The sequence below is a fragment of the Microbacterium sp. ZW T5_45 genome, assembly GCF_044987415.1.
Lineage (GTDB): Bacteria > Actinomycetota > Actinomycetes > Actinomycetales > Microbacteriaceae > Microbacterium.
Map to the genome: position 1 here is coordinate 1 of NZ_JBJDRJ010000024.1, position 55,842 is coordinate 55,842.

Annotated in this window: 53 protein-coding genes and 2 rRNA genes (1 of these 55 only partly in view); 23 read left to right on the forward strand and 32 right to left on the reverse strand. The window is 68.8% G+C overall.

Going from position 1 to position 55,842, the window contains the following annotated elements; all coding sequences use genetic code 11:
- The 4 genes from ACI3KS_RS12640 to ACI3KS_RS12655 all read left to right on the forward strand — a co-directional run.
- Positions 1 to 129: ribosomal RNA gene (locus ACI3KS_RS12640) — 23S ribosomal RNA — on the forward strand; the annotation flags it as partial.
- Between the two features lie 107 nt (positions 130 to 236).
- Positions 237 to 353, forward strand: a 5S ribosomal RNA gene (gene rrf, locus ACI3KS_RS12645).
- Between the two features lie 190 nt (positions 354 to 543).
- Positions 544 to 3,468 carry a glycosyl hydrolase gene (locus ACI3KS_RS12650; RefSeq protein ID WP_404918812.1) on the forward strand — a complete coding sequence of 975 codons (2,925 nt, stop codon included), beginning with the start codon at positions 544 to 546 and terminating at the stop codon, positions 3,466 to 3,468.
- A gap of 71 nt (positions 3,469 to 3,539) precedes the next feature.
- On the forward strand, positions 3,540 to 4,052 hold the full coding sequence (locus tag ACI3KS_RS12655; protein WP_404918814.1) for a MarR family winged helix-turn-helix transcriptional regulator: 513 nt from the start codon (positions 3,540 to 3,542) through the stop codon (positions 4,050 to 4,052).
- A gap of 74 nt (positions 4,053 to 4,126) precedes the next feature.
- Here ACI3KS_RS12655 and ACI3KS_RS12660 read toward each other — a convergent pair whose 3' ends face one another.
- The 4 genes from ACI3KS_RS12660 to ACI3KS_RS12675 are packed head-to-tail and all read right to left on the reverse strand — an operon-like array spanning position 4,127 to position 8,461.
- Positions 4,127 to 5,107 (reverse strand): D-ribose ABC transporter substrate-binding protein, encoded by a 981-nt coding sequence (locus ACI3KS_RS12660; protein ID WP_404918816.1) that lies wholly within the window; start codon positions 5,105 to 5,107, stop codon positions 4,127 to 4,129.
- 47 nt (positions 5,108 to 5,154) lie between these two features.
- A complete protein-coding gene (locus tag ACI3KS_RS12665) occupies positions 5,155 to 6,258 on the reverse strand; it encodes an ABC transporter permease (RefSeq protein WP_404918818.1) in 1,104 nt (367 codons plus the stop codon).
- The gene (locus tag ACI3KS_RS12670; protein WP_404918820.1) at positions 6,255 to 7,820 is read right to left on the reverse strand and encodes a sugar ABC transporter ATP-binding protein; all 1,566 of its coding nucleotides are present in this window, start codon (positions 7,818 to 7,820) and stop codon (positions 6,255 to 6,257) included. Before ACI3KS_RS12670 ends, ACI3KS_RS12665 begins: the two co-directional genes overlap by 4 nt.
- Positions 7,820 to 8,461 (reverse strand): DUF2291 family protein, encoded by a 642-nt coding sequence (locus tag ACI3KS_RS12675; protein ID WP_404918822.1) that lies wholly within the window; start codon positions 8,459 to 8,461, stop codon positions 7,820 to 7,822. Before ACI3KS_RS12675 ends, ACI3KS_RS12670 begins: the two co-directional genes overlap by 1 nt.
- Before the next feature lie 637 nt (positions 8,462 to 9,098).
- Here ACI3KS_RS12675 and ACI3KS_RS12680 point away from each other — a divergent pair.
- Genes ACI3KS_RS12680 through ACI3KS_RS12690 form a run of 3 tightly spaced genes read left to right on the forward strand, consistent with a single transcriptional unit; the run spans position 9,099 to position 14,991 of the window.
- On the forward strand, positions 9,099 to 9,644 hold the full coding sequence (locus tag ACI3KS_RS12680; protein ID WP_404918824.1) for a hypothetical protein: 546 nt from the start codon (positions 9,099 to 9,101) through the stop codon (positions 9,642 to 9,644).
- A gap of 53 nt (positions 9,645 to 9,697) precedes the next feature.
- The gene (locus ACI3KS_RS12685; protein ID WP_404918826.1) at positions 9,698 to 13,618 is read left to right on the forward strand and encodes a Pls/PosA family non-ribosomal peptide synthetase; all 3,921 of its coding nucleotides are present in this window, start codon (positions 9,698 to 9,700) and stop codon (positions 13,616 to 13,618) included.
- Positions 13,615 to 14,991 carry a M1 family metallopeptidase gene (locus ACI3KS_RS12690; protein WP_404918828.1) on the forward strand — a complete coding sequence of 459 codons (1,377 nt, stop codon included), beginning with the start codon at positions 13,615 to 13,617 and terminating at the stop codon, positions 14,989 to 14,991. The genes ACI3KS_RS12685 and ACI3KS_RS12690 overlap by 4 nt, the downstream gene beginning before the upstream one ends.
- Here ACI3KS_RS12690 and ACI3KS_RS12695 read toward each other — a convergent pair.
- Positions 14,933 to 15,502: a hypothetical protein gene (locus tag ACI3KS_RS12695; protein WP_404918830.1), complete on the reverse strand. Its 570-nt coding sequence runs from the start codon at positions 15,500 to 15,502 to the stop codon at positions 14,933 to 14,935. The genes ACI3KS_RS12690 and ACI3KS_RS12695 overlap by 59 nt on opposite strands.
- 54 nt (positions 15,503 to 15,556) lie before the next feature.
- Here ACI3KS_RS12695 and ACI3KS_RS12700 point away from each other — a divergent pair, with 54 nt between their 5' ends.
- Positions 15,557 to 16,822, forward strand: coding sequence for a hypothetical protein (locus tag ACI3KS_RS12700; RefSeq protein WP_404918832.1), 1,266 nt, complete (start codon positions 15,557 to 15,559; stop codon positions 16,820 to 16,822).
- On the opposite strand, the gene ACI3KS_RS12705 is transcribed toward ACI3KS_RS12700, so the two are convergent.
- From ACI3KS_RS12705 to ACI3KS_RS12715, 3 genes are read right to left on the reverse strand one after another with little or no spacing between them, the layout of a single operon-like run.
- Complete coding sequence (locus ACI3KS_RS12705) at positions 16,706 to 17,197, reverse strand: hypothetical protein (protein WP_404918834.1); 492 nt, start codon at positions 17,195 to 17,197, stop codon at positions 16,706 to 16,708. The genes ACI3KS_RS12700 and ACI3KS_RS12705 overlap by 117 nt on opposite strands.
- Entirely contained in the window at positions 17,194 to 17,754 is a 561-nt protein-coding gene (locus tag ACI3KS_RS12710) for a hypothetical protein (RefSeq protein ID WP_404918836.1), read from the reverse strand. The genes ACI3KS_RS12705 and ACI3KS_RS12710 overlap by 4 nt, the downstream gene beginning before the upstream one ends.
- Positions 17,751 to 18,413: a hypothetical protein gene (locus ACI3KS_RS12715; protein WP_404918838.1), complete on the reverse strand. Its 663-nt coding sequence runs from the start codon at positions 18,411 to 18,413 to the stop codon at positions 17,751 to 17,753. Before ACI3KS_RS12715 ends, ACI3KS_RS12710 begins: the two co-directional genes overlap by 4 nt.
- 56 nt (positions 18,414 to 18,469) lie before the next feature.
- Here ACI3KS_RS12715 and ACI3KS_RS12720 point away from each other — a divergent pair, with 56 nt between their 5' ends.
- The 3 genes from ACI3KS_RS12720 (at position 18,470) to ACI3KS_RS12730 (ending at position 21,651) form a co-directional block, all read left to right on the forward strand.
- Entirely contained in the window at positions 18,470 to 19,372 is a 903-nt protein-coding gene (locus ACI3KS_RS12720) for a hypothetical protein (RefSeq protein WP_404918840.1), read from the forward strand.
- A 158-nt stretch (positions 19,373 to 19,530) separates the two neighbouring features.
- A complete protein-coding gene (locus tag ACI3KS_RS12725; RefSeq protein ID WP_404918842.1) occupies positions 19,531 to 20,547 on the forward strand; it encodes a pyridoxal-phosphate dependent enzyme in 1,017 nt (338 codons plus the stop codon).
- 336 nt (positions 20,548 to 20,883) lie between these two features.
- Positions 20,884 to 21,651 (forward strand): hypothetical protein, encoded by a 768-nt coding sequence (locus ACI3KS_RS12730; RefSeq protein ID WP_404918844.1) that lies wholly within the window; start codon positions 20,884 to 20,886, stop codon positions 21,649 to 21,651.
- Positions 21,652 to 21,893: 242 nt separating this feature from the next.
- On the opposite strand, the gene ACI3KS_RS12735 is transcribed toward ACI3KS_RS12730, so the two are convergent.
- Genes ACI3KS_RS12735 through ACI3KS_RS12755 form a run of 5 tightly spaced genes read right to left on the reverse strand, consistent with a single transcriptional unit; the run spans position 21,894 to position 25,789 of the window.
- A complete protein-coding gene (locus ACI3KS_RS12735; RefSeq protein ID WP_404918846.1) occupies positions 21,894 to 22,706 on the reverse strand; it encodes an endo alpha-1,4 polygalactosaminidase in 813 nt (270 codons plus the stop codon).
- Entirely contained in the window at positions 22,703 to 24,127 is a 1,425-nt protein-coding gene (locus ACI3KS_RS12740; RefSeq protein ID WP_404918848.1) for an MFS transporter, read from the reverse strand. Before ACI3KS_RS12740 ends, ACI3KS_RS12735 begins: the two co-directional genes overlap by 4 nt.
- Before the next feature lie 58 nt (positions 24,128 to 24,185).
- The gene (locus ACI3KS_RS12745) at positions 24,186 to 25,271 is read right to left on the reverse strand and encodes a YbdK family carboxylate-amine ligase (protein WP_404918850.1); all 1,086 of its coding nucleotides are present in this window, start codon (positions 25,269 to 25,271) and stop codon (positions 24,186 to 24,188) included.
- Entirely contained in the window at positions 25,268 to 25,534 is a 267-nt protein-coding gene (locus ACI3KS_RS12750; protein ID WP_404918852.1) for a Rho termination factor N-terminal domain-containing protein, read from the reverse strand. Before ACI3KS_RS12750 ends, ACI3KS_RS12745 begins: the two co-directional genes overlap by 4 nt.
- Before the next feature lie 60 nt (positions 25,535 to 25,594).
- Positions 25,595 to 25,789, reverse strand: coding sequence for a CsbD family protein (locus ACI3KS_RS12755; RefSeq protein WP_404918854.1), 195 nt, complete (start codon positions 25,787 to 25,789; stop codon positions 25,595 to 25,597).
- Positions 25,790 to 25,981: 192 nt separating this feature from the next.
- Here ACI3KS_RS12755 and ACI3KS_RS12760 point away from each other — a divergent pair, with 192 nt between their 5' ends.
- Positions 25,982 to 26,383 (forward strand): hypothetical protein, encoded by a 402-nt coding sequence (locus ACI3KS_RS12760; RefSeq protein WP_404918856.1) that lies wholly within the window; start codon positions 25,982 to 25,984, stop codon positions 26,381 to 26,383.
- Between the two features lie 28 nt (positions 26,384 to 26,411).
- Here ACI3KS_RS12760 and ACI3KS_RS12765 read toward each other — a convergent pair whose 3' ends face one another.
- Positions 26,412 to 26,759 (reverse strand): hypothetical protein, encoded by a 348-nt coding sequence (locus ACI3KS_RS12765; protein ID WP_404918858.1) that lies wholly within the window; start codon positions 26,757 to 26,759, stop codon positions 26,412 to 26,414.
- 271 nt (positions 26,760 to 27,030) lie between these two features.
- Here ACI3KS_RS12765 and ACI3KS_RS12770 point away from each other — a divergent pair, with 271 nt between their 5' ends.
- Positions 27,031 to 27,516 (forward strand): FBP domain-containing protein, encoded by a 486-nt coding sequence (locus ACI3KS_RS12770; protein WP_404918860.1) that lies wholly within the window; start codon positions 27,031 to 27,033, stop codon positions 27,514 to 27,516.
- Here ACI3KS_RS12770 and ACI3KS_RS12775 read toward each other — a convergent pair.
- The 7 genes from ACI3KS_RS12775 to ACI3KS_RS12805 form a co-directional block, all read right to left on the reverse strand.
- Complete coding sequence (locus tag ACI3KS_RS12775; RefSeq protein ID WP_404918862.1) at positions 27,506 to 28,315, reverse strand: PaaX family transcriptional regulator C-terminal domain-containing protein; 810 nt, start codon at positions 28,313 to 28,315, stop codon at positions 27,506 to 27,508. The two genes, ACI3KS_RS12770 and ACI3KS_RS12775, sit on opposite strands and share 11 nt — an antisense overlap.
- Positions 28,312 to 29,550 carry a kynureninase gene (locus ACI3KS_RS12780; protein WP_404918864.1) on the reverse strand — a complete coding sequence of 413 codons (1,239 nt, stop codon included), beginning with the start codon at positions 29,548 to 29,550 and terminating at the stop codon, positions 28,312 to 28,314. Before ACI3KS_RS12780 ends, ACI3KS_RS12775 begins: the two co-directional genes overlap by 4 nt.
- A 1-nt stretch (position 29,551) precedes the next feature.
- Positions 29,552 to 30,610: a hypothetical protein gene (locus ACI3KS_RS12785; protein ID WP_404918866.1), complete on the reverse strand. Its 1,059-nt coding sequence runs from the start codon at positions 30,608 to 30,610 to the stop codon at positions 29,552 to 29,554.
- Positions 30,610 to 31,461, reverse strand: a complete 852-nt coding sequence (locus ACI3KS_RS12790; RefSeq protein WP_404918868.1) for a tryptophan 2,3-dioxygenase — start codon at positions 31,459 to 31,461, stop codon at positions 30,610 to 30,612. Before ACI3KS_RS12790 ends, ACI3KS_RS12785 begins: the two co-directional genes overlap by 1 nt.
- Before the next feature lie 77 nt (positions 31,462 to 31,538).
- Positions 31,539 to 31,772 (reverse strand): hypothetical protein, encoded by a 234-nt coding sequence (locus ACI3KS_RS12795; RefSeq protein ID WP_404918870.1) that lies wholly within the window; start codon positions 31,770 to 31,772, stop codon positions 31,539 to 31,541.
- Between the two features lie 108 nt (positions 31,773 to 31,880).
- Positions 31,881 to 33,596: an amidase gene (locus ACI3KS_RS12800; protein ID WP_404918872.1), complete on the reverse strand. Its 1,716-nt coding sequence runs from the start codon at positions 33,594 to 33,596 to the stop codon at positions 31,881 to 31,883.
- 198 nt (positions 33,597 to 33,794) lie between these two features.
- On the reverse strand, positions 33,795 to 34,823 hold the full coding sequence (locus ACI3KS_RS12805) for an agmatine/peptidylarginine deiminase (protein ID WP_404918874.1): 1,029 nt from the start codon (positions 34,821 to 34,823) through the stop codon (positions 33,795 to 33,797).
- A 66-nt stretch (positions 34,824 to 34,889) separates the two neighbouring features.
- On the opposite strand from ACI3KS_RS12805, the gene ACI3KS_RS12810 reads away from it, so the two are divergent.
- On the forward strand, positions 34,890 to 35,468 hold the full coding sequence (locus ACI3KS_RS12810; protein ID WP_404918876.1) for a TetR/AcrR family transcriptional regulator: 579 nt from the start codon (positions 34,890 to 34,892) through the stop codon (positions 35,466 to 35,468).
- Positions 35,469 to 35,534: 66 nt separating this feature from the next.
- Entirely contained in the window at positions 35,535 to 36,911 is a 1,377-nt protein-coding gene (locus ACI3KS_RS12815; RefSeq protein WP_404918878.1) for a pyridoxal phosphate-dependent decarboxylase family protein, read from the forward strand.
- A 258-nt stretch (positions 36,912 to 37,169) separates the two neighbouring features.
- On the opposite strand, the gene ACI3KS_RS12820 is transcribed toward ACI3KS_RS12815, so the two are convergent.
- Positions 37,170 to 38,225, reverse strand: a complete 1,056-nt coding sequence (locus tag ACI3KS_RS12820; protein WP_404918880.1) for an alpha/beta hydrolase — start codon at positions 38,223 to 38,225, stop codon at positions 37,170 to 37,172.
- Positions 38,226 to 38,497: 272 nt separating this feature from the next.
- Between ACI3KS_RS12820 and ACI3KS_RS12825 the strand changes: the two genes are divergently transcribed.
- Together ACI3KS_RS12825 and ACI3KS_RS12830 are read left to right on the forward strand one after the other, a co-directional pair.
- Complete coding sequence (locus ACI3KS_RS12825) at positions 38,498 to 40,270, forward strand: ABC transporter transmembrane domain-containing protein (protein WP_404918882.1); 1,773 nt, start codon at positions 38,498 to 38,500, stop codon at positions 40,268 to 40,270.
- Positions 40,267 to 42,015 (forward strand): ABC transporter ATP-binding protein, encoded by a 1,749-nt coding sequence (locus ACI3KS_RS12830; protein WP_404918884.1) that lies wholly within the window; start codon positions 40,267 to 40,269, stop codon positions 42,013 to 42,015. The genes ACI3KS_RS12825 and ACI3KS_RS12830 overlap by 4 nt, the downstream gene beginning before the upstream one ends.
- Positions 42,016 to 42,139: 124 nt before the next feature.
- Here ACI3KS_RS12830 and ACI3KS_RS12835 read toward each other — a convergent pair whose 3' ends face one another.
- From ACI3KS_RS12835 to ACI3KS_RS12850, 4 genes are all read right to left on the reverse strand, one after another.
- On the reverse strand, positions 42,140 to 42,694 hold the full coding sequence (locus ACI3KS_RS12835) for a cysteine hydrolase family protein (RefSeq protein ID WP_404918886.1): 555 nt from the start codon (positions 42,692 to 42,694) through the stop codon (positions 42,140 to 42,142).
- A complete protein-coding gene (locus ACI3KS_RS12840; RefSeq protein ID WP_404918888.1) occupies positions 42,691 to 44,136 on the reverse strand; it encodes a purine-cytosine permease family protein in 1,446 nt (481 codons plus the stop codon). The genes ACI3KS_RS12835 and ACI3KS_RS12840 overlap by 4 nt, the downstream gene beginning before the upstream one ends.
- A gap of 93 nt (positions 44,137 to 44,229) precedes the next feature.
- Positions 44,230 to 45,510, reverse strand: a complete 1,281-nt coding sequence (locus ACI3KS_RS12845) for a M18 family aminopeptidase (protein WP_404918890.1) — start codon at positions 45,508 to 45,510, stop codon at positions 44,230 to 44,232.
- Between the two features lie 68 nt (positions 45,511 to 45,578).
- Positions 45,579 to 46,406 carry a MerR family DNA-binding transcriptional regulator gene (locus ACI3KS_RS12850; protein ID WP_404918892.1) on the reverse strand — a complete coding sequence of 276 codons (828 nt, stop codon included), beginning with the start codon at positions 46,404 to 46,406 and terminating at the stop codon, positions 45,579 to 45,581.
- Between the two features lie 181 nt (positions 46,407 to 46,587).
- Here ACI3KS_RS12850 and ACI3KS_RS12855 point away from each other — a divergent pair, with 181 nt between their 5' ends.
- Positions 46,588 to 48,195, forward strand: a complete 1,608-nt coding sequence (locus tag ACI3KS_RS12855; RefSeq protein WP_404918894.1) for a DUF222 domain-containing protein — start codon at positions 46,588 to 46,590, stop codon at positions 48,193 to 48,195.
- 81 nt (positions 48,196 to 48,276) lie between these two features.
- On the opposite strand, the gene ACI3KS_RS12860 is transcribed toward ACI3KS_RS12855, so the two are convergent.
- Complete coding sequence (locus ACI3KS_RS12860) at positions 48,277 to 48,762, reverse strand: DUF1877 family protein (RefSeq protein WP_404918896.1); 486 nt, start codon at positions 48,760 to 48,762, stop codon at positions 48,277 to 48,279.
- An 11-nt stretch (positions 48,763 to 48,773) separates the two neighbouring features.
- The gene (locus ACI3KS_RS12865) at positions 48,774 to 49,430 is read right to left on the reverse strand and encodes a response regulator (RefSeq protein WP_404918898.1); all 657 of its coding nucleotides are present in this window, start codon (positions 49,428 to 49,430) and stop codon (positions 48,774 to 48,776) included.
- 382 nt (positions 49,431 to 49,812) lie between these two features.
- On the opposite strand from ACI3KS_RS12865, the gene ACI3KS_RS12870 reads away from it, so the two are divergent.
- The 3 genes from ACI3KS_RS12870 to ACI3KS_RS12880 all read left to right on the forward strand — a co-directional run bounded on the left by ACI3KS_RS12870 (position 49,813) and on the right by ACI3KS_RS12880 (position 52,485).
- A complete protein-coding gene (locus tag ACI3KS_RS12870) occupies positions 49,813 to 50,817 on the forward strand; it encodes a sensor histidine kinase (protein ID WP_404918900.1) in 1,005 nt (334 codons plus the stop codon).
- 282 nt (positions 50,818 to 51,099) lie between these two features.
- Entirely contained in the window at positions 51,100 to 51,246 is a 147-nt protein-coding gene (locus ACI3KS_RS12875) for a hypothetical protein (protein WP_404918902.1), read from the forward strand.
- A gap of 162 nt (positions 51,247 to 51,408) precedes the next feature.
- The gene (locus tag ACI3KS_RS12880) at positions 51,409 to 52,485 is read left to right on the forward strand and encodes an alcohol dehydrogenase catalytic domain-containing protein (protein ID WP_404918904.1); all 1,077 of its coding nucleotides are present in this window, start codon (positions 51,409 to 51,411) and stop codon (positions 52,483 to 52,485) included.
- Between the two features lie 116 nt (positions 52,486 to 52,601).
- On the opposite strand, the gene ACI3KS_RS12885 is transcribed toward ACI3KS_RS12880, so the two are convergent.
- The 4 genes from ACI3KS_RS12885 to ACI3KS_RS12900 all read right to left on the reverse strand — a co-directional run bounded on the left by ACI3KS_RS12885 (position 52,602) and on the right by ACI3KS_RS12900 (position 54,713).
- Positions 52,602 to 53,066 (reverse strand): CinA family protein, encoded by a 465-nt coding sequence (locus tag ACI3KS_RS12885; protein ID WP_404918906.1) that lies wholly within the window; start codon positions 53,064 to 53,066, stop codon positions 52,602 to 52,604.
- A gap of 25 nt (positions 53,067 to 53,091) precedes the next feature.
- Positions 53,092 to 53,505: a CBS domain-containing protein gene (locus ACI3KS_RS12890; protein ID WP_404918908.1), complete on the reverse strand. Its 414-nt coding sequence runs from the start codon at positions 53,503 to 53,505 to the stop codon at positions 53,092 to 53,094.
- A gap of 154 nt (positions 53,506 to 53,659) precedes the next feature.
- Entirely contained in the window at positions 53,660 to 54,289 is a 630-nt protein-coding gene (locus ACI3KS_RS12895; protein WP_404918910.1) for a hypothetical protein, read from the reverse strand.
- Between the two features lie 70 nt (positions 54,290 to 54,359).
- Entirely contained in the window at positions 54,360 to 54,713 is a 354-nt protein-coding gene (locus ACI3KS_RS12900) for a hypothetical protein (RefSeq protein WP_404918912.1), read from the reverse strand.
- An 85-nt stretch (positions 54,714 to 54,798) separates the two neighbouring features.
- On the opposite strand from ACI3KS_RS12900, the gene ACI3KS_RS12905 reads away from it, so the two are divergent.
- Complete coding sequence (locus ACI3KS_RS12905; protein WP_404918914.1) at positions 54,799 to 55,146, forward strand: ATP-dependent DNA ligase; 348 nt, start codon at positions 54,799 to 54,801, stop codon at positions 55,144 to 55,146.
- Between the two features lie 111 nt (positions 55,147 to 55,257).
- On the forward strand, positions 55,258 to 55,842 hold the 5' portion of the coding sequence (locus ACI3KS_RS12910; protein WP_404918916.1) for an SDR family oxidoreductase. Its footprint extends 297 nt past the window's final position; 585 of the gene's 882 nt are visible here — the first part of the coding sequence; the start codon lies at positions 55,258 to 55,260; its stop codon lies beyond the right edge, outside the window.

Sequence of the window (55,842 nt, forward strand, 5' to 3'; positions counted from 1 at the left end):
GCCTCAAGATGAGACTTCCATACCTTCGGGTGAGAGGCTCCCAGCCAGACTACTGGGTTGATAGGCCAGATGTGGAAGCACGGTAACGTGTGCAGCTGACTGGTACTAATAAGCCGATGACTTGATAACATCACGTTTTGTTGATGCTTGCGTCCACTGAGTGGTTCTCGATGTACGGTCGAGAACCGCATAACTCCATAGATTTTGTTATGCACGATCTGAAACATCAATAGTGTTTCGGCGGCCATAGCGTGAGGGAAACGCCCGGTTACATTCCGAACCCGGAAGCTAAGCCTCACAGCGCCGATGGTACTGCAGGGGGGACCCTGTGGGAGAGTAGGACACCGCCGGACTCCTTTTAATCAAAATGGCCACCCATCGATGGGTGGCCATTTTGCATTTACGCGCCACGAGGCGCGGACCTCAGCCCCCGGATCTCATGATCCGGGGACTTTCGTGTATCCAGGCACCCTGATACCGTGTCGTCAGGAAACCAAGCACTGTCGCTGGGATCCCATCCGCGAACCGTTCAAGGGAGAACCCATGTCGCATCTCGACGATCACCGTGCTGCTCTGCAGCATCCGCCCATCGAGTTCCGCCCGGAACTGCGGTGGTGGCTCGCCGAGGGCCTCCACACGGACGAGACGCTGCGGGCCGAGATCGACGCCGCCCACAGGCTCGGTTTCGGAGGCATGGAGTTCCTCGCGATGGACGAGCAGGCGATCGACCACTCACGGTACGGCTGGGGTGCTGAGGAATGGGTGCACGACTCGCAGATCGTCGTCGAGGAGACCACCGCTCGAGGCATGTCTGTGAGCTTCACCTCGGGAACGAACTGGTCGAATGCCAACCTCCCGACCATCGACCCTGATCATTCCGCCGCAGCCCAGGAGCTCGACTACGTCGTCGTGGAGGCCAGCCGCAGCCGGCCGCTCGCCGGCGCCCTGCCTCGTATCGACCTCGAGGCGGAGCGCGACACCGGGATGCTGCCCGGACATCACATCGCGCCGAAGACGCAGCGTCTCGAGGCGGTGATCGCCGCGGTTCTCCTACGTGACGGGGTGCTGGACGCGGCATCCGTCGTCGATCTCTCCGACCTCGTGCAGGACGAGGCGCTCGACTGGGCACCCGGCGATGACCGTGACTGGAGCGTCTTCGTCTTCTGGGTGCACGGCACCGGTCAGACCGCGGCGCCCTCGACGAGTGTGAACTACACGGTCAACTACCTCGATCGGGCGGGCGTCGACGCTGTCATCGACTACTGGTCGTCCACGGTGCTCACGCCCGAGCTTCGGGCGCAGATCTCGAAGAACCCGCGGACTCAGATGTACATGGACTCGCTCGAACTGACGGTGTGGGGTGCCGGCGGCATGTTCTGGGGCCATACCGTGCGGGAGGAGTTCCGTCGCCGGCGTGGATACGACATCGCGCTGTGGCTGCCGTTCCTCACGCGCAGCATCCGGATGATGGCGGCGGCTACGACGTACCACTTCGATGCAGAAGGTGAGGCTCGGAAGAGTGTCGAGAAGGTGCGGCACGATTATGCGGCCACGCTCACCGACCTGTACATCGAGAACATGTTGGAGCCGTTCGCCGCATTTCTGCACGAGAACGGCATCACACTGCGTTCGGAGATCAGCTACGGGCTTCCGTTCGAACTGAGCCGGCCGGGACCTGCGGTCGACGGCATCGAGACCGAGTCCTTGGAGTTCGCCGCGCAGATCGATGCGTATCGGCTGCTCTCCGGCGTCGCCCATCTCTTCGGCAAGCAGTACTCCTCGGAGACAGGAGCGACCACGCGCAACCACATGCTCGATCACCGTTTCTACGATCAGATCATCCGTACACAGCTCGCTGCCGGTATCACCAAGACGGTGCTCCACGGCTGGGCGAGCGTGGCCGGTGCCGAAGGAGTCACCCACTGGCCGGGACACGAGGGCATGTGGTCGATGTTCTCCGAGCGGTTCGACCTGCGGCAGCCGGCATCCGAGTTCTACCCGCTCTGGAACGACGCGATCGGCCGCTACCAGTACGCGCTGCGGCAGGGACGGCCGCGCATCGACGTCGGCATCCTGCGCACCGACCACTTCGTCGACAACATGTCCGGTCTGGCGTTCATCGATGAGAACGGCGAGCGGGTCGCCGACGAGGACGCCTACGGGCGCTGGTGGATGCGGAATCGTGAGAACCACTGGTGGCAGGACCTCGGCATGCAGGATGCCGGCTGGTCGTACGAGTTCTTCGACGCCGCGCTGCTGCGGCACGAGGATGTCTCGTTCGATGGCCGCGAGGTGCAGCCCGACGGGCCCGGCTATCAGGCGCTCATCGTCTATCAGTCGACGCTCGATCCGGATGCCGCCGCGACGCTGCTGGAATGGGCGCGCCGCGGGCTGCGGGTGCTCATCGTCAACGGTGCCCGCGAACTGAAGCTGCTGCTCGACCGGGAGTACGTCACTCACACCGCGGCTGCCTCGCGCACGCCGGGTCTCGACCGTCGTGACGACGAACTCGCCGCCACGCTCGCCGAACTGCGTGCGCTGCCCACGGTGCGCGAGATCGCCGACCCGGCAGCGACGGTCACCGCGTTGCGCGAACTGGGAGTGGTGGGTCGCGCGGAGTTCCTCGGCGACAACAGGCATGTGCTCACCTACCTGCGCGAGGACGGCGATCTGCTCCACCTGTACGCGTACCACTTCCTCTATGAGACGGGCGCGGCGACCACGGTGGATATCGCGCTGCCGGGTATCGGCGCCGTGCACCGGGTGGATCCGGACGCCGGCGGCCTCGCGCCGCACGCGGGTGTGCGCGTCGACGGCGGGCGCACGATCGTGACCGTCGGGCTCGGGCCCGGGGAGTCCGCGCTTCTGCTCATCGACCGCGCATCAGCGCCGGTCGAGTCCGCGCCGTCGAACGCGACCACGATCGCCGAGCTCGACCGGTGGGCGATCGCTGTGGAGAGCTGGGATGCCGGTCCCGATGAGCTGATCGTGGAGGATCGTGGCCTCGGTTATGAGACGCGCGAAGTGAAGCCGACGACCGCGATCACCCGGATCGAGAGCAGCGCGACCGCGCTCGCTCCGTGGAAAGACCTCGCTGACGTCGGGCCTGAGGTCTCGGGTGTCGGAGAGTACCGCTCGTCGTTCGACCTCGAGCGGCTCGACGGGCGCATCCTGCTCGACCTCGGATCGACCGCCGGCGGCCTGGGCTCGGTGAGCGTCAACGGTGCCGCGCCGGTCGGCTTCGACACCTCGCGGCCGGTGGTCGACATCACCTCGGCCGTGCGCGAAGGCGTCAACGAGGTCGTGGTGCGCGTGGCGAGTTCGCTCAACAACCGGCTCATCGCTCGCGGGTACTACGAGACCTTCCCCGACATCGCGCTGCAGTTCGTGGGGCGCGAAGGCCCGCACGTCACGCGCGTCCGCGACCACGGCCTGCTCGGGCCGGTCACCGTGCGCCGGGTGGGATGAACTGCGGATGCCGGCGGTGGGCGGCCGTCGGCATCCGCCACCTGGGATAGTGGCAGGAGGAGGAGAGACCCATGACCCAGAGCTCGCCCGACATCTCACCCGTGTTCGATCAGGACCCGCTCGACCTTCGGTTGACGGTCGCGTCGATCATCCACTGGGCCGACAGCCGTGAGGTGCGCGAGCAGACCATGGCGAAGGTCGGCTTCCCCTTCGACGACATCCCCATGTTCCTCGTCGTCAATCAGCTCTGCTATCGCGGAGCCCTGCGACCCACGGACCTCGCATCCACACTGGGCACGGGCAAGGCGAACATGAGCAAGATCGTCCGTCGTCTCGAGGATGCCGGGCTGGTCGCGCGCGTGGCGTCCCAGATCGACGAGCGCAGCATCCTCGTCGCCCTCACGGCCGATGGCCGCGCGATCGGCGAGCGGATCGTCCAGGCATCGGATGAGCACTACCGCTCGGTCACCGACGGGTGGTCGGACGAGGATGTCGACACGCTGCGCCGGCTGCTCGGGCGGTTCGCTCGGCACGCCGTGGTGGAGCTCGCGCACCGGTCGCCGGCGCTCATGCCGCCGCGGTGACCTCTCAGTGCCGGTGACACGACGAGGTGGGGCCGCCCGCGAACGGACGGCCCCACCATCGTGTGCAGCGCAGATCACTCGATCGCGAACAGTGTGTAGCTGTCGGCGTTCTCGGCGTTGATCACGACGCAGTCGATCGACTGCTTCTCGTCGGCGCCGGTCTCGCCGGTGCGGATGAAGCTGTCGGCCTGCTGCACGGCGAGCTGCGAGATGAGCACGGCAGGCTGCAGGCCGGTCGCGAGGAGCTTGCCCTCCTTGATCGCCTCGACCGCGTCGGGACTGCCGTCGAAGCCCGCGATGACCACCTTGCCGGTCAGCCCCGCAGCCTCGACAGCGGCGACAGCGCCGAGGGCCATGGTGTCGTTCCCGGCGATGATGCCCTGGATGTCCGGGTCACGCTGCAGCAGCGTCTCGATCTTCGTGAACGCCTCGTCCTGGCTCCAGTTCGCCGTCTCCTGCGCGACCTGCACGAGGTTCGGATACTGCGAGATCACGCTCGCGAACGCCTCGGAGCGCACACCGGCGTTCGTATCGGACTCCTTGCCCGTCAGCTCGATGTACTTGCCGCCGTCGGGGAGCGCCGCGACCCAGTCCTCGGCCACAGCGGCCGCGCCCTGGGCGTTGTTCGCGACGATCTGCGCGGCGGCGACACCGGTCTCGTTGATCTCGCGATCGATGAGGAAGACGGGGATGCCGGCATCCTTCGCCTTCTGGATCGGGCCGATCGACGCGTCGGCACCGGCGTTGTCGAGAATGATCGCCTTGGCGCCCTTGCTGATCGCGGCGTCGATGAGCTCGCTCTGCTTGTTCGGATCGTCGTCGTGCGACGAGGACGTCGTCTCGTAGCCGAGCTTCTCGGCCTCGGCCGCTGCGGCATCCGCCTCGGCCTTGAAGAACGGGTTGTCGTGCGAGGGCGTGATGATGGCGATGGTGCCACCTGCTTCACCCGATCCCGAACCGGAATCGCTCCCCGAGGAGTCTCCGCCGGAACTGCAGGCGGTGAGGCCGAAGGCCAGGGTCAGTGCCGCGGCTGCGGCGAGGATGATGCGTCGCATGATTCTCCTTTGATCGTGCTATGGATGCTGCGGGGCGTGCAGCGGGATCACGCCGAGGTCGGCGCTGTCTGTGGGGGAGTGGATTGCTTGTTGGCTGCAGCGAGCGCGGCGTTCTTCGACCTGGTGATGCGCTGCTGCGCCTGATCGAGCATGACCGCGAGGATGATCACCGCGCCCTTGATCGCGATCTGCCAGAACGTCGAGACTCCCACCAGCACCAGTCCGTCGCTGAGGAAGCCGATCACGAATGCTCCGATGAGCACACCGCGCACGTTGCCCCGGCCTCCGGTGAGAGCGGCACCGCCGATCACCACCGCGGCGATCGCATTCAGCTCGAAGGTCTCCCCGAGTTGAGGTGCTGCGCTGGTGAGTTCGGACGAGATGATGAGACCGGTCGTCGCCGCGCACAGGCCGCTGATGACGTACACCCACATCTTGACCTTGCGCACCGGCACACCAGAGAGCTCAGCCGCACGCTCATTGCCGCCGGTCGCGTACACCCAGCGGCCGAACGGGGTCTTCCGCAGCGCGAACGAGGCGATCACCGCGAACACCGCCATGATCCAGATCGCCGTCGGGATGCCGAGGATGCGGCCGCTGCCGATGAGGAGGAAACCCTGGTTCCCGAGCTCCTCGGTGCCCCCGAGTTTGGGGTAGGTCGTGCCGTTCGAGATGAGCATGGCTGCGCCGCGAGCGACGTACAGCATCCCGAGGGTGGCGATGAAGGGCGCGACGTTGAACTTCGTCACCAGGATGCCGTTGATGAACCCGACCAGGGTTCCGACGGCGAGCGCGATCACCACCACGAACCACACCTGCGGGTACACGACGATATCGAAAAGGGTCAGCTGCCAGCCCTGCAGCATCGTGCCGGCCACGACGCCTGCGAGGCCGACCGTCGAACCGACCGACAGGTCGATGCCGCCCTTGAGGATAACGAACAGCATGCCGAGCGCGAGGATCGCGTTGTAGGCGACGTGCTTCGTCATCGTCACGAGGTTGCCGAGACTGAGGAACGAGTCCGACAGGAGCGCGAAGATGATGATGAGGACGATCAGTGCGATGAACGCTCTGCCTTCCAGCAGCACCGAACCGATGTCGATGTTCTGCAGACGGCCGCGCCGGGCGCCGTTGTTCTGGGTGATGGTCATTGCGCGCCTCCTGCGGGCTCGTCTGTGTGTGCTTCTCCCGAAGCGACCATGAGGTCCTCCCGGCTTGTCGTACGAGGGTCGAACTCGCCGACGACGTGTCCCTTGGACATGACGACGACACGATTCGAGACGCCGAGTGCCTCGCTCACCTCGCTGGTGGCGAAGAGCACGGCGAGTCCGCGCCGCGCCTCCCTCGCCATGAGCGCGAAGATCTCTGCCTTGGCGCCGACGTCGATGCCGCGAGAAGGCTCGTCGAGAAGGATCACCCGCGGCGCTGTCATCAGCGCCTTGCCGATCACGACCTTCTGCTGGTTGCCCCCGGACAGCGACGTGATGGATGCCGCCGGTCCTGCCGCCTTGACCCGCACATCCTTCATGCTGGCTGCAACGGCATCCCGCTCCGCCCGGCGTCCGATCCACCCGAACCGGGTGAAAGCGAGAAGGTTCGCGAGTGCTGTGTTCTCACCCACCGACATGGTCTGTACGAGCCCATCACGTTGGCGGTCCTCCGGCACGAGGGCGAGACCCGAGGCGATACGCTCTCGCACACTCTGCTGGGCGATCTCCTCGCCGTGCACGAGCACCGTGCCGCGCTGGATCGGCGATCGGCCGGCGAGCGCCTCGAGCAACTCGGTGCGCCCCGCGCCCATCAGTCCGTAGAGGCAGACGATCTCGCCCTCACGGACGTCGAGATCGAGGCTGTCGACCGCGAGTCTGCTCTGGTTCGACGGATCCGCGATCGTCACGCCGCGCAGCGACAGCGCCACCTCGCCGAACTCGTCGAGCAGATCCGGGGCGAGGTCGTCGGCGGCACGTCCGACCATGTTCGCGATGACCCAGTTGAGGTCGATGCTCCCCCGATCGCCCGTGGCCACCAGTGCCCCGTCACGGAACACGACAGCATGGTCGGCGATCTCGAGCGCCTCCTCGAGATGGTGCGAGATGTAGACGATCGCGACGCCCTCGGCGGTCAGTTCGCGGATCAGGGTGAACAGCACCTCGACCTCGCTGCCGCTGAGCGCAGAGGTCGGCTCGTCCATGATCAGTACCCGGGCGTCACCGGCGAGGGCACGGGCGATCTCGACGATCTGCTGCTGGCCGAGTCGGAGGTCGCCCACGATGGTGCGCGGGTCGAGATCCTCGGCGAGACGTTGCATCAGCTCGCGCGTCTTGGCGGCCTCGGCCCTGTCGTCGACGAGCACGCCCGCGCGGGTGTACTCCCGCCCCATGAAGATGTTGTCCTTGATGCTGAGATTCGGTGCCAGGCTCAGCTCCTGGTGGATGATCGCGATGCCGCGGCGCGACGCGTCGACCGTGTCTGCGAGCACGATCTCCTCGCCGTTCAGGGTGAGAACACCCGCGGTCGGCGTCTCGACTCCGGACAGGATCTTCATGAGGGTGGACTTGCCGGCACCGTTCTCACCGAACAGCACGGTGACCGCGCCTGCCCGGATGTCGAAGTCGACGCCCTTGAGCGCATGGGTCGCGCCGTACACCTTCGCGATGCCGCGAGCGGTCATCACGACCCCGCCGGGAGCCGCGGTCTCGGTGAGGGGCGACATCAGCCGACCTCGAGAGCGATCGGGACCACCGAGACGAGTGCGGGGTTCACGCGGGTGAACGCGCCCGTGACCGTGACGGTCTGTCCCTCGGTGGGCACGGTCGTCTCGGCGAGCACTCCGTCGCGGACCCGTTCGTTGAAGACCGTCGCGACGTTCTGGAACTCGAGCTGGTTGGTGAAGTCGTTGAACGACACGGTTCCCGTCACGTCGCGCAAAGCCGTGCCGTTGATCGCGGGCCCCACCTGCAATTGGATCGTCACATCGGCGGGTGTGCCGTCGACGGTGATCGGAAGGATCGAACCCTGCTGCGCGCCGGCTACTCCCGTGAACGTGACGGGGAAGCTGTAGGAGCTGCCGGTTCCTGGCGCATGTCCGAACTCCGCCTCGTCAGCGCCTCCGGCGAGGTCGTCGAGCAGCGTGGTGAGGTCGATCGCGTCCGCTTCGATCTGCGGGACGATATCGCTCTCGAAGTGCTCGTCCGCATAAGCCTCGGGGTCGAAAGCGCCACTCGCCGCCGCCGCCGTCGCATCCTCGATGGAGACGTACTTCGTCGTGGCGAGTCCGATGCCGACGATGGCGAGCAGGATCACCGTGGCAGGAATCCAGGCAGGGACTCGAGGTCGACGCGCCGTCGCGTTCATGTGCTGCTCCTTCGCAGTTCCACCGGTTCGGAGGACCGAACCATCAACCGGTTGACCAAAAAGTAGCAGGAGAGCGCGAGGGAGAAAAGGTTTTTTCGTCTCGTTATCGAAATGTGGTCCGGAATATGGGGAGCGGTTCCACGCTCCCCAGCGAGGTGGCGGGTCGGGCCGGCGCGATGGGCGGAGTGCGATGGGAAGGGTGTGCAACACGCCGACGCCTCCGGGCCCATCCGTGCGCTGCGCTTGCGCGTGAAAAGTCGCCAGCCGTAACTTTTAGTCGTCTTGAGTCTCCTGTACCCACTGAAAGGTAGGAGAATTTCCCCAAATAGTTCGAATTTCGAAGGAGAAGTCTTTTCACGCGCGTGGCGAGTGTGTATCGTCATGCAGAACACCTGCTGGTCAGGTCAGATGGATCTTCGGCACCGGAGAGGCATCGATCGCATGGGGCGGACACAAAGGGGACTCTCCACGTGGGGACGTGAGAGGGGCGAGAGCGGGGCGATGGTTTCTGGGGAGGAGCACTCGCCCCGCTTCTGCGTGTCGGGAGTGCAGTTCTCCATCCGTTAACCGCGTCTGAGTACCATGTGTCGCACTGCGGCCGGGTCTCTGTGCGCCGCCGGAACGGATGAGGGTGCTCATGGCCAAGAAGACTCCTGCACAGAAGGCGGCCGAAGCCGCGATCAACGCCGCCGCTGCGGCGGCGAAGGACGCCAAGAAGCTCAGCAAATCGGTCTCCAAGAAGGACGGCCGCAGGCTGCGCGAACTCGCCGGTGACGCCAAGGATGCGGCGCAGCCCTCGAAGAAGAAGCTCGTGAACAAGCCCCGCAAGGTCGAGAAGGCCGCGAGCGAGGCGACGGCCCGCGTCGAGAAGGCGACGGCCAAGATCGCCAAGAAGGCCGCGGAGAAGAAGGCCGCTGAGAAGAAGGCTGCGGAGAAGAAGGCTGCGCAGAAGAAGGCCGCGGTCAAGAACCCGGCCGAGAAGAAAGCACCGAATGAGAAGGCGGCCGACCCGAACCCTGCCGCGCCGAACCGTTCCGCGCTCGCCACAGCACCCGCGCCCGCAGGATCCGCTGATCTCTCCGCTCTCACCGTGGCGGCGCTGCGTGACCGCGCCCGCAGCGAGGGACGCACCGGCTACTCCCGCCTGACCAAGGCACAGCTCGTCGCCCTGCTCTCTGCCTGAGCAGACCCGACACCGCACCAGCGCAAGACGACGAGAACGGCGACGCACCGACAGTGGCAGACGTGCAGCAGGGCTACGACCGCACCGCTCAGGCTCCGGATCCCCGGACGCTCATCGACATCCTCCGCGAGACCGCCGTGCAGCATCCCGACGCCTCGGCGATCGAGGACGCGGCTGGAGCGATCAGCTACTCCGAGCTCATCGCCCGGATCAACGTGACGGCCGCGCGTCTGCAGGAGCACGGCGTCCGGCGAGGTGACCGGGTCGGCGTGCGCATGCCCTCGGGCGAGCGGGCGTTGTACATCTCGATCCTGTCGATCCTCGCGGCGGGCGCCGCGTACGTGCCGGTCGACGCCGACGACCCGCAGGAGCGCGCCGACCTCGTCTTCGGTGAGGCGAAGGTGCGAGGGACGATCGGCGCCGGTGGAGTCTTCACACCGGCAGACGGTGCGGCGGGAGAGCTCTTCCACGGCGAGGACCCGCATCCCGGCACCTCGGCGCTGCCGATCGTCGCACCGCCGACCCCCGAGGACGACGCGTGGATCATCTTCACGTCAGGGTCGACGGGCACGCCGAAGGGCGTCGCGGTGTCGCACCGTTCGGCCGCCGCGTTCGTCGATGCCGAGGCGCGGATGTTCCTGCAGGACGCACCGCTCGGTCCCGGCGATCGGGTGCTCGCCGGTCTGTCCGTCGCCTTCGACGCCTCGTGCGAGGAGATGTGGCTCTCCTGGCGCCACGGCGCCTGCCTCGTGCCCGCGCCGAGAGCCCTGGTGCGCTCGGGCGAGGACCTCGGCCCTTGGCTCGTGGGGCACGGCATCACCGTCGTCTCGACCGTGCCGACGCTCGCCGCGCTGTGGCCGCAGGACACCGTCGAGAACGTGCGCCTGCTGATCTTCGGCGGCGAGGCCTGCCCGCCCGAACTCGTCGCACGGCTCGTCGGCGAGGGCCGTGAGTTGTGGAACACCTACGGCCCCACCGAGGCCACCGTCGTCGCGTGCGCGACCGTCATGGACGGCGAGGGGCCGGTGCGCATCGGCCTGCCGCTCGATGGCTGGGCGCTCGCCGTGGTCGACGCGGAGGGGCGGCTCGTCGCCGACGGCGAGGCCGGAGAGCTCATCATCGGGGGCGTGGGCCTCGCCCGCTACCTCGACCCCGCGAAGGACGCCGAGAAGTACGCCCCGATGCCCACGCTCGGCTGGGAGCGCGCCTACCGCTCCGGAGACATGGTGCGCGCCGACCCGGAGGGTCTGATCTTCCAGGGCCGGGTCGACGATCAGGTCAAGATCGGAGGCCGCCGCATCGAGCTCGGCGAGGTCGAGGCCGCACTGCAGGCGGTCGATGACGTGACCGCGGCGGCCGTCGCCGTGCGCAGGACGGATGCCGGTATCGCCCTGCTCGTCGGTTATGTCGTGCCCGCTGAGGGATTCGATCGTCAGCGCGCCCGCGCGCAGCTGGCCGAAGCCCTGCCCGCGCCGCTCATCCCGCTGCTCGCGGTCGTCGACGACCTGCCGATCCGCACCTCGGGCAAGGTCGACAAGGCCGCGCTCCCGTGGCCGCTCACCGACCCCGACGCAGCCGACTCCACGCTCTCGGGAACTCCGGCGTGGCTCGCCGAGCAGTGGTTCTCGGTGCTCGGCACCCGCCCGACCGACGGCACGGCCGATTTCTTCCAGCTGGGCGGCGGTTCGCTCGCCGCCGCCCAGCTCGTCTCGCGCATCCGCTCGAGGGCTCCCGAGTTCACGATGGCCGACGTCTACGATCTGCCCAAGCTGGCGCAGATGGCCGAGGCGATCGACGAGGTGGAGATCGACGACGAGGAGCACGCCTTCACGGCCGCGACCCCGACGCCACGGCGCATGCAGTGGGTGCAGACGCTGCTCGGCATCCCGTTGTTCATCCTCTCGGGAGCACGCTGGATCACGTGGCTGCTCACGGCGAGCTGGCTGCTGCAGCGGGTTCCCGGTTTCGAGTTCCTTCCCGACGCTCCCGGGTGGGCGATCATCGCCGGGCTCCTCGTCTTCGCGACCCCGTTCGGGCGCATGGCGCTCTCCGCCCTCGTCGCGCGGGTGCTGCTCGCAGGCATCCGCGGGGGCGACTATCCGCGTGGCGGTGGCGTGCATCTGCGGCTCTGGCTCGCAGAGCAGGTCTCGCACCAGGTCGACGCGGTCGGGCTCGCCGGTGCACCCTGGGTGATCTTCTACGCGCGAGCGCTCGGCGCCCGCATCGGCAGAGGCGTCGACCTGCACTCGCTGCCGCCGGTCACCGGCATGCTGCACATCGGGGACGGGGCAGCGGTGGAGCCCGAGGTCGACCTCGCCGGCTACTGGATCGACGGCGACACCGTGCGCATCGGCGAGATCCGCATCGGTGCCGACGCGACGATCGGTGCCCGCAGCACCCTCGCGCCCGGCACGAAGATCGGTCGCGGCGCCGAGATCGCACCCGGGTCGGCGGTGTTCGGTCGCGTTCGGGCCCGCCAACGCTGGGCAGGGTCCCCTGCGGTGCGTGTGGGCGGCAAGAGCACGCCCTTCGCGGCCGAAGCCCCGCCGAAGCGTCGCCGTTGGCTGTGGGCGTACGGGGCATCCTCCGCGCTGCTCGGTCTGCTGCCCTTCGCGGCCTTCGCGGTCGGCGGGCTCGTTCTGGCCTCCGGGATCCGCGGCGCCGGCTCGCTGACCGCCGCGCTCGGCGGCTTCGCGCTCTGGCTGATCCCCGCGGTGCTCGTCACCGGCCTGGTGTTCGCGGCGGCGGTCGTGCTGTTCGTGCGCCTGCTGTCGATCGGACTCACCGAGGGGGTGCACCCGGTACGCGGACGCGTCGCCTGGCAGGCGTGGACCACCGAACGTCTGCTGGACTCCGCCCGCACGCTGCTGTTCCCCCTCTACTCGAGCCTGTTCACTCCCGTCTGGTTGCGGATGCTGGGTGCCACGGTGGGGCGCGATGTCGAGGCCTCGACCGTGCTGCTGATCCCGAGGATGACCGTCATCGACGACGGCGCGTTCCTCGCCGACGACACCATGGTGGGCACGTACGAGCTCAACGGCGGCTGGATGCGCATCGGCACGGCGCGCATCGGCAAGCGCGCGTTCCTCGGCAACTCCGGGCTCGCCGCGGCGGGCCATCGCGTTCCGAAGGACGGCCTGATCGCCGTGCTCTCGGTCGCCCCGGAGAAGGCGAAGCCCGGCTCGTCGTGGCTGGGATCGCCCGCGGTGCGGCTGCGCCGCATCGTGAACGACTCCGACCTCGAGCGCACGTACCGTCCCCGCACCTCGCTGCGCTATGCCCGCGCGTTCTGGGAACTCGGGCGCATCATCCCGGTGTTCGTGACCTGCGGTCTCGGCCTCGCGGTCCTGCTCGTGCTCGCAGCGATCGCCGAGGCCTGGGGTCTCCCCGCCGCGATCGTACTGTCGGGCGCGGTGCTGCTCGTGGCCGGCGCGGTCGCTGCGGCGATCACCACCGCGGCCAAGTGGCTCTTCGTCGGCCCGATCCGCGCGGGAGAGCATCCGCTCTGGTCGAGCTTCGTGTGGCGTACCGAGGTCGCCGACACGTTCACCGAGATGCTCGCCGCCCCCTGGTTCGCGAATGCGGCCGCGGGCACTCCTGCTCTCGTCGTCTGGCTGCGCAGCCTCGGCGCGAAGATCGGCCACGGCGTCTGGACCGACAGCTACTGGCTGCCGGAGCCCGATCTCGTGCACCTCGGCGACGGGGCGACGGTGAACCGCGGTTGTGTGGTTCAGACCCATCTGTTCCATGATCGTGTGATGAGCATCGACACCGTCACCCTCGGATCGGGCGCCACGCTCGGCCCGCACTCCGTCGTGCTGCCGGCGGCGACCATCGCCGCCGACGCCACCGTGGGCCCGGCATCCCTCGTCATGCGCGGCGAGACCGTGCCCACCGGAAGCCGATGGAGCGGCAACCCGATCGGCCCGTGGCGGGCCGTGAAGGTGCGCGCCTACCAGGCCGACGGCGTATGAACGTCGATCCGTATACGCCGCACTCGGGCGACGCCCGGATCCGCGTCGAGCACTACGACCTCGATCTCGACTACAAGCTCTCCACGAACCGGCTCACCGCGACGGCCGTGCTCGACGTACGGATCGAGCAGGAGACCTCGGCCTTCTCGCTCGACCTGGTGGGGTTGCGGGCGAAGAAGGTCCGCATCGAGGGGCGGACGCGCACGAACTTCAGCCAGACCGACCGCAAGGTGAAGATCGCGCTGGGCTCGCCGATGCCGGCGGGGGACGTCATCCGGGTGGCGATCGACTACGCCGGGGCGCCGCAGCCGCGACGGACCCGCTGGGGATCGCTGGGTTGGGAGGAGCTCGAGGACGGCCTGCTGATCGCCTCGCAGCCGACGGGGGCCGCGACCTGGTTCCCGTGCAACGACGTGCCGTTCGACAAGGCGACCTACACCATGACGGTGACCACCGACCCCGACTACACGGTGGTCGGCTCGGTGCCGCCGGTACGGTCGGTGGTCAAGGGCAGGGGGGTGTGGACGTTCGACATCCCGGTGCCGACCGCCACGTATCTGATGACCCTGCAGATCGGTCGGTACACGGAGGAGCGGATGCCACTCGGAGAGGTCGCCGGGCGGCTGTTCTACCCGCGCGCCCTGGCCGCCCGAGTGCACGCCGACTTCGACGGCCTCGCCCGCATGATGACCGTCTTCGAAGAGGCGTTCGGGGCGTACCCGTTCGGCGAGTACACGGTGGTGATCACGCCCGACGAGCTGGAGATCCCGCTCGAGGCGCAGGCCATGGCGATCTTCGGTGCCAACCACATCGACGGGGAGCACGGACTCGAGCGGCTCGTCGCCCACGAACTCGCACACCAGTGGTTCGGCAACAGCGTCGGGCTGCGACGATGGCAGGACATCTGGCTCAACGAGGGCTTCGCCTGCTACGCCGAGTGGATCTGGTCGGAGGCCTCCGGCGGTGCGTCGGCGCACGCCACGGCGCTCGCCCATCACGAGAGGATCGCCGGGCTCGAGCAGTCGCTCGTGATCGCGGATCCCGGGGCCGAGACGATGTTCGACGATCGCGTCTACACGCGGGGAGCGCTCGCGCTGCACGCGTTGCGGCTGACCATCGGCGACGCGAGGTTCTTCGAGCTGCTGCGGACATGGACGTCGGCGCGCGCCTATGCGTCGGCGACGACCGCCGACTTCGTCTCGCTCGCGTCGTCGGTCGGGGGAGTCGCCCTCGACGCGCTGTTCGGCTCCTGGCTGTACGACCTGGCGCTGCCGCCGCTGCCCGTGGGTCCCGAGGGGGAGGTCGCGGCCGTGCTCACCGGTCCGATCCTCGGGCTGGGCGGGACGAGTGGCTGGGATCGATCGCGACGCTGATCAGGTAGCCCGCCGGAGCGTCGACCGATGCGACATCGATCGGTGGACGACCGGGGATGTGTGCTCTCGCGCCGTCGATGACGACGTCGCTCGGGGCGATCCGCAGGCCGCGGCCATCGGCCTTGACCGCGGCTTCGATGATGGTCCATTCGCGGAGCGTCGGGGGAGCCGCCGGGGCGAAGAGCGCCGTGAGGTCCTGGAGCGGGGTGCCGGGCGTTCGGCCGGCATCGAGCGCTTCGACGTCGATGCCGACGGATGCCGCAGCCTCCGCTCGTGCGATCACCCCGGCAGTGAGATCGCCCGCGTGGCCGAGGCTCAGCACGACCGTGCCGGACGAGGCCTGCAGCGGTCCGTGCTCGGAGGACCCGCACGTCGGGCACTCGTGCGTCACGGCATCCGTCGGGGCTCCCGCGTGCTCCAGCAGACCTTGCAGCACGGCGGCGCGCGCCTCCGCGCCGTGCGCCCACGCGATCACGAGCGGGCCGTGTCGGAGCGCGGTCACGGCGAGCATGCCGTCAGCCTATGCCGGGCGGTGGGCCCGCGCGCCACCCGATAGCGTGAGGGCATGCAGCAGGCACTCCGCACGTTCGGTCGCGTTCTGGCGACCCATTGGCCTGCCCTGATGGCGTGGTACCTCGCCGGCGAGGCCGCGCATCGCCTCCTGGTCCAGCTCGCCGGCACCGTGGGCGGTCTGACGACGCTCGGCGGCCTGCTGATCCTGCCGCTCGCGGTCACCGCGCGCCTGGTCTCGTACGTCGCGATGTACCTGACGGTTCGTCGCACGCTCCGGCACGCCGCCGGAACGGATCCCATCGACCGGCGCGACTTCGCGCACGCCGTGCTCGTCGCCATCCTGCCGTTCTTCGCGTTCTACGAGGCCTGGGGCATGCTCGATGCGGATCGCGATGCGTTCTTCGTGATCGCCAGTGAGATCGCCTTCGCTGACTCGGGCTACGGCAGCGAGGCGCTCGGCGATCGCGGCGGCATGATCGGTGTCGGCGTGCTGCCCGTGAGCGTCCTGGTCGTGGCACTCGCCGTGCGCATCGTGCTGGCCCGGTTCGAGTCGCGACTGACAACGGGTCTTCGTGCGCTCGCGGTCTACGCAGAGGTGCTCTGGACCTTCATGCTCTTCACCCTCGTCGGGCAGTGGTGGGCGAGCGTGCGCGAATGGTGGTCCGAGCGGTCGGGGGCCGAGTGGCTGCGCGACGTCGGCGATGGGGTCGCGGCGAATCTGCCACCGGTGGCGGGGATCTGGGAGGGCGCGTCAGGGGTCATCGGCGTCATCATCGCCGTTCTCATCGTTCCCGCGGCCTGGCTCACCATCGTCGGGGTGATCTATGGCACCACCTTCGAGGTCGACACCCGACTCGGGCGCTGGAGCGCGACGGCGCTGCGAGGTCCCGCACGCACGCTCGCACGCACGCTCGTGGTGCGGTTGGAGAGCCTGTGGGCGGCCGCCGCGGTGATCTGGCGGGGTGGGCCCGCGCTGTTCGGTTCGGCAGCACTCGTGTATGCGCTGTGGATGCTCCTCGACCGCGCGGGCACCCGCGGGGTGCTGCAGCTCATCGGCGGACACGAGAGCGCCTTCTGGGAGGCGTATCTGCCCGTGATCCTCGTGGCGATCGCCGCTGTGGTCGAACCGCTCAGGGTTGCCCTGTTCGCGACCGCCTACGACGCCGTGATCGTACGACCGTCGGCCGGTCTCGACGCGGGGTCAGAGTTCGACATCGAACCGCACGACGACGTTCTCCTCTCCGGCGACCTCGAGATGGAACGGACCGACGGCGTCCTCGGGAACCAGGAACACGGAGATGATGTCGTAGGGCGCTGACTCCTCGAGACATGACGATTCGCCCTCGTCGTAAGGGACGTCGAGGACGTCGTCGGCGTCGAGCCACGTCCGGCCGCTGGTCGCCTCCGTGAGCATGAACGGTCCGCAGCTCTCCGCATCCGCTCCGCCGGAGGCATGCAGGCGGATGCTGACGCTCCGGGTGCCCGGCAGTGAGTCGAACTCGTCCCAGCGGGCGCTCTCGACGGTGAGCTCCTGTCCGGCGATCTCGGCCGAGCCGTCGGACGCCGCAACGACCGTCAGACGGTGCCGTTCGGTGACCGGGGACACCTCGAGCCACAGATACACGCCGGCCACGGCGATCGCACTGAACATCAGCGCGGTCAGGGCGGCGCGCTGGGCGCGAAGCCATCTCACGATGATTCGCCGATCGTCGGTTCGAGGATGTCGATCGTGCGCTCTCGCGCTGCGCTCTCGAGGTCGAGGTGCACCACGATCACGTCATCAAGGCGTGGTGTGCTGTGGGGGCCGGCGAGTCGGAGCTCGGCGTCGGAGGGCTCCAGGTCCGTGGGCAGCTGGAAGGCCAGCATCCCGTGGGTGTCGATGCCCACCCGCAGCTCGGTGCCGATGAGTGACGTCGACGGTCGCTCGCTCGCGATGAACTCGCGACCGTCGACGACGAGCGTCGCCAGGCGCATGGATGCCTCGACCTCGGTCTGCCTGGCGGCGGCCGACAACTCCACCACGAGCCAGTTGCCCTCCGCCTGCCAGTCGTCGTCGGACACGGTGACCCGATCGGCGAACGAGGCGCTGTCGACGGTCACGACGAGCTCCCGGGACGCGACCGTGTCGGACACCGTGCCGTGGACGAGGAACGGGCCGTTCCGGGTGTCGGTACTCGGTGTGACGGCGACGACGCCTCCTGCGGCCGCGACGAGCGCGGCGCCCGCCAGCCACGAGACCCACCTGTTCATCGTCGGGCCTCCAGATCGACGCGGGCGATCAGGGCACCCTGTGTCCAGGAGACGACGTCCGAGGCGACGATGATCCGTCCTGCCCGTTCGATCGCCTCGTGGATCTCGATCGAAGCCTCGCCGTCTTCGAGCTCGTCCGTCGACACCCGCCAGGCAGCGGTGATCTCTGCCGGGACGCCGGGCTGGAGGAGCGGGTACCGAGGGGAATCGATGTCGCTCCACACCAGGGCGGTGCCGGGGTCGCCGACTCCCGTGAGGTCGAGCAGCGGTGCCGTGGCGTTGATCAGGCGAGAGGAGACCCGGTCGGCGCTGCCGACGACGCTGACGGTGGCATCGGTGAGGTTCTCGAGTCGCAGGGTCACGAGAAGCAGGCTCTCGCCGGGGTCGGCCTCGAGGTACTGCTCTTCGACGGCATCCGTCACCTCGACGTCGAGCACGGTGACGGCATAGGTCGACAGGCGCACCTCGTCGCCGATGGCGACGGCATCCGGCTCGTGGTGTGCGGAATCGAAGGCGCCGATCGCGATGAGTGCGCCGACGCCGACGGCGAGCGCGGCCATGGAGATCCAGGCGGGCGCGGCCCGACGGGAGAGCGCAGAGCGGATGCTGCGAACGGGAGTGCCGCCCGCGCGCTCACCTTCACTCGGAGCCTCGGTCACGGGCCCAGCCTACGGGGGCAGATGGCGGCGCCGTCACTGCGCCGTAGGATCGAACCGTGACTGATCCGACGCCGCCGCTCGGCCTCCTCCTCGACGTCGACGGCCCCATCGCCAGCCCCGTGACCCGCTCGATCGCGATCCCCGAGATCGCCGCCGACCTTGCGGAACTCGCGAATCGCGGCATCCCGATCGCATTCAACACCGGTCGCTCCGACGCGTTCCTGCGCGAGCAGGTGATCCCGCCGCTGCTGGCCGCAGGTCTCGACGACGGCGTGCAGGTGTGGGGCATCTGCGAGAAGGGCGCGGTGTGGATGCGCATCACCGCGGCGGGTGCGCACGACGTCACCGTCGATGAGGGCCTGCAGGTGCCGCCCGCGGTGGACGCCGAGATCCGGCGCCTGGTCGAAGAGGACTTCTCCGACCTCGTCTTCTACGACGAGACCAAGCGCGCCATGACCTCGGTCGAGCAGCGCACCGAGCTCGACAGCACCGAGTTCCTCGCCCGACAGCCGGAGCTGAACGAGGCGATCGCTGGGGTGCTGCGGGCACACGATCTCGGCTACGAGTGGGAGTCCGCGCGCGTGCCCGACTCGGCCGGTGCCATCGACTACCGGATCGACCCGACCATCATCTCGACCGACGTCGAGTCGAACCGCGTCGGCAAAGACCTGGGGGCGAGCCTCATGCTCCGCTTCCTCGCCGAGGAGGGCGTGCCGCTGCCGCGGAGCTGGCGCACCATGGGCGACTCCCGCACGGACTACGCCATGGCCGACTGGCTGCAGGAGAACGGCCACGACGTCGCGCACGTCGATGTCCGACCCGCAGACGGGGTGCCGTCGACGCCGTATCCGGTGCGGCACCACCCATCGCTCATCCACGACGACGCGGGCGCGCTGTACCTGCGCCGCTGGGTCGAGATCGCCCGAGGCGACGCAGACGACGACGCCGATCTCGCCTGAGCGCGGCCTTCAGGTTGCCGTGCACGCCGCGGGCGGGTTACAGTTCCGGTGTGTCCCTGACGTGTCGTTGTTGTCGCTGAGCGCTCTCCGCTCGCCCTCACCGACCCCGAAGACCTCGCGCGCCAGCGATGCGCGCCCCTGACCGTCAGGAACACTCCGTGCGCTACGCCCAGCACATCGCCGAACTCGTCGGCCACACGCCCCTCGTCCGTCTGAACTCCGTCGCTGCCGGCATCCGCCCGACCGTGCTGGCCAAGGTCGAGTACTTCAACCCCGGCGGATCCGCGAAGGACCGTATCGCTTCGTCGATCATCGATGCCGCCGAACGCGAGGGCCGCCTCAAGCCAGGCGGCACCATCGTCGAGGCGACGAGCGGCAACACGGGAACCGGTCTCGCGTTGGTCGCTCTGCAGCGCGGATACCGGATGGTCTTCGTCGTGCCGGACAAGTTCGCGGGGGCCAAGGTCGCGACCCTGCGCGGCTATGGAGCCGAGGTCGTCATCACCCCGACGAGCGTCGAGCCGAGCGATCCGCGGTCGTACTACAGCGTCGCCGCGCGCCTGGCCGCCGAGATCCCCGGAGCGTTCAACCCCAACCAGTTCGCGAACCAGAACGGCCCGCGCGGCCACTTCACGACCACAGGGCCGGAGATCTGGGATGACACCGAGGGGCGCGTCACGCACTTCGTCGCGGGTATCGGTACCGGCGGCACGATCAGCGGCACGGGCCGTTATCTCAAGCAGGCGAGCGACGGTCAGGTGCGCGTGATCGGTGCGGATCCCCAGGGGTCGATCTACTCCGGCGGCCCGATCCACGGCTATCACGTCGAGGGCGTCGGCGAAGACTTCATGCCCGACACCTTCGACGCCTCGGTGGTCGACGCCTACGAGATGGTGACGGATGCCGAGTCGTTCGCGATGACCCGGCGCCTGGCGGCCGAAGAGGGGCTGTTCGTCGGCGGATCGAGCGGTATGGCGGTCGTCGCGGCCCTGCGCGTCGCGGAGCCGTTGAGCGAGGACGACGTCGTCGTCGTGCTGCTGCCGGACCACGGCCGCGGATACCTCGACAAGCTGTACGACGACGAGTGGATGATCGAGCGCGGCTTCGCGGTGCCCGAGCGCTCGCCGCATCCGGTCGTCGCCGAAGTGCAGGAGTTCCTCGACAGCGCCGAGTAGGACCCCGGCTCTCCGAGGCTGCGGGGGCGATGGCGGGTGCCGGGGGGCCGGCGGGCTTCGGCGGCTGGGGTGCTCGGTTGCGAATACCGGTTGCGGGGTCGCGTGGGGTCGGCATCCGTCGCCTGCGTGTGCGAAACGTTGGAGGTTCGCGGCGACACGCCGGTTCCGGATGCCGCAGCGCGGCGTGTCGGGACGATTCTCCGACTTCTCGCACGGCGACGGTCCCGCTCTCTCGCACGGCGGTGCGCGGGGTTGGAGTGCGAGGCCGACGCGCGGGCTGGAACGGCCGGGGCAGCACGGGGAGCCCGGGCGGCTGGCGACGTGGGATCATCTCTCATGCCCGAGAACCTTCCCGCAGCCCCGGATCGCGCGCCGGACATCGACGACTGCTTCGACGGACTCGATCCCGAGGTGTGGGTCGCGAGCTATCTGCCGCACTGGACGACTCCGGATCGTGCCGCCGCGCGGTTCGATCTCGGTCCGGCCGGACTGCGGCTTCGCATCGACGCCGACCAGCTCGACTGGCGACCCGAGGATGCTCCGCTTCGCGTCTCGAACCTGCAGACCGGCACGCATTCGGGGCCGCTGGGGTCGACGTCGGGCACGCATCGGCATCGGAACGACGGACTCGAGGTGCGCACGGAGACACCGACCCGCCTGCTCTTCGCGCCGAGTCGCGGTCGCATCGAGATCACGGTGTCGGCGAGCGTCGACCCCGGATGCATGCTCGCCGCGTGGCTGGTCGGAACGGAGCATCACTCGCCGGCGGATTCGGGCGAGATCTGCATCTTCGAGATCGATGCGGATGCCGTCGGCCCCGAGAGCCGCGCACGCAGCGGGGTCAAGGCGCATCACGACCCGCGGATCATGACGGACATGGCCGAGGTGTCGATCCCCGTGGACGCAGCGGAACTCCACACCTGGACGGTCGTCTGGGGCGACGGTGAGACGATCATCGCGTGTGAGGGCCGGGTGGTGCGCCGAGTCCCGCAGGCGCCGGACTACCCGCTCTTCCTTCTGATCGACCTGTTCGAGATCGGTGCGCCGTCGGGCAGCTACCCCAAAAGCGCAACGGTCCACCGGGTGCGCGCCTGGAGCGGGTGACCGCACGCAAGACGGGTGTCGGGTCGGCGTCCCGACACCCGGCCGGCGTTCGGTCCTGAGTGCGCAGCATCCGTGGGAGTGCGACCGGTGCGCAGCATCCGCCGGCGTGTGAAAAGTCGGAGCTCCGCGGCGACGCGCCGGGTCCGGATGCCGCAGCACGGCGTGTCGTGACGAAACTCCGACTTTTCGCACCGGACATGCGAGTGTGAGTGCCCGTGCCGTGCCCGCCGTGCCCGCGCGACTCAGCAGGTCTCGAACACGTACGCGTCGTCGTCGGGCACGACGAGATCGCGGTCACGCAGCACCATCGACGAGGGAGAACTCCCGTCAGCGCACATCTCCGCGAAAGAGCGCGGAAGCTCGTCGGAGTATTCGATGTCGATCACGTGGTCGCCGTAGACGTCCGTGTAGGCGCCGCACTCCTCGTACGCGGCGCATTCCTCGGTCACCGCGAAGTCGAAGCCCGCGTCCTCGTGCAACCGCGCGGCGTCTTCGGCGGCGTTCTTCTGCCCGGCAGCGAGGCCGTTCTCGTGCGCGACCCCGACCAGCAGGGCGGCGAGGTCGAGATTGTCGTCGAGCGACAGTGACCCATCGGACCGCGAGTACGAGTCGAGGTTGTCGAACTCGACCGCGTCGAAACCGGCATCCGCGCAGCCGACGATCCACGGCTCGATCCTCGCCGCGATGCGCTCGCGCCGACCGGCCGTCGATGTGTCGAGCAGCGCCTCGTCCGGCCAGTCGGGATCGAAGACCGTGCCGTCATCACCCTGCAGCAGCAGGTCGGTGTCCCAGAGACCGAGCTCCCCCGGCTGCGTCTGGAATCCGTTGATGTAGCAGACCGAGTACACGCCCTCGGCCGGTTCCGCCGAACGATCACGCCCGACGATGCTCACACCTGCGGCCGGCGGATATGCTCCGCCGAGCTGATAGTCCGGCTGCGCTCCGGCCGGAGGCAGTACGACACCGTCGGGCGTCGCGTCGGGTGAGGCGGCGGAGCATCCCGTGGTCAGCATGACGAGCGCCAGCCCGAGAGTCACGGCGCGCCGTGAGGTCACGCGAGCGAGCCGTCGTTCCGGGGCGTCGGAGCCGGTCCGTCAGGCTGGGCGTCGAGCGGGCCCGGCGCCTCGGCGGGATTGCGTCGGATGCCGATCCATGACACGACCCCTCCCACGACGAACAGCCCGGCGGTGACGATCGCCGCGCTGTGGAAGCCGCCGAGGTCGAGGCTGCCACCGACGATCGTCGACAGCATGGCGACCACCAGGAGTCCTGCGACGCGCGACACGGCGTTGTTCACCGCCGAGGCGATGCCGGATCGCGACTCATCGATCGCGCCGAGGATCGCGGCGGTGAGCGGCGCGACGGTGAGCGAGAGTCCGAGCCCCATCACGATCATGGCGGGCAGCACCTGCCACCAGTAGTCGAACCGCTCGGCCACCGCGAGCAGCATGACCGCCCCGATCGCCATCACGAGCGGCCCGACGGTCATGAACAGGCGTGGGCCCCAGCGTCCCGCCCACGCCCCGGCGCGCGAGCTCACGAGGATCATCAGGATCGTCATCGGCAGACTCGCGAGTCCCGCGGCCGTGGCGGTGAGCCCTGCACCCTGCTGCAGATACACACCCACGACGAAGCCGTTCAGCGACAGTGCTGCATAGACGAACAGCGTCGCGAGGTTGCCCCACGCGAAGTCGCGCACACCGAACAGCGACAGCGGCAGCAGAGGAGCGGGCGAATGCTGCTGACGCCACACGAAGACCGCGAAGAGAGCGACCCCGATGAGTCCCGGCGCCCAGATCATCGGCGAGGCCCATCCACGCAGCGGCTGCTCGATCAGCGCGAACACGACAGCGCCGAGGCCGAGCGCGCACAGGGCTCCGCTCCACCAGTCGACGCGCACGCCGCTCGGGTGCTCGGGCAGCCGCAGTCGCGAGAGCAGCACCAGCGTGACGGCGATCGGGATGACGTTGATGAGGAACACGAAGCGCCACGAGAGATAGTCGACGAAGAGGCCGCCGAGCAGGGGGCCGACCAGCTGCGCGGCGGTCGTGAACGCCGTCCAGACACCGATCGCGCGCGACTGCGCGTCGGCGCGCATGGTGGCGGTGATCAGGGCCAGCGAACTCGGCACGAGCAGGGCGCCGGCCGCGCCCTGGCCGGCGCGCGCGATGATCAGCACCAGTGGGTCGGGCGCGGCGGCGACCGCGACGGATGTCACACCGAAGGCGATGAGTCCGATGCGCATCACGAGCACCCGCCCGTAGGCGTCGGACACCGAACCCGCGAGCAGGATCAGCGCGCTGAGGGTGATGAGGTACGCATCGACCACCCACTGCTGCGTCGTGATGCCGCCGCCGAGCTCGCGGCTGATCGCGGGCAGGGCGACGTTCACGACGGTGCCGTCGAGGAATGTCACGAACGATGCCAGGACCGCGATCGCGATCACGAGACGCTGCAGGGGTGCGAACTTGGCCACGTTCCGACAGTACTGCGGGCGGCGGGCATCCGGGCGGGCGCGGAGGAAGTCCTGCGCGTCAGACGTCGACGCCGCGGAGATACAGCTCTCGCAACGCCGTCACGCCCCCGGATTCATAGGCGCGGAGCTGTCTGCGCGCTCCCGTGCCGTCCACGCGGATGCGCTCGAGGTGCGACACGACGAACTCCTCGTCGTCGTGTGCCGCGAGCGCCGGCCGCACATGGTCGATCAATGTCCGAGCGACGTCCCAGAGAGCGGACGCCTCGCCTGTCGACGGGTCGATGACCGTGGCGTCGACGCCGCGTCTCGCGGCGACCCAGAGCGCGTCGTCGATGACGTCGGCGGCCAGAGGCGGGCTGATCCAGGTCGGGGGAGTACGGATCAGCGCCCGGCACAGCACCGCTGCGAACAGCGAGTCCTCGACTGCGAGCTGCGCATCGAACACCCTCGTCTCGACCGTCGGGTAGCGCTCCGAGATACGGATGGCCCACGCGATCGATGCGGTGTCGCGGATCGCGCCCAGCGACAGCATCTGCTGCACCCGCGCGTGATATTCGCTGAGATCGTGGAAATGCGGGGGTGCCCACGACGACGGCAGGCGCCGGATCAGGATGCTGCGCCAGCTCTCGAACCCCGACGGCCGACCGTGGGCGAAGGGTCCGTTCGTCGTGAGGCCGAGCAGTACGGGCATCCAGGGGCGTACACGGTTGAGAGCCCGCACTCGGGCTTCGCCGTCGTCGACCTCGACGTGGACATGCAACCCGTTGACCTCGTGCTCGCGAGTGATCTCGGCCAGGTGCGCCGAGACCTCGTCGTAGTGCGGTGAGGGCGAGACGACGAAACCGCCGGTCGACACGAACGGTGTGGCGGTCGGGGCGGCGACCGCTCCGTGCTCGCGAGCACGAGCGCTCACCTGCTGTCGCATGAGCCGAAGCTGTTGTGCAGCCTCCTCGCGCGTGAAAGCGGGCTCGGTGACGCACTCCACCTGACACGTCAGGTATTCGGGGGTCACCGAGCCCTTCGCGCGCTCTCCCCTGACGGACACTCCCGTGCCCAGCCCCACACTGATCGGCACGAGTGTCGCGTCATCGAGGAGGACGAACTCCTCCTCGATCCCGAACCGGGCCGGCGCGCGGCCCTTCAATGGTTTCGCAATGCGGAGATGAGCTCGGCCTTGCGTTTGCCGCTGTAGCCGTTCAGACCGAGTTCCTTCGCGCGCTTCTTCAACTGTTCGACGGTCCAGTCGTCGTAGTCTCCGTGCTCTCCGCCGCGGCGACCAACGGCGCTTCGGCCGTCTCTCGCCGCCGCGTTCGAGATGCGTGCGGCCTTCTCTTTCGAGGCACCGTCCTCGCGGAGCTCTTCGTACAGCTCCGGGTCCTTCAGTGAGCTGTTGCGGCGTCCGGGCATGTCATCCTCCTCTGTGCGAACGGAATCGAACGCGTGGACGAGTGTGCTCGTCCGGTGGCGTCAGCGCTCGAACGCGTCGCGGGCGTTGCGGCCGGCGTCCTTGACGTTCTCGACAGCCTCCTTGGCGTCGGCCTTCGTCTGGTCGGCACGGCCCTCGGTCTCGAGCTCCTCGTTGTCGGTCGCCTTTCCGACGCCCTCCTTGATCTTGCCGCCGAGCTTCTCCGCGCCGTTCTTGATGTCGTCTCCGATTCCCATGTCCGTCTCCTGTCGTGGATGTGCGATGGAGAGGCCACCGTCTCAGCCTGCGGCGGATCGCACTACGGGATTGACATCCGGGCGCTCTCAGGGTTAGTGGCGAGAATTCATGACCGCTCCGACGAGGACTCGGACTACTCTGGCCACACGCGGGCGAACCCGCCCGTGACCCCTCGAAGGAAGCGGTGCGAGATGGACTCGATGATGATGGGCGCGATGTCGCAGAAGATGATGTCGATGCCCGACATGGCGAAGATGGACATGTCGGTCATGCAGGCGTGCATGGACGCGTGTTCGGCCTGCGAACAGGCCTGCACGGTGTGCTCGACCCAGATGATGGACTGTTCGCCGGCGTGCATGAACTGCGCCGACATGTGCCACACCATGATGCGCTCGATGATGCGCATGGAGGGCATGACCCCGGCCGTGATGATGGCCATGCTCGACGCCTGCATCGCGATGTGCCAGATGTGCATGGACGAGTGCATGCAGCACGCCGACCACAGCGACGTCTGCCGGATGTGCGCTCAGGCGTGCAAGGACTGCATGGACGCGTGCATGGCGATGAAGGACATGATGATGGCGGCCGCCTGAGGCCACCTGCTACGGAGAACGCCCGCCCTCAGAGCGCGGCGACGTTGAACCGCGTTCGGCCCACGGCCAGCACGCCGTAGCGCGTGTGCACAGCCACCGGCGCGCCCACCGGAGCCTCGAGGGCGGCACCAGAAGCGCTCCACAGCGCATGCTCGGTGCCGTCGAGCGTGACGACCACGAGGCGGCCGGCGACGGCATCCGCCTGGGAGACGATCGCGTCGACCCACTCCGACGGCGTCGCCGACGCCATCCGCGCCTGGATCAGGTGCAGGGCGTGGCCGGGAGCATATGAGGAGCAGACGTCGCCGTGGTCGCACATGCACGCCGAGCGCTCGCTCACCTCGAGGGGTGTAAGGCGGTTCAGCGGCGTGGACACGGCGGTCTCCTGTCTGTCGGATGCGTTCCCGACAGCGTAGGTCGCGTTCGGGCGGGACGGAATCCGCGCCGACACGCGACGACACAAAGGCGACACGATCAGGTGTACACTCGCCGGGTGCTGTCATCGATGAGCGCCTTCGGGGCGCGGAACGGAGCCGCAGGCGCATTCAGCGCCGCGGGCAGAGGCTGACCCACAGCCGGAGGCGGAACCCCCGTCGCCGGCGATGCGTCGTACCCACCTCCACCGTTCTCACGAAAGCAGCTCTGCCATGCGTCCCCTCGACGAGCGCGCCATCCGCGCATCCTTTCTCAACGCCTCCCGCAAGGAGGTCTCCGATCTGAACCTGCCCGCCGGTTTCTCCGACCTCGATTTCGAGAAGCTCGACTACCTCGGCTGGACCGATCCCAAGCAGCCCCGCCGCGCCTATGTGATCGCGTGGCGCGACGACGAGCCGGTCGGTGTGATCCTGCAGCGTGCCGAGCAGAGGCTCTCCGCCCGCGCCCAGTGCTCGTGGTGCGAGGACGTGACGCTGCGCAACGACGTGCAGCTGTTCGTCGCGCGCAAAGCCGGGGCCGCCGGGCGCAAGGGCGACACGGTCGGCACGCTGATCTGCGCGGAGTTCGGATGCTCGCGGAACGTCCGCATCCTGCCGCCGCTCGCGTATCAGGGATACGACCGCGAGCTCGCGCGCGATCTGCGGATGCTGAAACTGCAGGAGCACGTCACCGCGTTCCTCGGGGCGGTCAGCGAGTAGCCGCCTCCGCGTGCTGCCAGGCGGGCGCGGCCAGCGTGCTCTGCAGTCGCGCGAACTCCGCGAAACTGCGAGACCCTGGCCAGTCCGCAGGCAGCATCGACGGCGGCAACCCGGGGTCGACGTAGGGCAGCACCCGCCATGCGTCGATGAGGCGCACGTAGGCGGCGAACGGCTCGGTGGGCAGTGAAGACACTGAGGTCTGGAACGCCTCGTGCTCGGCGCGCAGCGCGTCGAGATCCCACCAGCGCGCGGCGGCCTCGGCCGGAGTGGCGTCGGTGATCGGCGAGCCTGCGGGGAACAGCGTCGCGCCTCGGCGCACATCCAGGTCGTCGAGGATCGCCTCGACCTCGCCCTGCAGATGCCCCGGGCAGATCCACAGTGCCGGTGAGACGTTGCCCGCTCCGATCCACTGCAGACGGCGCCGCAGCTGGTGGCGCACGTTGCGCGCGCTCTCGGGGACCGAGAACGACACGAGGCACCAGCCGTCGGCATCCGTCATCTGTCGCATCTCGAAGATGCGGCGATCTCCGGTCTCGAGCATCCGCACGGCGGCCGGGTTAAGCGCGTAGCCCGCTGTGTCGCGGCGTTCGGAGAGGAGTAGCGCCTTCTGCTTCAGCCGGGTGATCGCGGTGCGCGCCTGCGGCTGCGCGATACCGAGATCGCCGGCCAGCGACACGAGAGCGGACGCCGGGATCCAGCCGCCGAGCCGGCGCAGGTACAGCCCGATGAGGGTGCGCAGCAGCGATGCCGTGCTGCCAGGGCGTGCATCGATGTCGTCGAGCACCGCATCCGTGCTCATGCGGCGGTGAGGGCGTCGCGCACCGCGAGCACGCCGACGAGGGTCTCCTCGTGGGAGGTGCTGAGCGGCGAGAGTCCCAGGCGGATGCCGTCGGGGAAGCGGAAGTCGGGGATCACGCCGTCGGCCCACAGCCGCTGCGTCACCGTACGGAATTCGGGGTGGCCGATCGTGATGTGCCCGCCGCGGCGGGCGGCGTCGCGCGGGCTCAGCAGGCGGACGTCGAGCGGTGCGAGCACCTCGTCGTAAGCCGCCACGGCGAAGTCGGTGAGCGAGACGGACTTCGCGCGCACCGCGTCGAGGGAGGCCTGCTCGATGAGGTCGAGCATGCCCTGCATCGCGATCATCGACGTCACCGGAGGGGTTCCGCTGAGCAGCTGCCGGATATCGGAGGCAGGCACGTACTCGCGTCCCATCGCGAAGATGTCGGCCGCGCTCCACCAGCCCTGGATCGGCTGGAGCAGGACGCCCTGGAGATCGCGCCGCAGATAGGCGAAGGCAGGGGAGCCGGGGCCGCCGTTCAGGTACTTGTACGTGCAGCCGACCGCCATGTCGACACCCCACTGGTCGAGCTGCATCGGGATCACGCCCGCCGAGTGGCAGAGGTCCCACATCATCAGGGCGCCTGCGGCGTGCACGGCATCCGTGATCGCGGGCATGTCGGCCAGCGCGCCGGAGCGGTAGTCGACGTGGCTGAGTGCGACGAGTGCGGTGCGGTCGGACAGCACGGCGTCGACGTCGGAGAGGGTCACGCCGTCGACCGGGTCGGGCTCGAGCCAGACGACGGTCATCCCGGTCTCGGCGGCGACGCCCTCGGCGAGGAAGCGGTCGGTGGGGAAGTTCCCCGCCTCGATCACGATCTCGGTGCGGGGAGTGCCTCCCTCGCTGGGGCTTTGAGCCTGTCGAAGGGCCGCGCGCATGAGTTTGTAGATCAGCACGCTCGTCGAATCCGCCACCACGGTCTGTCCCGGCGCGGCGCCCAGCGCAAGGGTACCGATCCGGTCGCCGAGGACCATCGGCAGGTCCATCCACTGCTCATCCCACGAGCGGATCAGTCGGGTACCCCAATCCTCGCGCACGAAGGCGGCGAGCTTCTCGGGGATGTCGCGCAGTGGGCGACCGAGCGAGTTGCCGTCGAGATACGCGGTGACGCCCGGCGCGGGAGCGAAGGCGTCGATGTGCGCGTGCAGCGGGTCGGCGGCATCGAGGGCGCGGGCGGTGGCGAGCAGATCGGTCATGTCACACCTTCAGGTCGTCGGCGGTGAGGAGTCGGGCGAACAGGGGATCGGCGGTGTCGGGGGTGGTGCCGGGGAAGAACAGCAGCGCGCTGGCAGGGTCGTGCGGGTCGGTGGGGATGAGCGAGCGCAGCAGGTCGGCGCCGTCGATGCCCGCCTCGCGGAGAGCGGCGATCTCGCGCGGATTCAGGTCGACCGGGGTGTCGCCGTTGCCCATGTCTGTGCCGTACAGAATGGTTCCCCCGAGGGCGTGGAACCGGCGGACGTTGTCGACGGCGATCCGGTACGCCTCGCCCTCGTGGATCGAGAGAGTCGAGATCCACGCGACACTGCCATGCATCCGAGACAGATCGTCGTCGCTGAGCACCTCGCTGAAGGGGGCGTGGGCCAGCTGGCGCGCGCGGAGCCGTGTCACGCGTAACGCCTCTCCCGGGCCTTCGGCATGCGCGATCACCGCCATGTCGTGCGCCGAGGCGAGTTCGACGATCGCCGTGAACATCTCGTCGGTGAAGACGGGGCCGGCGGACGCGTTGCTCGCGACCTTGATGCAGGTGGCACCGGCGGCCTTCATCTCGAGGATCGCCGCTTCTGCGGCATCCGCATCCGCGATCTCGCGGACGGAGCCCGCCGGCGCCCAGGAACGGTCGGAGGGATAGCCGCCGGGCGGGGTGAGGAAGGCGCCGGCGAAGGCGACGCGCACCGGGTGCCGCACGCTGCGCCGCCAGAACTCCGGAGATGCGCGGCCCGCTGTGCTCTGGGGCGTCGAATCGGCCCTGGTCTCCGTCGAATCTCCGGAGTTCTGACGGGCGAGCCGCGCGACCACATCCGGATTCCCGCCGAGGTCGCACACCTGGCCGAGCCTCGACGTCGCGAGCTGGGCGTGGTCCACGAGCTGCAGGTGCACGTGGGCGTCGGTGAACGCCCCGGTGACCACGCCGTCGAGGCGAGGGAGTCCTGTCGCGTCGGCATCCGGCACGAGTCGACCCCGGTCGCCCACGACCTCGAACACCTCGTCGCGCCAGACCCGTGCTCTGCGGTCGAGGCAGGCCGCGACCGCACGCATCAGGCGCCGATCTCGCTGCGCACGGTGTACAGCTCGGGGAAGAACGTGAGGTCGAGGGCGCGCTGCAGGAATCCGACGCCGCTGGATCCGCCGGTGCCGACCTTCATGCCGATCGTGCGCGACACGGTCTTCAGATGCCGGAAGCGCCAGAACTGGAAGTTGTCCTCGAGGTCGACGAGATCTTCGCAGGCCTCGTAGAGGTCGAAGTGGGTGCCCGGGTCCTGGTAGATCTCGCGGATCGCCGGGACGAGCGCCGGGGTCTCCTTGTAGGGAAGGCGCACATCGCGCTCGAGGATCTCGGTCGGGATCGGCAGTCCGCGGCGTGAGGCGTAGCGCAGGAACTCGTCGTAGAGCGTGGGCTTCTCCCACTCGGCGGTCAGCAGCGCGAGATTCGCCGGGTGGTCGGCGAAGACCGACAGCATCTTCTCGTTCTTGTTGCCGAGCGCGAACTCGACCGCCCGATACTGCACGGACTGGAAGCCGGAGGAGCTGCCGAGCGCGCCGCGGAACTGCGCGTACTCGGTGGGGGTGAGGGTCGCGAGCACCGACCACTGCTGGGTCATCACGTCCTGGATCTTCTTGACGCGCGCGATGCGCTTGAGGGCGTCGCGCAGATCGTCGCTCGCGAGTAGCTCGCGGGCCGAGGAGAGTTCGTGCAGCACCTGCTTGAGCCAGAGCTCTGTCGTCTGGTGCTGGATGATGAACAGCATCTCGTCGTGATGCTCGGGCGAACTGACCGGATGCTGCGCGCTGAGCAGCTGATCGAGTCCCAGATACGAGCCGTAGGTCATGCGGCCGGACAGGTCGGTGACGATGCCGGCCTCGAGGGCGCGCTCGTTCTCAGTACTCATGCGCCGAATGTAACACTTTCGTGCCGAGCGTCACAATGGTGAAATTCTCGGAGTCGAGCGTCGACGCCGAGACCGCGTCAGTCGAAGACGGAGAGGGGATCTTCGGGCGCCGGCGGATCTTCTTCGTTCTGCTTTGCGCTACGCGATTCGATGACGCCGAGGGTGACCGCGACTCCCAACCAGACGAGGACGGTCACGGCGACCAATGCGGCGACGACCGCGAGGGTCCAGGACAGCACCGAGGCGAAGAGCGGATAGAACGGGTTCACGACCGACTCGACGGTGCGGACCACGTTCGACCAGGTAGGCATGCGGTCAGCGTAGCCCTGCGCGCTCTTCAGCGGCTCGGGGCGTCCTTCCTGAACCGACCTGTCGGGGAGCCCTTCGTCTCGTCGCTGCGCTTCTCGCTCAGGGACCGGTCAGGACCAGAGCCTCGGGGTGCGAGGCGGAGGAGTGCGGCGCTCGCCGGGTGCTCCGCACGCCTCGAAGGCGGCGGCGAGAGCGAGCAGCCGGGAATCGTCGTGGGCGCGCCCGGCGAAGGTCAGCCCGACCGGCATCCCGATGTCGGCCATGAGCCCCATCGGCACGGTCACGGTCGGGATGCCGAGGTGGCGGATCGCGACGTTGCCGTTCGCGATCCAGGTGCCGTTGCGCCAGCCCAGGTCGGCCGAGGCCGGATTCACGTCCATGTCCGCGGGGCCGACGTCGGCGACGGCGGGGAACACCACGGCGTCGAGGGCGAGCGCGTCCATCCACTCCTCGAGGTCCACGCGTCGGGTCTGCTCGAGGCCGCGCAGACCCTCCGGCAGTTCGGGCATGTCGCGGAAGTCCGCGTCCGGATGCTCGCGCACCCAGCCCGGATATTCGGCGATGTCGTCGTCGAAGCCCGTGTAGCGATCGGGCAGCGCGCCCTCCGGATGCGGGAAGATCGCCGCCCCGTCGACCACCGCCAGCGTCGACAACGCAGGGTCGCCGTTCGCCTGAAGGAAGTCCTCCCACGCCCAGGCCGACAGATCGACGATCTCGCGCCGCAGGTACTCGGGACTCACCAGGCCGCGAGTGGCGATCGTCGGCGCGCCCGGTCGGTCACCCTCGTAGTTCGACACGACGGGGAAGTCGACGTCGACGACGGTCGCTCCCGCGGCCTCGAGGTCGCGACGGGCCGCCTGCCAGCGATCGAGCACCGAAGGGCGAGTGTCGATGCGCTGCCCGGTGGGTCCGCCGATTCCGGGAGCGGCCGCAGTTCCGGCATCCGGATCCGCATCGATGTACATGCGGGGGATGCCGATGCGAACGCCCGCCAGTGATGCGGATGCTGCGAGCCGAGGGTACGACGTCGGGCGCACCTCGGACGCCGTGGGCAGCGAGATCCACGGCTGCGACCGCCAGAAGTCGCCGCGCGTCTCGGCATCATCGGCGACGATCACGTCGAGCACCTCGAGGAGATCTGCCATCGTGCGGGCATGCGGTACGACCACGTCCATCGTGGGGACGAGCGGCCAGTTGCCGCGCGTCGAGATCACGCCGCGAGAGGGGGTGTAGGCGCAGAGCGCGTTGTTCGTGGCGGGGCCCCTCCCGCTCGACCAGGTCTCCTCGCCGAGCCCGAAAGCGGCGAAACTCGCGGCTGTCGCGGTGCCCGACCCGTTCGACGAGCCCGAGGCGAAAGGGGCGGTGAGGAATGCGGCGTTGTAGGGGCTCTCGGCGCGGCCGTAGACGCCGCGCTGCATGCCGCCGTTCGCCATCGGCGGCATGTTCGTCAGACCCAGACAGATCGCTCCGCCCGCGCGCAGCCGCTCGATCGTGAAGGCGTCGCGCTGCGCGATGAGATCGGCGAACGCGGGACTTCCCGATGCCGCGGTCAGCCCTCGGACCAGGTAGCTGTCCTTCGCCGTGTACGGGATGCCGTCGAGCGGGCCGAGTGTGTCGCCCGCGGTGCGGCGGGCATCGGAGGCCGCGGCCTCTGCTCGCGCCTCGGGGTTGCGCACCACGACCGCGTTCAGGGTGGTCGCGGTTCCCGGTGCGTCGTAGGCGTCGATGCGCGCGAGGTACGCATCGACCAGCTCGACCGCGGTGGTCGCGCCGGACCCGAGCGCGGCGCGCAGGTCGGAGATGGTGGCCTCGACGACGTCGATCATGGGTGTGTCTCCTCGGTGGACGCTTCGTCTCGTCGCTGCGCTCCTCGCTCAGCGACCGGTTGTGGGGTGCTGCGCGCTGTGCGCCGCGACCGGTTCTGGGGTGCTGCGCGCTGTGCGCCGCGACCGGTTCTGGGGTGCTGCGCGCTGTGCGCCGCGACGGTTGGGGGCGCTGCGCTCCTCGCGCAGCGACCGTTCGGGTCAGGCGGGCAGGCTCGGCTGCTGCTGGGTGATGCAGTGGATGCCGCCGCCGCGGTCGAAGAGCGGGCGGGCGTCGACCGTCACGACCCGGCGGCCGGGATAGGCCATCGCCAGGACCTCACGGGCTTCAGCATCCGCCTGGTCGTCGCCGAAACCGCACGCCACCACTCCGCCGTTGGTGACGAGGTGGTTCACATAGCTCCAGTCGACGAAGCCCTCGTGGTCGCGCAGCGTCGAGGGCGCGGGCAGGTCGATGATCTCGAAACGGCGGCCGGCGGCATCCGTCTGCTCGGCGAGATGCGTGCGGAGCTCGCGGGTGACCTCGTGGTCGGGGTGAGCGGGGTCGCGCTGCTCGTGCAGCAGCATCCGTCCGGGGGAGGGGAGCGTCGCGACGATGTCGACGTGGCCGTTCGTGCCGAAGTCGTCGTAGTCGCGCGTGAGCCCGCGGGGCAGCCAGATCGCCGTGGTCGCGCCGAGCGTACGAGCCATCTCGGCCTCGACCTGCGCCCGGTCGGCGTAGGGGTTGCGCCGCGGATCGAGCTGCACGGTCTCGGTGAGCAGCACGGTGCCCTCTCCGTCGACGTGGATGCCGCCGCCCTCGTTCACGAGGGTCGAGCTCACGAGCTCGGCGCCGACCGCGCCGGCGATGATCCGTGCGTGCTCGGCGGCCTTGCGCCACTCGGCCCAGGTCGGAGCGCCCCATCCGTTGAAGATCCAATCGACGGCTCCGAGCCGACCGTCCTCGGACACGACGAACGTCGGACCGGAGTCGCGCATCCAGAACTCGTCGACGGGCGCCTCGACGATGTCGATCGAGCTGCTCAGCATCCGCCTCGCCCGCGTGATCTCGGAGGGATCGACGAGGATCGAGACCGGTTCGAACTCGGCGACGGCATGAGCGACGGCCGTCCACGTCTCGTACCCCTCTTCGCGCTCGACGGCGCTCTCGCCGAGGGTCTGCCCCTCGACGGGGAACGCCATCCAGGTGCGGTCGTGGGGTGCGGTCTCCGCCGGCATGAGCCAGGTCATCGAATCTCCTCCGTGCACGGCATCCGCTATTGAACGCCTGACCAATGAGTGCTACCGTAACCCTCGATGAACACGACGTCAAGAGCTCGTCGCCTGTCACCCGCAGAGCGCGAGCGCACGATCCTCACCGGAGCGCGGAAGCTCGTCTACGAGAGCGGCCTCGAGGCGATGACCGTGCGTGCGATCGCCGCGGAGGTGGGGGTCACGCCCGCGCTGATCGCCCACTACCGCCCCGTCATGGACGACTTCGTCGCCGAGGTCTTCCGCGATGTCGTCTCCGCCGAGCGGGTCGAGGTGCTCGGCACCGTCGACGTCTCGCTCGGACTGCGGCCCACGCTGCAGGGGATCATCGAGACGCTGCTCGATCCGGCGCGCGACGATGTGGCCATGGTGTGGGTGCAGTCGTGGGCCCTCGGCGCGCGCAACCCGGTGCTCGCCGAGCGCGTGCGCATCGAGATGGACCTCTGGCAGAGCGGACTCGAAGACGTCATCCGTCGCGCGGGAGCGGGCATCGACGACCCACGCGGCGCGGCCTGGATGCTGCTGGCGATGGTCGACGGCATGAGCGCGCACGCGCTCGTGAAATGGGCGCCCCACGATCGCGCCGAGATCGCCAGGCGCACACTGGCCGCCGTCCTGGCCTGACGGTCGAGAACGACACCCGACAACGACGCCTGAGAACGACGCCCGAACACGAGAAGGACAACCGACATGGTCGCTGACCGCATGCACGCCGCATCGCCCGAATCGACGGCGATCGTCGACGCCGTGCTCGACTACTCGCGACGACGGATGCTGGCCGCCGACGTCCCCCTCGACAAGCCGCAGACCCCGGTCGAGCTCAGGCGGCTCACCGGCGGCGGCACGATCACCGCGCAAGGACTGGGTGCGCAGCGCGCACTCGCGACGTTCGAGCACGTGCTCGCTCCCGCCTGCCTCACGACCAGTCATCCGCTGTACCTCTCGTTCATCCCCACTGCACCGACGATGGCCGCGATCGCGTTCGATCTCGTGGTGTCGGCATCCGGTCTCTACGGCGGCAGCTGGGTCGAGGGCGCGGGCGCCGTGCACGCCGAGAACGAAGTGCTGGGAGTGCTCGCGCGCGAGTTCGGATTGCCGGAGTCGGCGGGCGGGGTCTTCGTGCAGGGCGGCACGATCGGCAACCTGTCGGCTCTCGTCGCCGCGCGAGAGACGGCGAAGGACCGTCTCCTTGCCGCAGGGCGCGAACTGCCGCAGCGCTGGAAGATCGTCTGCAGCACCGAGGCGCACTCCTCGAACAAGTCGGCGGCGCGCGTCATGGATGCCGATGTCGTGCTCGTGCCTGCCGGCGCCGACGGACGGCTGCGGGCGGATGCCGTGCGCGAGGCGCTTCTCGAGCATGGCGATGCCGTGTGCGCCGTGGTCGCGACCGGGGGATCGACGAACTTCGGCATCGTCGACGACATCGCGGGGATCGCCGCGCTCAAGGACGAGCTCGACTTCTGGCTGCACATCGACGGCGCCTACGGACTCACGGCGATGTTCGCACCGGAGGCACGGCACATCTTCGCCGGTGTCGAGCGGGCGGACTCGCTCATCGTCGACCCGCACAAGTGGCTGTTCGCGCCGTTCGACTGCTGCGCGCTGCTGTACCGCGACCCCGACGGCGGACGTCGGGCCCACACGCAGCACGCCGAGTACCTCGACACGCTGACCGACGCCGACGACTTCAACCCCTCGGACTACTCGATCCAGCTCACCCGCCGGCCGCGCGGACTGCCGCTGTGGTTCTCGATGGCGACCTACGGGCTCGACGCTTACCGTGAGGCTGTGAGCGCGACGATCGCCCTGACGCGTCGCATCGCCGACGAGATCGCCTCTCGTCCGGAGTTGACGCTCGTGCGCGACCCCGAGCTGTCGGTCGTGGTGTTCGAGCGTGATGGATGGGAACGCGCGGACTACGACCGCTGGTCGGCAGAGCTGCTCGATTCGCAGCACGCGTTCGTCGTGCCGAGTTCGCATGCCGGACGACCGAACACGCGCTTCGCGATCCTCAACCCGCTCACGACGTTCGAGGACCTCGTCGGGATCCTCGACACCATGGCGTAGGCCCGTAGGCCCGTAGGCCCGTAGGCCCGTAGGCCCGTAGGCCCGTTCCCAGGGCCTTGGGCGCGTTTCACTTCGGGGGCCGACACGCCAGGCGTCGGACGCGAACGCGTTCACGAGCCGCCATGTGGCGTGTCGGCCCCCGAAGTGGGGTGTGCGAGGCGAGCTCGTGGTGCCCCCGAAGCTCGTGGCGGCCCCGAAGCAGGGTGTGCGGGACGGCCTTGCGCGCGGCGGGTGCGGCGCGAGGCCTCCTGCCCTCCGTCAGCGCGTGGTGTGCGCGTCGAGGAACTCGATGGTCTGTTGCAGCGCGGTCCGAGCATCCGGCATGTCGAGGTGGAATTGGTACTCGTGCGGCAGCGCGGGCTCGTGCGGCGCCGGCCAGAACAGGGTCGTGACGTCGACGCCGAGCTCGTCGAGGCGCTTCGCCATCGGGATCGACTGCAGCCAGGTGAGGCCGTCTCCGTTGCCTCCCGAGATGTACGTCGCGGGGAAGTCCGCTGTGACCCAATCGACCGTTGACATCGTGGAGCCGGTCGCATCCTCGGCCCACGTCTTCGTGCCCGAGTAGGCCCACATCGCCGATTTGAGGCCCCACCCCGCGATGCCCTCCAGCTGGGCGAGCGCGGCGAGGTCGTACACGCCGCAGTTGAGGATCGTCGCGATGAGCTGGTCGGCCTTCAGCGACGGCGTGATGTCCATGATCTCGGCGTAATCGGGGCTCGTGATGAGCGTCGCCATCTGGCTGGCGAGCTGCGCGCCGGCCGAGTCGCCGGCGAGGATGATCTGGTTCGCGTCCACGCCGAGCTCAGCGGCGTGCGCATCGATGTACGCGAGGGCCTCGTCGAGCTGGTGGACGGCGAGCGGATACACGCCTTCGGGGCCGATCGTGTAGTTCACGCCGATCGTCGTGTATCCCTCCGCGGCGAGGATGCGCAGGTAGGGATCGACGTTCTCCTTCGCACCCGAGATCCAGGCCCCGCCATGGATCCAGACGATCGTCGGCAGCGGGCCGGTGGCGGATGCCGGGGCGAAGACGTCCATGGTGGTGTCGGTGCCGTCTCCGCCGTAGGCGATGTCGAGCGTCTCGGTGAGTGCGGTGTCGGGGACGTGCTTCTGCATCTCGGCCGCGGTCTCGTCGCCGCCCTTGGTGAAGACGGCGCGGATGATCATGGCTGAGGGCCACGGCGACACGGAGAAGACGATCGCCACGATGGCGATCAGGGCGACGAGGATCCACAGCGTGGCTCGCAGTCGGTGGCGCGGACGGCGCAGTGTCGCCGGTCGCTGCCTCGTGCTGTCGTCTGCCTCCGCGCTCATTCAACCCCTCTCCAGGACCAGCATGCCAGTATTGCGCTTCGTGCGGTCGCGGTCGGTCGTCACGCACACTTCGGGGGCCGACACGCCACATGACGGATGGCATCACGCACCGGGGCCGCGAACTGGCGTTTCGGCCCCCGAAGTGGAGGGGAACGGAACCCGCGACGAAGCCGTCCGGTACGCGACACGCGATGACGGCCCGGTGACATCTGCTGTCGATAGCGTGGAAGCGCCCGGCACCGCGTCGGTGCGCCTGTCTCCGGAGTCCCTCGATGTCACAGCTCACCACCGTCGGGCAAGTCTTCCGCGAGGGCGTCTGGGGGCGGGGCCGCCGCGCCCGCGCCGTGCTGTCGGTCGCGGGCTTCTGCGGGCACCAGCTCGCCGAGGTCATGGTGCCGGTGGCGGTCGGCGTCGTGATCGATCAAGCGATCGCGCCGAACGACCCGGTCGCGCTGGCCTGGGGCATAGGGTTCCTCGTCGTCGTGTTCACGGTGCTCATCTGCGCGTGGCAGCTCGGTGACCGTGCCGGCACCGTGGTCTACGCCCGGGGCGAGCACGCGCTGCGTCAGGGCGTGCTCGGCCTCGCGCTCCGGCGAAGAGTGCGACGCCCGGCGGGTGAAGTGCTCACGATCTCATCGTCGGATGCCGGCCAGACCGCAGGCTTCTTCTGGGTGATCGCCGAGCAGGCGGCCGCCGCGACGGCCGTCATCGTCGCCTGTGTCACCCTTCTCGTGATCGCCTGGCCGCTCGCCGTCGCAGTCGTGGTCGGCACCCTCGTGCAGGCATATGTCGTGCATCTCGTGAGCGGCGGCCTGCGCCGACGCGGATACGAGGCGCAGAAGCGCGCCGCGCGACTCGACGCCGTGAGTACCGACTTCGCCACCGGGCTGCGCGTGCTCGGCGCCCTCGGCGGGGCATCGCGCGCGGCCGATCGCTACGTCGCCGAGAGCGAGATCGCGGCAGAGGCCGCCTATCGCGCCGAGAAGTCGGCTGCGGCGCTCGCCGCCCTCAACCTCGTCGTCAGCGGACTCGCGTTCACCGGGATCGCCGTGCTGGGCGGGTGGCTCGCCCTCGGCGGTGCGATCACCGTCGGCGGGTTCGTCACGGCGATGGGACTGGCCCAGACGATCCGCGGACCCCTGCAGTCGCTGGGCTACCTGCCGGCGCAGATCGCGTCGAAGCACGGCTCGGCCACGCGGATCGCGGAGTTCACTGCGGAAGGCGCAGCGGAGACGGGCCGGGCGGCGACGGAGAGTGGGCGTGCACCGGCCGGGCATGGGCGTACAGCGACGGGCGCTGAGGCGGGAACGGATGCCGGGCGGGCGAGCGCGGGTGCGGAGACGCTCGACACCCAGAGCCTGCAGATTCCGACGCACGTCGACGATGCTCCGCGCACCGCCCGTGAGACGGTCGGCCGCTCAGAGATCGCCGCGGCGACGGCATCCGCTCGTCCCGATTCCGCCATCCTTCTCGCGCGAGTCCGCGTCGGAGATCGAGCCATCGAGATCGCCGAGGGCGAGGTGACCGGCATTCGTGCCGATCCCGACACGGCCGTCGCGCTGTCCGAGCTCTTCGGAGCTCGACGGGATGCCGACGCCGGAGAGCTCGTGATCCAGGGCGTCGATGCGAGCGCTCTTCACGCCGATGCGCTGCGCGCGCTGGTGTTCGCGCCGCCGCACGACGCCGCTGTGTTCAGCGGCACCGCCGCCGAGAACATCGCCGAGACGGTTCACGCCGAGCACCTGACGGCATCCGCGTTCGATGAGGTCGTCGAACGGCTTCCCGAGGGGCTGGACGAACGGGTCGGCGAACGTGGCCTGCGTCTGTCGGGCGGGCAGCGCCAACGTCTGCTGCTCGCACGCGCCCTGCACCAGCCGCAGCCCGTGCTCGTGCTGCACGAGCCGACCACTGCGATCGATCCGATCACCGAGGCGCAGGTCGCTGCGGGCCTCGCGACCGAAGGGCGCACGATCGTGCTGCTCACCGACCGTGCCTCGCTGCTCGCCGCGTGCTCGACCGTCCACGATCTGAGGGAGCGAGCATGAGCGCCGACGCTCCCGGCGCCGAGAAGCTGCCGATCGCGAGTCGCCGCGACACCGCCCGGGGACTCGTCACCGCGCTCGGACACCGTCGCGGACTTGCGGCGCTCGCACTGCTGACCCTCTGCGCCGGCGTCGCCGCCGGACTCGTCGCCCCGTGGATCATCGGCCTCGTGGTCGACGACATCCTCGTCGGTGGCTCGTCGCTGGTGCCGTTCGGCGTCGCGCTCGCGGCATCCGTCGTCGTGGGCGCCGCTCTCACCTGGGCCGGACGTGTGCTGCTGGCGCGGCTGGGACAGGGCACGATCCGCGAGGTGCGCGAGGCAGCGTTCCGCACCGCGCTCGCGCAGCCGACCGCCCGCATCGAAGCCGCCGGGACCGGAGACCTCGTCGCTCGGCTGTCGGGGGACGTCCGCGCCGTCGGTCAGGTCGTCGAAGAGGCGCTGCCGGCATTCCTCACCGCGGTGTTCGGCATCCTGCTCAGTCTCGTCGGGCTCGGGGCGCTGGACTGGCGCTTCGCCCTCGCCGCCCTGTGCGCGGCGCCGGTGCAGTACTTCTCGCTGCGGTGGTTCCTGCGGCGATCGGCCCCCGTGTACCGCGCGCATCGAGTCGCCGTCGCCGAACGCGGACAGCGCACGATCGAGGCCGTGCGTGGCGTCGATACCGTGCTCGCGCTCGGCACGGAGGAGGCGCACCTCGCCCGCATCGCCGAGTCGAGCGAAGAGGCGATCGCGCTCGAGGTGCGGGCGACGCGTGTGCGCAACGACTTCAACGTGTTCCTCAACGGCGCCGAGCTCGTCGGGCTGTCGGCCGTGCTGCTCGCCGGGTTCCTGCTGGTGACAGGCGGGCAGGTCGAGCTGGGTGCCGCGACGGCGGCGGCGCTGTACTTCCTCGGGCTGTTCGGTCCGATGGGCAGCCTGTTGTACCGGATCGACGATCTGCAGGATGCCGGAGCGAGCCTCGCGCGCCTGGTCGGGGTCATCGGTCTACCGTTGCCGGGTCCGCGTCCTCCGGTCGCGCCCGCAGCGACGGGGCGGATCGAGGTGGACGGTCTGCGATTCGGATACCCGTCCGGCGGGAGGGTGCTCGACGATGTGTCGCTGCGTGCGGACGCCGGAGAGAAGATCGCGGTCGTCGGAGCGAGCGGCGCCGGCAAGACCACGCTCGCGCGCGTGCTCTCGGGAGCGCTGCCGGACGGCGGCGGCGCGGTGCGGCACGACGGCGTCGGCATCGACGAGTGGCATCCGCATGATCTGCGCGACGCGGTCGTGATGCTGAGCCAGGAACCGCATGTCTTCGCGGGGTCGGTGCGCGACGACCTCGGCCTGTTCTCGGATGCCGACGAGGAGCGGATGCTGTCGGTCGTCGAGGAACTCGGAGCGCAGTGGATCCTGCGGCTGCCCGAGGGGCTCGACACCGTGGTGGGGGAGTCGGGACATGTGCTGACGCCGGGGCAGGCCCAGCACCTTGCCCTGGTGCGGGTCGCTCTGTCCGGAGCATCCGTGGTGATCCTCGACGAGGCGACGGCCGAGGCGGGATCGGCCGACGCCGAGCTGCTCGACGACGCGGCCGTTCGGGCGATCGGCGAGCGCACCGGCATCGTGATCGCGCACCGGCTGAGCCAGGCCGTGACCGCCGACCGTATTCTCGTGATGCACGACGGGCGGGTGGTGCAGTCGGGCACGCACAGCGAGCTCGTGGCGGTGGACGGCCCGTACGCGCGGCTGTGGGAGGCGTGGACCGCCTGGTAGGCGCGGCAGGTTCGGTGCGATGGGGTGCAAGTCGTGCGGTGGATGTGACGTTCTGCGGCCATTTTGGCCGGACGCGGCCGCAGAAGTTGTGAATGGCCGCCGAAGTTGAGCGGCGACCGCCGGCTCAGCGTCCCGCGAGCACGGTCGCCGTATCGCTCACCGTGATCTGCGGCGGGTAGAGCCCCATGACGTGGAGCGCTGCGGCGTGGTTCTCGACCGTCGATCCCGCGCAGGCGTCGGCGGCGATCGTGACCCGTGCTCCGGCATCCGCTGCGGCCAACGCGGTCGACAGAACGCAGCAGTCCGTCGACACGCCGGCGAGGACGATGGATGCTCCCCGCCCGACGATCCACTCCAGCTCGTCGCCCCACTTGCCGAAGGTCGGCAGATCGAGGGTCTCCTGCGTGCTCAGGTCGGAGGCTTCGGGCACCAGGTCGAACAGGGGGTCCGTCGGCTGCCGGTCGGCGAACGGCCAGGCCGCGAAGTAGTCGCCCCAGGAGGTCGAGCGGTCAGCCGTCGGCATCCATCTGGTGACGATCACGCGCTCGCCGAACGACGCGGCGAGGGCGCGGATGTTCGGCATCGCCGCGGTGAAGAACGGCGATCCCCAGGCCGAATCGGGCGAGGCGAAGATCACCTGCGGGTCGATCACCACCAACCAGTCCGCGGCCTCGGTCACGCGTCCTGCTCCTGGCGGCGGATCTTCTCGGCCCGCGCGAACCAGGTCACGAGGAACGAGAGCACCAGCGCGAACAGCACGCCGAGGTTCGCGTAGCCCCAGTCCTCTCGCCAGCCGAACAGGTCGAGGAAGTAGCCCTGCCAGTCGTTCCACGGGGTGTCGGGGATCTGGTTCATCACGAAGCCCCAGCCGATCCCGGTCGCGACGAGCATGGTGATGACCGAGACGAGGTCGACGGCGCCGTAGCGTCCGGAGGAATCGAACAGTGCGGCCTCGTCGTAGTCCCTACGCCGGCGCAGGATGTCGGCGATGAGGATGCCGGCCCACGAAGCCATCGGCACGCCGAGCGTGATGAGGAACGACTGGAACGGTCCGATGAAGCTCGTCGCGAAGAAGACGACGAAGATCGTGCCGGCGGTGAGGATCACGCCGTCGACCGCGGCCGCCGCCGGACGCGGAATGCGGATGCCGAGGCTGAGGAGCGTGAGCCCCGAGGAGTAGATGCCCAGCACCGCTCCCGACACGAGCGTGAGGATCGCGACGATGAGGAACGGGAACAGCGCCCAGGTCGGCAGCAGGCTCGCGAGCGCGCCGATCGGATCGGACCCCACCGCGGCGAGGAGGTCGCCGTCGGATCCGGCGAGCAGCAGCCCGAAGGCGACGAGGATGATCGGGGCGACCGCGCCGCCGATCGTGTTCCAGGTGATGATCTGGCCGTCGGAAGAACTGCGCTTCTGATAGCGCGACCAGTCGGCGGCGATGTTGATCCAGCCGAGACCGAATCCGGTCATCACCATGACGAGCGCGCCGATGGTCTGCGCGAGCGTGCCGTCGGGCGCGGAGAGCACGGCATCCCAGCGGATGTGCTGGAAGGTCAGGATCAGGAACAGGAGCGTCATCGCGCCGGTGAGCCAGGTGAGCACCGACTGCAGCCGCATGATCGTGTGATATCCGAGCACCGAGGCCGACACGATGAGCGCGGCGACCGCGATCGTCGCGACGATCTTCACGGCGATGTCGTCGCCGTCGCCGACCCAGCCGAGAGTCCGCAGGATCGTTCCGGTGGCGAGCACAGCGGTGATCGCGAGCGAGGTCTCCCAGCCGATCGAGGTGAGCCACGAGACGATGCCCGGCAGCTTCTGCCCCTGCACACCGAACGCGGCGCGGGAGAGCACCATGGTCGGCGCGGAGCCGCGCTTGCCCGCGATCGCGATGAGCCCGCAGAGGAAGAACGACACGACGATGCCGATGATCGACACGAGCGTGGCCTGCCAGAACGAGATGCCGAAGCCCAGCACGAACGAGCCGTACGACATTCCGAACACCGAGACGTTCGCCGCGAACCATGGCCAGAACAGGTCGCGGGGCTTTGCCGTGCGCTCCGACTCCGGGATGATCTCGATGCCCGCGCGCTCGATGAGCCCGCCCGTGTTCTGCGTCATGTGCTCATCCTGGCACTGCGCACGCGGGGACGGGCGACTGTGTCGCGGACCCGCCGGGCCGCCGGGGCTGCCGGCCGACCGCGCCGTTCTGCGTCAGGCGAAGAACGCCTCGGCCACCTGGGTGAGGTCGTGCAGGTCGGAGACTCCGGCGAGCTCGCGCGCCGAGTGCATCGAGAGGATCGGGATGCCCACATCGACCGTGCGGATGCCGAGACGGGTCGCGGTGATCGGGCCGATCGTCGATCCGCACGGGACGTTGTTGTTCGAGACGAACTCCTGCGTGCGCACTCCGGCGCGCTCGCACCATCCCCGCCATGCGGCCGAGCCGACGGCATCCGTCGCATAGCGCTGGTTGGCGTTCAGCTTGAGGATGGGGCCGGAGCCGAGCACCGGGTGCACGACCGGGTCGTGCTTGCCGACGTAGTTCGGGTGCACCGAGTGGCCGACGTCGCTCGAGAGACACCACGAGTTCGCGTACGCCTGACGGCGCTGCGAGGCGTCGGCGCCGAGCGCGTCGTACACGCGCTCGAGGACGTCCTCGAGGAACGGGCCTGCGGCGCCGGAGCGCGAGTTGGATCCGAGCTCCTCGTGATCGAACGCGGCGAGGATCGAGATCGGACCGCTCACGCGCTCGCCTTGGGCGGTGAGGGCGACGACGCCGGCGTGCACGGAGGCGAGGTCGTCGAGGCGGCCGGAGGCGAAGAACGCGCTGTCCTTGCCGAACACCGCGCCGCGCGCCGAGTCGGCGATCACGACGTCGTAGCCACGGATGTCGGATGCCGAGACCCCCGCGGATGCTGCGAGCTCACCGAGGATGTCGGCCTGAGACGGATCCCCGAGGCCCCAGACCGGCTGGGTCTGGAACTGCTTGTCGAGGGCGAGGCCGCTGTTCGCCTCTCGATCGAGGTGCACGGCGAGCTGCGGAAGGCGCAGCAGCGCACCGGTGTCGGCCAGCACGACCCGCCCGTCGGCGAGAGCCAGGCGTCCGGCGAGGCGCAGTTCGCGGTCCAGCCACGAGTTGAGCAGCGGGCCGCCGTAGACCTCGACCGCGGCTTGCAGCCAGCCGGAGTTGCCCGTCGTCGGCTGCGGCTTGAGCTTGAAGCCGGGGGAGTCGGTGTGCGCGCCGAAGACGTGCGCGGGTGTGGTGGCCGCGGCATCCGTCGGGACGGTCCAGCCGATCGTCGCGCCATCTCGGACGACGACGTAGCGACCGCCCGGCTGCACCGACCAGGCGTCGGCCTCATTCAGACGCGTGAATCCGGCGGATTCGAGGCGTCGGGCCACCTCCTCGGCGGCGTGGTAGCTCGACGGCGAAGCGGCGACGAAATCGGCGAGGTCGTCTGCGTGGGCGAGGGCGGCGGGGGAGACGGGCATGGCTGACCTTCCTGCGGGCGTGCTCCTCCGATCGTAATCGGGTGCGGCCGCGCGGCCTCACCCACCTGTCAGCCCAGCGGCTGGTGCACCTCGGTCAGCAGCTCGTCCTCGCTGGCCTCATCCGGGGTGTTGAGGTAGAGGTTGAACGCTTTGGCCGCGAGGGAGCCGTCACCGCGGTACGACAGGCCTTCCGCGGTGATCCGGGCGTTGATGAGGTCGTGAGCCGCCGTGATCTGGTCGTAGGAGCCCTGCACGCGGGCGACCAGGCAGTCGCGCGCCGGCAGTTCCAGGAGTTCGAGCGGAGCATCCGTCACCGTGCCGGGGGCCACGGGCACGAAGATCGAGAGATCGACGTCGCGCTCGGTGAACTCCTCGTCGTGTTCGATGACGCCGCACGGGCCGATCGGGCTGATCGATCGCTCGGCGAGGATCGGCATGAGACGTGCCCAGAGTTCGGTCTCGTGGGCGTAGCTCGGAACCGTGCCGCGCAGGGCGATGACGGTCATCGCGGGGACAGTGGTGCGGGTGAGGGTGATGGACATGAGGTCTTCTCCGTTGTCGAGCATGCGGGTGATGAGAGAGACACGTGCCTTGGCTGCGTGCAGCTCGTCGGCGAGGGTCGCGCGCTGCTGATGCAGGGCGCGAGTCCAGGCCGGTCTGCCGCGGGCGGCGAGGAGGATGCCGATGGCGGAGACGCCGAACCCGACATCGCGCAGATTGCGGATGTCGGCGGCGTCCGCGAGCTGATGCATCGTGTAACGCCGGTATCCGGATGACGGGTCGATGGACGCGGGCACCAGGACTCCCTGGGAGTCGTAGTGGCGCAGCATCCGCACCGACAGCCGGCTCAGCGAACTGAATCGGCCGATCGTCATGAGCTCGGGGATCTCGGTCATACGACCATGGTCGCGTCTCACACGGTGTGAGGGTCAAGAACGAGGTTCGTTCGTGTCGTCTGCCTGCATTCCGTGTGGCTCAGCGGGGGCGTCGGGAATCATCCCGGTATTTCGGTGTTCGGGTTGCTGATCTGGGGATTCTTGGGGTGGGAATGTCGGTGGTCGGGTGTTCACTGGGGGTATGAACCCGATCACGGATGCTGCTCTCGGCAAGGCTGTTGATGGCCTGCGTGAGGTGCTGTCCGGGGACGTGCTGGCGGGGTTGTCGGACGAGGATCGGGCGGTCGTGTTGCGCCGGTTGGGGGAGATCGGCCGGTTGACGGATGCCGTGACGGTCGAGGCCGTTGGGTGTGCGGATGTGGAGTTCGGTCATCGGTTCGGATGCGCGGGGATGAATGAGTTGTTGCAGCGGGCGTTGTTGACGGATGCGGCGTCGGCGGGGAAGACGATCCGGGTCGCGGCGGCGGTCCGGCGGGATCTGAGTTTGTCGTCGGGGGATCGTCTTCCGGCGAAGTGGCCGCTGCTGCGGGAGGTCCTGTTGGACGGGGTGATCGGGGTGGCGGGGTTTCTCGCAGCGATCGGCCCGTTGGAGGCGATCCAGGACAGGTTGCGCCCGGAGGACCGGTTGGCGGCGGATGAGCTGTTGGCGGGCTTCGCACGCGGATACCGGGATACGGACGCGGGTGGGGACGGTGAGGGTGCGGCTGGCGTCGATGGTGATGGAGATGGCGCGGGTCTCGAGGGTGAGCACGCCGGCGAGGCGAATGCCGATGGCGATGCTGGCGACGGCTCGGGCGCGGACGCCGGTACGGGTGGTGGGCGGCAGGGTCCGCCGGCGACGCCGGGGGAGTTGCGCAACGCTGCACAGTATCTCGCGGCGGTGTTGGATCCGGATGGGGCGGAGCCGAAGGACAGGGATGCGTCGTCGCGGCGGTTTGTGAGGATCGGGGCGGCGAAGAACGGCTTGCACTCGATCACGGGGAATCTGTTGCCGGAGGTCGCTGCGCAGTTGCAGTTGATCTTCGACGCGTACAACAACCCGAAAGTCGGCGGGGCACCTGTCCCGGCAGGTGTCCGGTTCTCTCCCTCGGACGGGGAGTCCGCGCGAGAGGGCGAATGCGGCGAGTCCGATTCGGAATCCGAGCACAGCGAGGCAATGCCGGACACGTCACGCCTGGATTCCCGGGATGCGGGGATGAAGCGGCACGACGCTCTCGCCGCCGCGCTCGGCATCGCCGCACGGCACGAGGACACCCCGTCTCTGGGTGGGGCGTCGCCGACGCTCGTGGTGCACGTGAACGTGTCCGATCTCGCCACAGGGTCCGGGTGGGCGCGGATCCCGGGTGCTCCGGGAACGGACAACGGGTCCCTCGCCCACGTCCCGGTCTCTGTTGCGACCCACACGGCATGCACGGGGGCGATCCAGCGGGTGCTGATGGATGAGGGCAGGATCGTGGGGATCAGTGTCACCGACCGGATCTTCACGGTCCATCAGCGCCGGGCGATCATCCTGCGGGATAAGGAGTGTCTGATCCCGGGGTGTCATGTGCCGGCGTCGTGGTGCGAGATCCACCATGTGACCGAGCATGCTCGGGGTGGGCCGACGCATACGGACAACGGGGTCCCGTTGTGCTGGTGGCATCACCGGTCGTTGGACACGTCCGGGTGGGAGATCCGCATGCACCATGGGGTGCCCGAGATCCGAGGTCCGGGCTGGTGGGACCCCTACCGCAGGTGGCGCACCCCACGACCCATCCTCCAACCTGTTCACACCGCCCGGACCGGCTGATGGTGCGCTGCCGCTGCGACCTGTCGCGCCGAATGTCGGCGTCACCTCTGCCGCGCCGGATGGGCGAGCTTCGCTGACTTCTCAGAAGATGCTGACGAGCAGATGCCGTTCCGCCTCGGCGGCGCGGCGGTGGGCATCCCGCACCAGTGCGAAGGCATCCGCCAGCTCACCACGAAGCTGCGACGGTTCGTCTTTCCAGATCGAGGGGGTCACGCCCGCGCGCGCGAACTCGGCGAAGTCGGCACCGGCGAGCGCCGCATTCAGATCGAAACCGTCGAGCGCACCGATGATCGGGCCGAGCTCGTCGAACTCCGTGCATCCGACGTAGTCGTCATCGTCGACGACATGGACGCCGACGACGGCCTCACTCAGCGGCTCTCCGTCGATGGGGTCGCTGGCGAGAGCTCCGGTGAGAAGGAAGTGCAGGCCGTCCCACAGTTTGTCCACGTATACCGTGGCGGTGTCGCCCGTCTCGAGCGCCTCCAGCGCTTCAACGAGATCCGCGCCGTCGAGTTCGAGCAGCCGGTCGAGCGTCGCATCGTCGATCAGCGTGTACGCGGCTTGCATGGCGGTCCCCCTCAGCGGAAGTCGACGAGGCCGGCGTGCGCCGCGGTCACGAGGATCTGCACACGGTCGCGCACGTGCCACTTGACCATGATGCGACCGAGATGCGCCTTCACCGTGCCCTCCGACACGATCAAGGACTGCGCGATCTCGGCGTTCGACATGCCCTGCGACAGACGGTCGAGCACATCGGCCTCCCGCTCGGTGAGCGGCTCGAGCGCGTCGGCGGCTCCCGCGGCCGGCTCTGTCGTCCGCACATGCTTCACAAGCAATGAGGCGATCCGCGGTGACAGAGAGCTCTGGCCGTTGAAGACCTCACGCACCCCCGTCACGATGCTCTCGGCCGTCGAGTCCTTGAGGAGATAGCCGGATGCTCCCGCGCTCAGCATCGGCAGCACGGTGTCGCTCCCGTCGAGGGTGGTGACCGCGAGGATCCGCACCTCGGGCCAGCGCTCCGAAATCGCCGCCGTCGCCTCGATGCCGTTCATCTCGGGCATCTGCACGTCCATCATCACGACGTCCGGAAGGTCGTGGGAGAGGAACTCGATCGCGTCGAGTCCGTTGTCGGCCTGACCGATGACGTCGATCTCGGGATCGCGGGCGACGAAGTGTGCGAGCGCAGACCGCACCAGGGGGTCGTCATCGACGATCAGGACTCGGATTTCCGGCATGAACAGAGCCTAACGGCCGAGGGCGAGAGGTCGAGGCGAGGTCTAGACCTTCGTCTAGTCAGATGTGGCCTCAAGCCAGATGTGGAGGCGCGAAGAAGCCGAGAAGATCAATATGTACTTCGACAAAAGACCTAATTACGGAGGTGAATCACTATGACTTTCTGGGAACAGCTCGCTCGCCTTTTCGGTGCGATTCGCTAATTGTAACTGGCGGATAGGACATACTGAAGCCATGCCGTTCGGTCGAACGACCCGGGATGACCCCGGCATTCTCCGCCTTCGCCGGGGCGAACGTTTGAATGCCTTCGAACGAATCGTCGTCCTGGCCTTTATCCTCGCCGTGTCTGCGATTGATGTTTTCGGACTTCTCTTCACGCCGGGCGTGGATCCCCTCGCAACATCGCTCAGCATCGCGTCGACTGCGGTGTTCGCGTTCTACCTCTGGTGGCCTCTCGTGGCTACCGCGGTCCTCGGCGCGATCTTCGCGCTGTCGTTCGCAGTCGGCACTGACTCGTCGGTTCTCTTCGCATCGGCTCTAGCCGCTGGCATGGTTCTGCGCCTGGGGTCGATCACACTGGTACTTGCCTATGGAGGGGGCTTTCTCGTCGCCGTCGGCCTCGTTGCATACGGTGACACCGACGTTCGTGTGAACGTCGGCATCTACCTCTTAGTGGCTGCGATTGCGGGAGCTATTGGATTCGCGCTGCGTGTGGCTTCTGCACGCGGACGCAAGCTCGAATCGGATCTCGCCGACGCTGCAGAGCACGCCGCCGAACAGGAGCGCCAAGCGGTCCTCGCCGAGCGGCGCTGGATCGCCGGAGAACTCCACGACAGCATCGCCCACCACCTCACGGTGGTCTCATTGCACGTCCAGATGCTCGACGACCCGACCGTCAGCTCGGAATCGCAGGAGGCCATCCGCGTCGCGGCACGCAAAGCCATGGCCGACCTCCGCTTCGTCATCGAACTGGCGGATGACGGCCCTCGCTCGACGGGCATGCCGACAGGCGACCTCGACTCCGCTGTGCAGGAGGCGCGCGCCGAGATCGAATCCGCGGGACATCCCGTGGTCAGTGAGGGTGACCCGCGGGACGAACGCATTCCCCGCGTCGCCGAGATCGCCTTCGCCCGTATCGTCCGCGAATCCGCGACGAACATCCTCAAGCACGCGGGCCCCGGTACCGTCACGATGAGCATCCGCATCGACGACGACGCCGTCGAGCTGGCGATCCTCAGCCCGATACCGACGACTCCCCGCCGAGACCTTCCGTCCAGCGGCACCGGTCTCAACCGGATGGCCGAACGGGTTCTGGGCGCGAGTGGCGAGTTCAGCGCCGGCCCCGAGGGCGACGAGTGGCGGGTCTACGCACGACTTCCGCTCAGCTGACCGCAGGCTCATCGCCCGTCGAGACGTTCCGATCGGGTACCGATCGACAGCAACCCGCGAAAACTAGACGAAAGTCGGTATATCTTTCAACGTTCGGCACTAGGGTCGCTTCCCCTCGCCCGCATAATCTGGAATCTCCCCAGATAAAGCGTCCCCAGCGCTGCGATCGCGAGCGTGATCCCTAGGCTTCGAACTACTACGCTCGCGATCGCGAATCTGGTTAACGGGGATCTTCGCGTCGTCGGCCGGGCTGAACCCACATCGCCGGCCTCACATCGATGGATGCCGGTGCCGACAGCATCCGTGCGCCGCATGCAGCCGCACGGCGCCGCATCCGATTCCACCGCCGAGGTCGTGCTCCTGCGCGAGGGCTGGACCGACGACGCCCGCGCGCAGCGCGAAGCGGGCACGGAAGACGCCGTTTCATGACCCGTTCCGGTGGAGCAGGTGAACGCCGTCTGAACTCTTGCACGCCGCGCACGAATTCCGTCGTCGTCCTGAGAGAGTCGAGCGAGGAACCCGCCTGCACACGAAAGATCCCCCAATGACGCTCCGTGCCCCCTCGGCTTCCGCCGACGACCAGAGGTCCCCATGGGCACCGTGCTGATCCGCCCGCCAGGGCATCGCCGCGACGTCGCGCTGCGCCCCGCCGCCACCGCGATGGTGTGGATCGGCGAGGGCCAGCGACACGAGATGATCGCAGTGCCGGGGGTCTCGCTCGCCGACGACGACGTGCTCGTCGCGGTGGAGATGTCGACCATCTGCGCCGACGACCTCACCGCCGTCCACAGCCGACACGGCGCCGCACCGCGCGTCCCCGGGCACGAGAGCGTCGGACGCGTGATCGCCCTCGGCGACCACGGGGCCCTGACGGTCGACGGCACGGCTCTGCGGATCGGCGACCGCGTCGTATGGTCGACGACGATCGCCTGCGGACGCTGCCCGCACTGCGCAGACGGCTTCACCCAGAACTGCGTCGACGGATCCCGGTACGGCGAGGATCGGATCGGCGCGCACGGAGAGCTCAGTGGCACCTTCGGAACCCACGTGCAGCTGCGACGCGGCACCGCGATCGTCCGCGTGCCCGAGACGCTTCCGGCCGCGGTGCTGGCGCCGGCCTCCTGCGCAGCGGCGACGGCAGTCGCGGCGCTCCGCCGGGTCGGTCACGACCTCGACGGGCATTCCGTGCGCGTCCACGGCGCATCGCTGACCGGACTCGCCGCCGCGGCGATCGCTGCGGAGCAGGGCGCGGTCGTGGAGATCGTCGAGCCCGATCCGGCTCGACAGGAGTGGGCGCGCAGGTTCGGTTCGACAGAGCTCGACGCCGCTCCCGACATCGTCATCGTCACCACTGCGGATGCCGTGTCGGCGGCGATCCGCGGCGTCGCGGTCGCCGGCACCGTCGTCCTCGTCGGCCGGCAGCTCCCGGGTGAGCCCGCGACCATCGACGCCGCCGATCTCGCTGCGCGACTCGTCACGATCGTCGGCGTCCACGACGCCTCGGCGCGGGATCTCACCGATGCGGTCGCCTTCCTCTCGGGCCGTGGTCGGGCCTATCCCTTCGCGGATGTCGTCGGCGATGTCCGACCGCTGGGCGATCTCGACGCCGCTCTCGTCGCAGCATCCGTCGCCCGCACCCCGCTACGCGTCGGCGTGATCCCCGGGTGAGCTGCTCACCTGCGGTTTCGTCGTACGCCTCATGATCGGGCTCGGCATCGTCCTGCTGATCGTCTTCCTCGTGAGCGAGCGACGCCGCCGTGTCGCTGCGGCGGACGACAGCGCCCTCACGAACGCCGCGGCCCCACGGGCCTGACCGACTCCAGGTGGAACGCGAGCAGGCGCACGGCGGCCGCCGTCGCCTCGTCGATGACCTCGCCAGGGTCGCCGGTCAGCGCGAGGGAGCGATGACCGAGCCCTTCACGCGTCGCCCACCCCAGGTGCACGGTCCCCGGCGGGTGACCGCCGTCGGGCCCGGGGCCGCCGACGCCGGTCGTCGACACGCAGATATCGGCGTCGAAGAGTTCGAGCCCTCCTGACGCCAGTTGCTGGGCACACGACACCGAGCATGGATCGGTCCCTGGTGTCACCCCGAGCACCCGTTCCTTCACATCGGTGAGGTAGGCGACGATCCCGCCGGCGAACCAGGTTCCGGCATCCTCGCCCGCTCCGACTGTGTTGGCCAGCCGGCCCGAGGTCAGCGACTCGACCACGCACACCCGCAGTCCTCGGTCGACGGCGATCTCGCTCACTCTCCGCAGCTCCTCCATCGGCGTCCTATCGCGAGATGCTCTCGACCGTCTCGCCGGTCTCCGACGCGGCCATCGACAGCGCGACATCGGCCTGGCTGACGATCCCCACCAGGCGGTGCTCCTCGATCACCGGCAGTCTGCGGATCTGATGCTCACGCATCAACTCGAGGGCGACGTGCATATCGTCATCGGCCGCCACGTACACGGGCGTGCCCTTGGCGAGCGCCCCGGCCGGCGTGGTCTCCGGATCCATACCCATCGCCACCGCACCGACGACGATGTCGCGGTCGGTCAGCATACCCTTCAGGCGGCTGTCCTCGCCGCAGATCGGCAGGGCACCGACGTCGAGGTCCGCCATGACGGATGCCGCGATGCGCAGCGAGTCGTTCACCCCGATGCACCGGGGGCTGGCCGTCATGATCTCGCGTGCTGTGGTCATCGTCTCGTCTCCTTCGTCGCAAACCTGGCTTCCTTGCTCGGCACAGTAGAACGCCCACTTCGCCCGCGCAGGGTCATTGACAAGCCGCGGAGCGCTCGCCACACCCCGTGGCTCGCTCTGGCCTTCCGGGGAAGAGTCGCGTCGGAGCGAGCGACTACTCCGATCGCGGCTCGGGAGCCGACCCGATGGTGGGACCGGGCGCCGCCTCCGCCTCGTTCGACCCGACGGGGTCGGTGGAATCGGCCCCTGCTCCCGTCGATGCGGGGGAGGGAGCCTCCGCAGCATCCTTCGACGCCGCAGCATCCTCTGAATAGTCCGGCCGCTCGCCCTGCAGCGGCTGGTCCGAGTACTCCCCGCCGAGCCGACCGCCGTAGGGGCGGCCATGGTCGGCGAACTCCTCACGGCCGAACACGAGCGTCCACGGTCCTGCGGTGAAGCGTGCGCCGGTGCGCAGCGTCTCGGTGCGCTCGTCGCCGTGGGTCGCGTCGACTCCGGCGCTGGCGTTCATCTCGCCCTCGCCATGCAGCACGAGCACGTACTCGTCACGCTCGTCGTGAGTGACGGTCGCGTGCACCGAATCGGTGTCCGGCAGGACGAGCTCATTGCCCTCCGCCGACCCGATGCGCACGAGATCGGCCTCGAGCGGGAACTCCCTGCGCTCGCCGTCGCGCGTGATGCGGAGATGCGGGTGACCGGCGCCCCACTCGGCGTGTGTGGTCGTCGGGGTGTAACCCTCTTCGGGCCTGTCGTCGATGTGGCGTCCGTCTTCGACGTGTCCGTCCATGGCAGTCGACCTCCTCAGTCTCGATCGCCGACCATATCCGGACCGCAGCGGAGGGAAAAGGGGCTTGACTTCAGTCGGAGCGATCCTCGAGGGATCCCTGATGCCCGGGGGCATCGCCGCTGGCCAGCATGTCTTCCGTCAGCAGCGTGATGCCCCCGCTGGAACTCGCGGAGTTCGCCATCGCGGAGATCCATTCCGCGCGCAGTGCAGGCGGGTTCGGGTCGTCGAAGACGAATCGCAGGGGGATCGACGGATGCAGCCAGATCGTGGAGCGCCCTGGCGGCTCACCCTCGGGATGTCGCCAGGACAGCGTGAAGCTCTCGTTGCGTCGGAGTTTCGTCGCGATCACGACCTTCAGATGGGCGAGTGCGAGATCGTCGATCTGAATGGGTTCGTCTTCGTCGTCGTAAAAGAGCATTCCCATGAACGTCTACGCTACGGAGAAGGGGAGTATTCCGATAGCCCAAGCTGTCGGAAGGCACAGAGTCGAACCGAGGAGAGTCGGACCCATGGGCAAGTTCATCTACGAGGGCGGCGTGAAGACAGAGATCGAGGATCGCGCTCTCACCCACCTTCAACTCGTCATCACGGCGAAGCTGAGGCGCGGGGAGCCCTTCCCGTTCAGCTGGCGCGAGGACCCCAGCGTCGGCGGTGGCCGCACCACCGTGTGGATCCAGCCGGGCAGCTCGCTCGTGTTCAAGTACTTCGGCAGTCGTCAGCCCTCGGTGAACCGCGCGTGGATCGAGGCGCTGGCATTCACCGCCAACGCGCCGGCGGGTCTCTACCTGGTCCCCGAACCGCAGGACTCGGGCGATGCGCTCGGTACCTCGGAGGTGCCGATCAACCCGCCGCTGTGAGGCTGTCGTAGCGGATGCACACCGGGGTCTGTCAAGGCCCCTGTGCGCCCGCGGCCGCTCGGGCAACGTGGGCGTCTCACGAATCGAACGATATCGAACGAAGGTGAGACCATGACCGATGCCTCCGACCCCCGTCACGCCCACCGTGAAGAGGGCTTTCCCTCGCAGCACCAGGATCAGCCGGGCCACATCGATGAGATGAGTCCGACACCCGACCACGGCGAGTCCAGCTACACCGGGCACGGCAGGCTCGAGGGCCGCCGCGCCCTCATCACCGGCGGCGACTCCGGCATCGGTCGTGCCGTCGCGATCGCCTTCGCACGGGAGGGAGCGGACGTCGCGATCGTGCACCTCCCCGAGGAGCAGGCGGATGCCGACGAGACCGTCGCGCACATCCGACGCGCCGGTCGCAACGGCATCAGCCTGGCCGGCGACATCCGTGACGAGGAGTTCGCCACGGGCATCGTCTCCCTGACTCGGCAGCAGCTGGGCGGGCTCGACGTCCTCGTGCTGAACGCCGGCTACCAGCACGACATCGACGGCTTCGCGAGCCTCGAGACCGAACGCATGCGCCGCGTGTTCGCGACGAACCTCGAAGGGATGCTGTTCACGGCGAGAGCGGCGCTGCCGGACCTCGACGCCGGCGCGAGCATCATCGTGACGGCATCCGTGCAGGCCTACAACCCGTCGCCCGGC

Bases quoted from the DNA above. Each gene is read 5' to 3' on its own strand.
- ACI3KS_RS12650 (WP_404918812.1), top strand. From the start codon at position 544: ATGTCGCATCTCGACGATCACCGTGCTGCTCTGCAGCATCCGCCCATC.
- ACI3KS_RS12655 (WP_404918814.1), top strand. From the start codon at position 3,540: ATGACCCAGAGCTCGCCCGACATCTCACCCGTGTTCGATCAGGACCCG.
- ACI3KS_RS12660 (WP_404918816.1), bottom strand. From the start codon at position 5,107: ATGCGACGCATCATCCTCGCCGCAGCCGCGGCACTGACCCTGGCCTTC.
- ACI3KS_RS12665 (WP_404918818.1), bottom strand. From the start codon at position 6,258: ATGACCATCACCCAGAACAACGGCGCCCGGCGCGGCCGTCTGCAGAAC.
- ACI3KS_RS12670 (WP_404918820.1), bottom strand. From the start codon at position 7,820: ATGTCGCCCCTCACCGAGACCGCGGCTCCCGGCGGGGTCGTGATGACC.
- ACI3KS_RS12675 (WP_404918822.1), bottom strand. From the start codon at position 8,461: ATGAACGCGACGGCGCGTCGACCTCGAGTCCCTGCCTGGATTCCTGCC.
- ACI3KS_RS12680 (WP_404918824.1), top strand. From the start codon at position 9,099: ATGGCCAAGAAGACTCCTGCACAGAAGGCGGCCGAAGCCGCGATCAAC.
- ACI3KS_RS12690 (WP_404918828.1), top strand. From the start codon at position 13,615: ATGAACGTCGATCCGTATACGCCGCACTCGGGCGACGCCCGGATCCGC.
- ACI3KS_RS12695 (WP_404918830.1), bottom strand. From the start codon at position 15,502: ATGCTCGCCGTGACCGCGCTCCGACACGGCCCGCTCGTGATCGCGTGG.
- ACI3KS_RS12700 (WP_404918832.1), top strand. From the start codon at position 15,557: ATGCAGCAGGCACTCCGCACGTTCGGTCGCGTTCTGGCGACCCATTGG.
- ACI3KS_RS12710 (WP_404918836.1), bottom strand. From the start codon at position 17,754: ATGAACAGGTGGGTCTCGTGGCTGGCGGGCGCCGCGCTCGTCGCGGCC.
- ACI3KS_RS12730 (WP_404918844.1), top strand. From the start codon at position 20,884: ATGCCCGAGAACCTTCCCGCAGCCCCGGATCGCGCGCCGGACATCGAC.
- ACI3KS_RS12750 (WP_404918852.1), bottom strand. From the start codon at position 25,534: ATGCCCGGACGCCGCAACAGCTCACTGAAGGACCCGGAGCTGTACGAA.
- ACI3KS_RS12755 (WP_404918854.1), bottom strand. From the start codon at position 25,789: ATGGGAATCGGAGACGACATCAAGAACGGCGCGGAGAAGCTCGGCGGC.
- ACI3KS_RS12760 (WP_404918856.1), top strand. From the start codon at position 25,982: ATGGACTCGATGATGATGGGCGCGATGTCGCAGAAGATGATGTCGATG.
- ACI3KS_RS12770 (WP_404918860.1), top strand. From the start codon at position 27,031: ATGCGTCCCCTCGACGAGCGCGCCATCCGCGCATCCTTTCTCAACGCC.
- ACI3KS_RS12775 (WP_404918862.1), bottom strand. From the start codon at position 28,315: ATGAGCACGGATGCGGTGCTCGACGACATCGATGCACGCCCTGGCAGC.
- ACI3KS_RS12780 (WP_404918864.1), bottom strand. From the start codon at position 29,550: ATGACCGATCTGCTCGCCACCGCCCGCGCCCTCGATGCCGCCGACCCG.
- ACI3KS_RS12785 (WP_404918866.1), bottom strand. From the start codon at position 30,610: ATGCGTGCGGTCGCGGCCTGCCTCGACCGCAGAGCACGGGTCTGGCGC.
- ACI3KS_RS12790 (WP_404918868.1), bottom strand. From the start codon at position 31,461: ATGAGTACTGAGAACGAGCGCGCCCTCGAGGCCGGCATCGTCACCGAC.
- ACI3KS_RS12795 (WP_404918870.1), bottom strand. From the start codon at position 31,772: ATGCCTACCTGGTCGAACGTGGTCCGCACCGTCGAGTCGGTCGTGAAC.
- ACI3KS_RS12800 (WP_404918872.1), bottom strand. From the start codon at position 33,596: ATGATCGACGTCGTCGAGGCCACCATCTCCGACCTGCGCGCCGCGCTC.
- ACI3KS_RS12805 (WP_404918874.1), bottom strand. From the start codon at position 34,823: ATGACCTGGCTCATGCCGGCGGAGACCGCACCCCACGACCGCACCTGG.
- ACI3KS_RS12810 (WP_404918876.1), top strand. From the start codon at position 34,890: ATGAACACGACGTCAAGAGCTCGTCGCCTGTCACCCGCAGAGCGCGAG.
- ACI3KS_RS12815 (WP_404918878.1), top strand. From the start codon at position 35,535: ATGGTCGCTGACCGCATGCACGCCGCATCGCCCGAATCGACGGCGATC.
- ACI3KS_RS12820 (WP_404918880.1), bottom strand. From the start codon at position 38,225: ATGAGCGCGGAGGCAGACGACAGCACGAGGCAGCGACCGGCGACACTG.
- ACI3KS_RS12825 (WP_404918882.1), top strand. From the start codon at position 38,498: ATGTCACAGCTCACCACCGTCGGGCAAGTCTTCCGCGAGGGCGTCTGG.
- ACI3KS_RS12830 (WP_404918884.1), top strand. From the start codon at position 40,267: ATGAGCGCCGACGCTCCCGGCGCCGAGAAGCTGCCGATCGCGAGTCGC.
- ACI3KS_RS12840 (WP_404918888.1), bottom strand. From the start codon at position 44,136: ATGACGCAGAACACGGGCGGGCTCATCGAGCGCGCGGGCATCGAGATC.
- ACI3KS_RS12845 (WP_404918890.1), bottom strand. From the start codon at position 45,510: ATGCCCGTCTCCCCCGCCGCCCTCGCCCACGCAGACGACCTCGCCGAT.
- ACI3KS_RS12850 (WP_404918892.1), bottom strand. From the start codon at position 46,406: ATGACCGAGATCCCCGAGCTCATGACGATCGGCCGATTCAGTTCGCTG.
- ACI3KS_RS12855 (WP_404918894.1), top strand. From the start codon at position 46,588: ATGAACCCGATCACGGATGCTGCTCTCGGCAAGGCTGTTGATGGCCTG.
- ACI3KS_RS12860 (WP_404918896.1), bottom strand. From the start codon at position 48,762: ATGCAAGCCGCGTACACGCTGATCGACGATGCGACGCTCGACCGGCTG.
- ACI3KS_RS12865 (WP_404918898.1), bottom strand. From the start codon at position 49,430: ATGCCGGAAATCCGAGTCCTGATCGTCGATGACGACCCCCTGGTGCGG.
- ACI3KS_RS12875 (WP_404918902.1), top strand. From the start codon at position 51,100: ATGCCGGTGCCGACAGCATCCGTGCGCCGCATGCAGCCGCACGGCGCC.
- ACI3KS_RS12880 (WP_404918904.1), top strand. From the start codon at position 51,409: ATGGGCACCGTGCTGATCCGCCCGCCAGGGCATCGCCGCGACGTCGCG.
- ACI3KS_RS12890 (WP_404918908.1), bottom strand. From the start codon at position 53,505: ATGACCACAGCACGCGAGATCATGACGGCCAGCCCCCGGTGCATCGGG.
- ACI3KS_RS12895 (WP_404918910.1), bottom strand. From the start codon at position 54,289: ATGGACGGACACGTCGAAGACGGACGCCACATCGACGACAGGCCCGAA.
- ACI3KS_RS12900 (WP_404918912.1), bottom strand. From the start codon at position 54,713: ATGGGAATGCTCTTTTACGACGACGAAGACGAACCCATTCAGATCGAC.
- ACI3KS_RS12905 (WP_404918914.1), top strand. From the start codon at position 54,799: ATGGGCAAGTTCATCTACGAGGGCGGCGTGAAGACAGAGATCGAGGAT.